Origin of the sequence: Rhodococcus sp. NPDC060084, from assembly GCF_042730335.1 — a bacterium.
GTDB lineage: Bacteria > Actinomycetota > Actinomycetes > Mycobacteriales > Mycobacteriaceae > Rhodococcus.
The window spans coordinates 113,020-170,070 of record NZ_JBHWWX010000002.1; the positions used below are offsets into that span (position 1 = coordinate 113,020).

Sequence of the window (57,051 nt, forward strand, 5' to 3'; positions counted from 1 at the left end):
GCACGGGCAGCAGGCGCAGGATCTCTTCGACCGGGTGGACGAGCAGCATGCGCGGGTCGAGCCTCGACCACGATGCGGGCTCGTCGGTCCGGTCGGGCGCGGACACCGCGGCGACCCGGTCCTGGTCGGGGTGCGGATCGGTGGTCACGTCGCGTCGACCCCGTCGCGGCCGGCGATGTCGGTCAGTCGCGCGACTGTCTCGTCCGCGACGGCCACGTCGAGTGCGGTGATCTCGACGGCACCTGCGGACGACGCGGTGGTGACGGTGACGGTGGCCAGGCCGAGCCGGCGGTCGATGGGGCCGCGCTCGGTGTCGACCGTCTGGATGCGCGAGATGGGCGCGATGCGCCGTTCCTGGGTGAACCATCCGGATCGCGTGTACACAGCTGTATCGCTGATCTCCCAGCGGTGGACGCGGTACCGCCACTGCGGCACCACCGCGATGTGCAGTCCGCCGACGACGACGGTCGCCGCGGCGGCGGCGACATGCCAGAGCGTGAGACGGGGATCGACGACCCACCACACGATCTGCGCGACGACGACCGGCACCCACAGCAGAGCGGCGTTGATCGACCACAACAAGCGTGCTTTGTCGCTCGGGCGCCACGCCGGGTCGGCCATTCGAACCTGTGACACCGGCGCCTCGGCCCGCGGCGGCGTCTGTTCCACCGGAGGTTCCGAACGCACCTCGGCATCGCTGTTCACTATGGCCCTCCCATACTCGCCGGGGCCTGTGACGGCGGCCCGACATCCGTGTCGGCATCCAGGCTAGGCTGATGCCGGAACTCGAGCCCGGCCCGTCCGGGCCGGAATCGCACAAGGAGGATCGCCATGACCGAATCGTCGGACGCTCTCGACATCGACATCCCTCAGGGTGACGATTCCGAAGCCGATCGCATCGATCAGGCTATTCCTGTGGGTGAGGAACCCGCAGACGTGCCGCCCTCCGATGTGCCCCTCGAAGCCGACCCCGTCGACACCTACGAACAGCACCGCGAAGTGCCGTCGGACGACGACTACCCGCGGGAATAGACCCCGAGGTGGCATGGGCGCCGGGTGAGGCGGATGATCGGCCAATGACCGATTCCGCAGACGACACCGCGCAGTCCGCGATGCTCCCGACGCCCGCCGTGCGTCCCGGGGCGGTACCGCCGCCGGCGCCTTCCGCGATGCGTCGGGCGTTGCGCCGGGCGCGCGACGGCGTCACGCTCAACGTCGACGAATCCGCAGTTCTGTTGCAGGCACGCGGATCCGATCTCGAGGACCTGTGTGCCTCCGCGGCCCGGGTGCGTGATGCGGGTCTGCTCGCCGCCGGACGGCCCGGTACCGTCACCTACTCCCGCAAGGTTTTCGTGCCGATCACCCGGCTGTGCCGGGATCGCTGCCACTACTGCACATTCGTGACGGTGCCGGGAAAACTCCGCGCCGAAGGCCGCGGAATGTACCTCGAACCCGACGAGATCCTCGAGATCGCGCGCCAGGGCGCCGAGTTGGGCTGTAAAGAAGCCTTGTTCACGCTCGGGGACCGGCCCGAGGAGCGCTGGCCCGAGGCTGCGCAGTGGCTCGAAGAGCGCGGCTACGACTCGACGCTGGACTATGTGCGCGCAATGTCGATCCGGGTTCTCGAGGAGACCGGCCTGCTGCCGCATCTCAACCCCGGCGTCATGAGCTGGGCCGAGATGTCGAGGCTCAAGCCGGTCGCGCCGTCGATGGGCATGATGCTCGAAACCACCTCGGAGCGACTGTTCACCGACAAGGGACAGTGCCACTACGGCAGCCCCGACAAGGATCCCGCGGTGCGCTTGCGCGTGCTCACCGACGCCGGGCGTCTGTCGGTGCCGTTCACCACGGGAATTCTCGTGGGTATCGGTGAGACCGTCGCCGAGCGTGCCGACTCGATCCACGCGATCCGGAAGACGCACAAAGCATTCGGCCATATCCAGGAAGTGATCGTCCAGAACTTCCGCGCCAAGGACGACACCGTGATGCGCGACGCGGACGACGCCGATCTCGGCGAGTTCCTCGCGGCGGTCGCGGTGTCGCGGCTGGTCCTCGGACCGGGCATGCGTATCCAGGCGCCGCCCAACCTCGTCTCGGTCGACGAGTGCCGCGCTCTTCTCGGCGCCGGAGTCGACGATTGGGGCGGAGTCTCGCCGCTGACCCCGGATCACGTCAATCCCGAACGGCCGTGGCCGAACCTCGACACGCTCGCCGCGGTGAGCGCCGACGCGGGTTACGTCCTCACCGAGCGGATCGCAGCCCAGCCCCAGTACGTCCTGGCGGGGCAGCCGTGGATCGATCCCCGGATCACCACGCACGTGCGCGCCCTGGCCGACCCGGAGACCGGACTGGCCCGCGACGTGCTGCCGACCGGCCTGCCGTGGCAGGAACCCGACATCGACTGGGAGTCGTCCGGCCGGGTGGACCTCAACTCCGAGATCGACGTGAGCGGACGCAACACCGAGTACCGCTCCGACCTGGGCAGTGCGTTCGGCGACTGGGAAACCGTGCGCGAACAGGTGCTCGCCCTCGGTGAGTCGGCTCCGGTCCGGCTCGACAGCGACGTGCTGGCCGCACTTCGCTCGGCCGAGCGCGATCCCGCGGGATGTTCGGACGACGAGTACGTCGCGCTCGCCAACGCGGACGGAGCCGGTCTCGAAGCACTGGTCGCGCTCGCCGACCAGTTGCGCCGCGACACCGTCGGCGACGACGTCACCTACGTGATCAACCGGAACATCAACTTCACCAACATCTGTTACACCGGTTGCCGCTTCTGTGCGTTCGCGCAGCGCAAGGGCGACGCGGACGCGTTCACGCTGTCGGCCCAGGAAGTCGCGGACCGCGCCTGGGAGGCGCATGTCGCCGGCGCCACCGAGGTCTGCATGCAGGGCGGTATCGACCCGGAGTTGCCGGTGACCGGGTACGCCGACCTGGTACGGGCGGTCAAAGCACGTGTTCCGTCCATGCACGTGCACGCGTTCTCGCCGATGGAGATCGTCAACGGCGTGGCACGCAGTGGTACGTCGATCCGCGACTGGCTGATCGATCTGCGCGAGGCCGGACTCGACACCATTCCGGGAACAGCCGCCGAGATCCTCGACGACGAGGTCCGGTGGGTGCTGACGAAGGGCAAACTGCCGGCCGCCGAGTGGGTGGAAGTCGTCACGACCGCGCACGAAGTGGGTCTGCGTTCGAGTTCGACGATGATGTACGGGCACGTCGACCAGCCGCACCACTGGGTCGGGCATCTGAACGTGCTTCGCGGCATCCAGGACCGCACGGGCGGGTTCACCGAGTTCGTGTTGCTGCCCTTCGTCCATCAGTCGTCGCCGCTGTATCTGGCCGGTGCGTCGCGCCCTGGTCCGACGATGCGCGACAACCGGGCCGCGCATGCTCTGGCCCGCGTGATGCTGCACGGCCGGATCGACAACATCCAGACCAGCTGGGTCAAGCTCGGTGTCGCCGGAACGCGCGCGATGCTCGAAGGCGGCGCCAACGATTTGGGCGGCACGCTGATGGAAGAGACGATCTCCCGGATGGCGGGTTCACAGCACGGCTCCGAGAAGACCGTCGCAGAACTCGTCGCGATCGCAGAGGGCATCGGACGGCCCGCACGCCAGCGCACCACCGCATATGCACCCCGCGAGGCGGACGCGACCGTTCGGTAACCTGTCGGCGTCCGACGCGACGGTTGCCGGCCCCGGGGTCAGGGCACCCTAATGCAGAGGAGTGCCCGGACAACGGGGGATACTGGACCGAGTGGTGAGTGGGCCACGAACGATGGCTCGCGCAGACCGGCGGAGCGCCGGGGCAGCGGGTCGGCGGGCAGACAGAGAGGCAGGGAAACAGCAGTGACGTACACGATTGCGGAACCGTGTGTGGATGTGTTGGACAAGGCATGTATCGAGGAATGCCCCGTCGACTGCATCTACGAGGGTGGACGCATGTTGTACATCCACCCCGACGAGTGTGTGGACTGTGGAGCCTGCGAGCCGGTCTGTCCCGTCGAGGCCATCTTCTACGAGGACGATGTTCCCGACGAGTGGTCCGACTACGTGAAGGCCAACGTCGACTTCTTCGACGACCTCGGATCGCCCGGTGGAGCCGCGAAGCTCGGCAAGGTCGCCTACGACCCGCCGTTCATCAAGAACCTCCCTCCCATGGGCGAGGAGTAGGTGTCGCTCGATGTACGAACGGGCGGTGCTCCTGTGAAAGCACGCACGCGCCGATCGGTAGCCGGAAACCTCCCCGACTTCCCGTGGGATTCGCTGTCCGAGGCGAAGGCCAAGGCCGCTGCGCACCCCGACGGGATCGTGAACCTGTCCGTGGGTACGCCCGTGGACCCGGTCGCTCCCGTCATCCGTGACGCACTCGCATCGGTCGCCGCGGAACCGGGATATCCCATCACCCACGGGACCGAGGAACTGCGTGTCGCGGCTGTGGGCGCGCTCGCCCGCCGCTACGGCATCACGGGGCTCGACCCCGCGGCGGTGCTGCCGGCCATCGGCACCAAGGAAATGATCGCGTGGCTACCCACGCTGCTCGGGCTCGGTGCCGACGACCTGGTGGTCATCCCCGAACTGGCGTACCCGACGTACGAGGTGAGCGGGTTGCTCGCCGGGGTGCGGCTCATCCGCGCCGACGGACTCAACCGTCTCGGGCCCGAGGGCGCGGCGCTGGTGTTCGTCAACTCCCCGTCGAACCCCACCGGCAAGGTGCTCGGCCTCGACCACCTGCGCAAGGTCGTCGACTGGGCGCGCAGCCGTGACGCGATCGTCGTCTCCGACGAGTGCTACCTCGGCCTCACCTGGGAGGGTGAAGCCCTGTCGATCCTGCACCCGAGCGTGTGCGACGGTGACCACACGAACCTGCTCGCGGTGCATTCGCTGTCGAAGACCTCGAATCTGGCGAGCTATCGGGCCGGGTTCGTGACCGGCGACGCGGACCTCGTCGCCGACCTGCTCGAGGTGCGCAAGCACGCGGGCATGATGCTGCCGCTGCCCATCCAGGCGGCCATGACCGTGGCATTGAACGACGACGAGCACGAGAACGTCCAGCGCGAGAAGTACCGGGCACGCCGCGAGATCCTGCTGGCCGCTGTGCGCGGCGCCGGCTTCACCGTGGACCACTCGGAGGCCGGACTGTATCTGTGGGCGACGCGCGGTGAAGAGTGCCGCGCGACCGTCGACTGGTTCGCCGAGCGGGGCATTCTGGTGGCTCCCGGCGAGTTCTACGGCCCCGGCGGCGTCCAGCACGTACGGATCGCGCTCACCGCGACGGACGATGCGATCGAAGCGGCAGCGCGGCGACTGCGCTGAGCGCTCCGGTCCGGTGGCGTCGTGGCCGTGTGGCCACGCCCGGGCCGGTAGATTGGCCGCGTGAGTGCATCCGGCGATGATCCATGGCTGTGGGCGTTCTACGCTGCCGTCGTAGCGCTCACCGCCCTCGTCGCGATGCCCGATCCTCGCTCGTCCCGCGCGGCGGCGCGCGCGTGGTGGTGGCCCCCGCCGATGGCCGCCGTCGTGCTGTGGGGCGTGGTTGCGGTGGCGTCGGTGACGAGGCTGATCGTGCCGTCCCTGGTCGAGTTGTTCCGGCGTGAACCGGTCCGCACGCGCGACGGGGGACAGTGGTGGCGCGTGCTGACCGCGGGGCTCGTCGAGGACGGCGGTGTCGTCGTGACCGCCGCGAACCTTGTCCTGCTCGCGGTGGTCGCCATCGCAGCAGTGCGGATATGGGGCTGGTACCGCGCGGCTGCGCTCTTCGTCGTCGGACAGATCCTGTGGGGGCTGTTCACGACCTTCGTTTCTCCGTCGGTGGGTGCCGGCACCTCCGGCGCCACACTGGCCCTCGCCGCGTCGATCGCGGGGCTCTGGCCGGTGGTCGGGGCGCGGCGGCGATTGCTGCTGGCCTCCTCGGCCACATTTCTTCTCGGGGTGGTGCTCGTGGCGTTCGACGATGCCCACGGTGTCGCCGTGCTGATCGGGATGCTGCTCGGCGCCGTGCTCGGAACCGTGCTGCCGCCCCGGCGTCCGGCGGTGCTCAACTCGGGGTCGCTCGGCGGCGTCGCGTCGTGACGAGAGTGCCGGTGCCGCAGGGAGGTATGGAATCCTGTCGCGTGTGTCTGCACTCCTCCGTTCGCTGAGTCCACTGGCCGTCGCTCGCGGCGACGACATTCCCGACGCCGTCCGCATCGACGGCCACACCCTCTCCCGGAGCGACGTCCTCGGTGCCGGAACCGCGCTCGCGGCGAGGGTCGCGCGGGCCGAGCGGGTCGCGGTGCTCGCGCACCCCACCGCGACGACCGTGGTCGCGATCGTCGGCTGCCTTCTCGCGGGGGTGACGGTCGTGCCGGTTCCGCCGGACTCGGGACCGGCGGAACTGTCGCACATTCTGAAGGATTCCGGCGCTCAGGCGTGGGTCGGCGCCGCTCCGGACACCCAGCACCCCGAGGTGCCGCAACTCCCGGTGCTCCCCGTGCGACTCCACGCCCGCGACTGGCACCACGTGCCCGAACCGTCGCCGCGTCGCACCGCGTTCGTGCTCTACACCTCGGGTACCACGGGTGCGCCGAAGGGCGTCCTGCTCAGCCGCGGCGCGATCGCCGCCGGAATCGATGCGCTCGCCGAGGCATGGGACTGGACGGACCGCGACACACTGGTGCACGGCCTGCCGTTGTTTCACGTCCACGGTCTCGTGCTCGGGTTGCTCGGCCCGCTGCGGATCGGTAGCCGCCTGATCCACACGGGTACTCCCACCCCGGAGGCGTACGCACGCGCACGCGGCACCCTGTACTTCGGTGTTCCGACGGTGTGGTCGCGCATCGTGCAGGACGAGGAGTCGGCCCGCGCGCTGAGCGGTGCCCGCCTGCTCGTCTCCGGAAGTGCCCCGTTGCCGGTTCCGGTGTTCGAGAAACTTCGGGAGCTGACGGGCCTGACGCCCATCGAGCGGTACGGCATGAGCGAGACGATGCTCACCCTGAGTACCCGGGTGGACGGTGAGCGCCGTCCCGGCTGGGTCGGGACGCCGGTCGCGGGCGTGCAGACGCGACTGCGGGACGAGCACGGTGCCGACGTGCCGCACGACGGCGAGAGCATCGGCGTCCTGCAGGTGCGTGGGCCGATGCTGTTCGACGGCTACCTGAACCGGCCCGACGCGACGGCCGCCTCCTGGACCCAGGACGGGTGGTTCGTCACAGGCGACGTGGCGGTCGTCGACGGCGCCGGTTTCCACCGGATCGTGGGCCGCGAGTCGACGGATCTGATCAAATCCGGCGGTTTCCGGGTGGGCGCCGGAGAAATCGAGACGGTGCTTCTCGGCCATCCGTCGGTGGGGGAGGTGGCCGTGGTGGGCCTGCCCGACGCCGACCTGGGGCAGCGCATCGTGGCGTTCGTCGTCCCCGCGCCCTCGGGCCCGGAGGTGGACGAAGACACATTGATAAGCTATGTTGCAGAACAACTTTCGGTTCACAAGCGCCCGCGCGAGGTGCGTGTCGTGGACGCGCTGCCCCGTAACGCGATGGGAAAGGTGCAGAAGAAGCAACTGGCGTCCGACGCCCCGTGACCGCCGGTCGTACAGCGTTTCGTGCGACTCCGGATCATAGAAAAGACGCCCCAGGGGTTGCGCATGCCGCGGTACGAGGCGGATTCTCTACTGCACGGTATATAGGTTTGTTACTTCGATGGGGGTTCGAGGGATGTCTGTAACGGATCAGATCCGTATAGCGGAGCACGGCCGGGGTGGCGGTCGTCAAAGCGAGGTTCCCAGATTCGTGGTCGACGGGAAGCCTGCGTCGGTACCGCTGCGAGATCTGCCCGCCGTCGCGCGCAAGCTCGTGGCGCACTTCGCGGACAATGTCGCGCCGTGTTCGCTGCGCCCTGGCGAGTCGCTGCGAGGCGACGTCACCGAGGTCACCGTCCGCTGTCTTCGTATCGCGATCCATCTGCTCGACGCCGGAGAGTTGCCGTCGGACTCGGATCTTGCCGACCTGCGCAGCAGCGCCGCGCAATGGGCACGCGCCGGGTTCCGTCTCGAATACATGCTGCGCATCTACCACGAGGGCATCCGCCTGGGCTGGGAACTCGTCACCGAGAAGGCACGCGAGGGTGACGTCGCCGCGGTCGCCGACGCGTCACGGTTGTGGATGGCGCTCCTCGAAAAGGTCACGGTAGCCGCGACCACCGGGTTCGTCGCGGAACTCGACGCCATTCGGCGTGAACGCGATGTCGCGGCCCAGGAATTGGTGACCGCGCTGCTCAGCGGACAGGACGCGGCATCGGTCGCGCAACGCTCGGGTCTCGAGCTTGCCGACGGCTACACGGTTCTTGCAGTCTCGCTTGCGCGGCACCCCGACGAACGCAATCCCCACGTCCGGCCGGAGGTGGTGGCGCGCCGCACCCTGCGCCGCGTCGAGATCGAACTCGAAACGCTGTGCGAAGGCAAGCATCTGGCGTTGCTCGGCCCGGAGGGCGGCACCGTCCTGCTGCCCGGTTCGTCGGCTACCGCACTCATCGACGAGTTCCGGGAGCGGATCGGCACCGTCGCGGGGGTGGAGGTGACCGTCGCGCTCGTCCACGCGGAGGTTCCGGAGATCCCGTCGGCCGCGAAACAGTCGCACGAACTCCTCGATCTGGTGCGCCGCCTGGGCCGGCCGGCGGGGGCCTACAGCATCGCGGACCTCGCCCTCGAGTATCAGCTCACCCGGCCCGGCCCGGCGCGTAAGCATCTCGCCCGCGTGCTCGAACCGCTCGACGACGCCGCAGAACTCGTCGAGACCCTCGAGACGCACATCGCGCACGATCTCAGCCGGCAGCTCACGGCGCGCACGCTGCATGTGCACGCCAACACCGTCGACTATCGCCTCAAGCGGGTCGCGCAGCTCACCGGCTTCGATCCCACCCGGCCGTCGGGCCTGCGGCAGTTGCAGGCCGCTCTGATCGCCCGCAGGCTCGAAGGGCTGTATCCCGAAGCGAGCTGACCTCACCGTCTCGTTACGCATCGGAAGTTCACCCGATACCATGTGGCCTAGTTCACACGGGTCGGGGTGGACGGCCGATCGTGGCGGGAGGGGAACACGTGACGGACGAACCCGGCGCGACGTCGCGGCGTCGGAGAAATTCCGATCGTGCGCGAATGGTTATGGTGGGGATCGTGGTGGCGGCACTGGCCGTCGCGGCGCTGTCGTTCGTGTCGGGGCAATGGGGGATCGGATGCTCCACGACGGACGAGTACGCGCTTGCGGTGGCGCCTGCGCTGGCTCCCGCGGTCGGTGAGGCGCTCGCTCGTGCCGACACCGGATGCGCGGCCTTCGAGATCACCGCGGAGGAACCCGGCGACGTCGCGAGCAGGCTGGGAACCGGGGCCGGCGCGCCCGACCTGTGGATCCCCGAAGGGGGATGGTGGGCGCGACGGGCCCAGGACAACGCTGCCGGTTCGGTGCGAACGATCTCGTTTCCGCTCGCGACGTCGCCGCTGGTTCTCGCGGGTGCCCCGGACGCCGTGCCGGTAGCCCCCAACTGGCGGTCGGCACTCGGTCTCGCCGGCCTCGACCTCGGCAACCCCCTGCGCACGGGTACGGCAGCAGGCGTGATCCGGGCTGCCCTCGCCGAAACCGCCGACAACCCGGTCGCCGTGGGTACCGTGCGCTCGGCGCTCGCCGTGCACGCTCAGCGTGAGGGTGCACGCCGAGAGGAACCGCCGACCGGTCAGGCGGCACTCGAGCGCATCGAGGGCGACGACGTCATCGTGACCACCGAGCAGCAGGTGCAGGTGCACCGCCGGACCCGTGAGCGGGACCTCGACGTGTGGATACCGGAGAACGGCACCGTGATGGTCGACTATCCGATCGTGGTGACCGCACCCGACCCGGACCGCAACGCACGTGCGGCGCGCACCGGCGCGGCGCTCGCCGACGCGCTGCACGCGGCGGATGCGCGCGCGATCCTGTCGCGCGAAGGCTTCCGTGACGGAGTAGGACACGCACTGCCCGATATCCGCGGACTGGGAACCGTCCCGGTGCTCGAGCTTCAGGACGACGCGATCATGAGCGAGGCGATGCGAACCTGGACTCTGCTCGCGCTGCCGGTGCGCACCCTGATCGTGGTGGACGTCTCGGAGTCGATGCGGCGGCCGGTGGACGGCACCACCCCGCTCGAACTCGTGGCGCAGGCCGCGCGGGCCGCCGACGACGTGTTCCCTGACAGCGTGTCTGCCGGACTGTGGATGTTCGCCAGCGACATCGGCGTCCCGGGACGCGACTACGTGGAGATCGCGCCCGTTCGCCGCTTCGACACGATGATCGGAAGCGAGACCCAGCGCGAGATCGTGACCTCGCTCGACAAGTGGGTTCCCGACTCCACCGGCACCGGTACGGCGCTCTACGACACCGTGCTCGAGGCCTTCCGTACGGCTCAGGCCGGATACGACCCGAGAGCCGTCAACAGCGTGATCGTGGTGACGGACGGAGGGAACGATGATCCGGGCGGGATCGGGAAGGACGAACTTCTCGCCGCTCTGGGCCGACTCCGCGACCCCGCCCGGCCCGTACCGGTGCTGACCGTCGGAGTGACCGACACCGCCGACGGAGACGTTCTCGCCGAGATCGCGACGGCAACCGGGGGCTCGAGCTACCTGGCGGGCGACCCCAGCGAACTGGCCCAGATCCTCGTCAGTGCCTTGGCAGACCGAAGTCGTCGCTGACCCGTGCGTCCTGCCTGCGATGCCACAGGAAACCGAGTGCGGTGATGAACAGGAACAGGACGAACGTCGACGCGAGCTGAACGCGAGCGTTGCTGTCGGACAGCATCAGGGCGATGAAGCCGATCAGCATCGCCAGGGTGAACCAGCTCAGGTAGGGGAAGGCCCACATGCGCAGCCGCAGCGTTCCCTCTTCCTCGAACCGTCGCCGCAAACGCAGGTGCGCGACCACGATGAAGATCCAGATGGCCAGCAGCGCCGACCCGACAGCGTTGAGCAGGATCTCCAGCAGGGTGTCGGGCAGCAACCAGTTGAGCAGCACGCTCACGAAGCCGAAGAACACCGAGAGCAGAACAGCGTTGCGCGGAACACCACGGTGGGTGAGCTTGCCGAGGAATGCCGGTCCGTCGCCGCCACGGGCCAGCGAGTACGCCATCCGCGAGGTGCCGTACACGTTGGCGTTGAACGCCGAGAGCAGTGCGACCACCACGACGAGTTCCATGAGCCCGGATGCGTAGGGCAGGCCCGCGACGTCCAGCACCGCGATGAACGGAGACGTTTCGCCGCTCGCCGTGGTCCAGGGCAGGACCAGCACCATGATGGAGATCGCGCCGAGGTAGAACAGCGTGATCCGCCAGACCACCGTGCGCACGGCCACCGCGATGGACCGCTCGGGATCCTTGGACTCGGCCGCGGCGATGGTCACGATCTCGATGCCACCGAACGCGAAGGCGACCGCGAGCAGGCCGGCCGCGATTCCCGCCATGCCGTTGGGTGCGAATCCGTCGCCGTCGCCCAGCAGATGCTCGGTCCCCACCGGTTCGGTCCCCGGGAGCAGCCCGAACACCAGCAGGACGCCGATGATCAGGAAGCCGATGATGACAGCGACCTTGAGCGCGGCGAACCAGAATTCGAATTCACCGAAATTCGCGACCTGGGCGAGGTTGATGACCGCGAAGAAGCTCACGAACACCAGCGCGACCGTCCATTGCGGCACCCCCGGCAACCAGGACTGCACGATCGCCGACGCACCGGTGATCTCCACGCCGAGCACCATGATCAGCATGAACCAGTAGAGCCAGCCCATCGAGAAGCCGGCCCAGCGGCCGATACCGATGCGGGCGTAGTGGGAGAACGATCCGCTGACGGGCAGAGCAGCGCCCATCTCGCCGAGCATCCGCATCACGAAGATGACCATGATGCCGGCGAGAATGTAGGAGACGAGCACGGCCGGGCCGGCCGCTTGGATACCGACGCCGGACCCGAGGAACAGTCCGGCACCGATCGCTGAGCCGAGTCCCATCATCGTCAGATGCCGGACTTTCAGTCCGCTCCCGAGGTCCTCGGGATCGTCCGTTTGTGGAACTTGGCTCACTATCTTCCTCAGTCGTTGGCGTGCAGTGCGGCGTTCAGTTCGACGCCGGTGCCCTTGTTGGGCACGACCTCGACGGCACCGCTCACAGAGTTGCGGCGGAGCAGCAGGTTCGACGCTCCGCTCAGGTCCTTGGCCTTGACGACCGTGCCGTCCGGGCCCGTCACCTTGGTGCCGGCGGTGACGTACAGGCCGGCCTCGACGATGCAGTCGTCGCCGAGCGAGATGCCCACACCGGCATTCGCGCCGAGCAGGCAACGCTTGCCGACGGAGATGACTTCCTTGCCGCCACCGGACAGCGTGCCCATGATCGACGCGCCGCCACCGACATCGGAACCGTCGTCGACGACGACTCCCGCGGAGATCCGGCCCTCGACCATCGAGTTTCCGAGAGTGCCGGCGTTGAAGTTCACGAAGCCCTCGTGCATCACGGTGGTGCCGGAGGCGAGATGGGCGCCCAGTCGCACGCGGTCGGCGTCGGCGATGCGGACTCCCGTCGGCACGACGTAGTCGACCATGCGCGGGAACTTGTCGACACCGAAGACGGTGACGGGTCCGCGGATGCGCAGACGCGATCGGACGGTCTCGAAGTTCTCGACCGCGCACGGGCCGTAGTTGGTCCACACGACGTTGGCGAGCAACCCGAAGATGCCGTCCAGGCTCTGTCCGTGCGGCTTGACCAGGCGGTGGGAGAGCAGGTGCAGACGCAGGTACACGTCGTGCGTGTCGACCGGCGGCGCGGACAGATCTGCGATCGTGGTGCGCACCACGACCTGGTTCACGTCCCGCGCCTCGTCGGCGCCGGCAACGAGCGCCAAGTCGGACGGGATGTCGGTGCCCTCGAGCCGCACCGTTCCCGTTTCGGCGTATTCGCCCAGCGTGGGCGCCGGATACCAGGTGTCGAGAACGGTCCCGTCGGCCGCAATGTTCGCGATGCCTACTGCTGCTGCTCCGTGTGCACTCACGGTCGAGAATCGTACTTGAGCCCAGGATCGGGCCGATCAGGCCCTGGGAAAACCCGACGCGGCCCGCGCGGGAGACACCGTGCTCCGTATCGTTCACATATGGCCGTACCGCACCTGGACCTGCATGCCGATCCGATCGAACTGACCGCCGCCCTCGTCGATATTCCGAGCGTGTCGCAGGACGAGACGCTCATCGCCGATGCGGTCGAGAAGGCGCTGCGCGAGCAGACCGACGGGTTCGAGGTCGTGCGCAGCGGCAACTGCGTGCTCGCCCGTACCCACCGCGGGCTCGGGAGCCGGGTGATGCTGGCCGGGCACCTCGACACCGTGCCCATCGCCGACAACGTGCCCTCCCGGCTCGACGGTGGCGTGTTGTGGGGCTGCGGCACCTCGGACATGAAGGCCGGCGACGCGGTGTTCTTGCATCTGGCGGCCACGATCGCCGACCCGGCGCACGACCTGACCCTGGTCATGTACGACTGCGAGGAGATCGCGGCGACCTACAACGGCCTCGGACGGATCGAGCGTGACCTGCGCGACTGGCTGGACGCGGACGTCGCGATTCTCGGCGAACCGACGGGCGGCGAGATCGAAGCCGGGTGCCAGGGCACGTTGCGGGTGCGGATCACGGCCGACGGTGTCCGCGCGCATTCCGCGAGGTCGTGGCTGGGGGAGAACGCGATCCACAAGCTCGCTCCGGTGCTCGAGCGGCTTGCACGCTACGAGGCGCGCTCGGTCGATATCGACGGGTGCGTGTACCGCGAGGGACTGTCGGCCGTGCGTATCGGCGGTGGCGTTGCGGGCAACGTGGTTCCCGACGCGGCCGAACTCGATGTGAACTTCCGATTCGCGCCCGACCGCAGTCCCGGCGATGCGCTCGCCCACGTCGAGGAGGTCTTCGCCGGCCTCCCGATCACGATGGAAACGACCGACATGTCGCCCGGCGCGCTTCCGGGCCTGTCCCACCCGGCTGCGGCGGCCCTCGTCGACGCTGCCGGTGGCAAGTTCCGGGCGAAGTACGGCTGGACGGATGTGGCGCGCTTCGCGGCGCTGGGGATACCGGCGGTGAACTACGGTCCGGGCGACCCGAATCTCGCTCACAAGCGCGACGAGCACGTCGAGGTTCAGCGCATCACCGACGTCACCACCGTTCTGCGCGACTACCTGACGCGATAGCGTTGCCGTCATGCCCGGAGATACGAATTCCTCCTCCGATCGGTCCGGCTCGCGCGACGATGTCGTGCAGCGTGGCCCCGTTCAGTTGCGCGGTGAGCGTGCCCGCGACACCACGACCCGCGATCAGCGGTTGCTGGACCGGCGGGGCCCGTCCGATTGGGTGCATACCGACCCGTGGCGGGTGCTGCGCATCCAGAGCGAGTTCATCGAAGGTTTCGGAGCACTGGCCGAGGTGCCGCGCGCGGTGGCGGTGTTCGGTTCGGCCCGCACTCCCGTCGACCATCCCGACTACGAGGCCGGGCGGCGGCTCGGTGAAGCGCTCGTCGAGGCGGGGTACGCCGTGGTCACCGGCGGTGGCCCCGGGGTCATGGAGGCCGCGAACCGCGGCGCATGCGAAGCCGGGGGCTTTTCGATCGGGCTCGGCATCGAGCTCCCCTTCGAGCAGCGTCTCAACGACTGGGTCGATCTCGGCCTGAACTTCCGGTACTTCTTCGCGCGGAAGACGATGTTCGTCAAGTACGCGCAGGCGTTCGTGTGCCTGCCCGGTGGCTTCGGCACGATGGACGAGTTGTTCGAAGCCGTCACACTCGTCCAGACCGGCAAGATCACCCGCTTCCCGATCGTGTTGTTCGGCTCCGAGTACTGGTCGGGGCTGGTCGAGTGGATGCGTACGACGATGGCCCGGGAGGGGAAGATCTCCGACTCGGACATCGACCTGCTCTCGGTGACCGACAGCGTCGAGGAGGCCGTGCGGATCATTTGCGAGGCGCACCGCGGCAACGAGGAGGAAGTCTTGTACGGAGAGGAGACCTCGTGGTGAGCGGCGCGCAACCGATCTCGGTATGTGTGTACTGCGCGTCGGGGCCGGTCGACCGCAAGTACCTGGAGTTGGCGTCGGCTTTGGGGACGGAGATCGGGCGACGAGGGTGGCAACTGGTTTCCGGCGGCGGCAACGTCTCGATGATGGGGGCGGTGGCAGAGGCCGCGCGCGACGCGCACGCCCACACGGTCGGGGTCATTCCCAAGGCGCTGGTTCATCGCGAGGTGGCAGACGTCGACGCGGACGAACTGATCGTCACCGAGACGATGCGGGAACGTAAACGCATCATGGAGGATCGCGCGGATGCGTTCGTGACGCTGCCCGGTGGCATCGGCACGCTCGAGGAACTCTTCGAGACATGGACCGCCGGATATCTGGGTATGCACGAGAAACCGGTCGTCATGCTCGACCCGTTCGGGCATTTCGACGGGTTGCTCACGTGGCTCGAGTCGATGGTGGACACGGGCTTCGTGGCGCGACGTGCGCTCGACGGGCTGTATGTCACCGCCGATCTCGAGGACGCTCTGGATCGGTGCGCGGGGCGAGCCGGGAGAGCTGAGGACCGATTCTCCCATCCGGTCCCTACTCTCCGGTAAGTTCGGAAGGCGTTGTCGCCGTTCGTCCGACCGACCCGACGTCGCAGTGAGGATCACCCAGTGAATACCGCCGCCCCCGCCGAGAGCGAATCGGCCATCTCCCTCCCCGGTCTCGTTGCCAAGTTGCCCGGGATGCTGCCCGACCTGCCGAGCATGTTGCGCGGCGCGGCCGGAATGACCCGGAAGCCCACAGCGCGGCAGACGATCGGATCGGTTTTCCAGAAACTGGCCGCGCGCCGGCCCGAGCATCCGTTCCTCCGGTTCGAAGGCGAGACCCTCAGTTACGGCGAGGCCAACGCCCGGGTGAACCGTTACGCATCCGTGCTGACGGCACAGGGGGTCCGCACCGGAGACGTCGTGGCCATCCTCATGGAGAACAAGCCCGAGGCACTCCTCCTGGCGCTGGCCACCGTCAAACTCGGTGCCGCCGCCGGCATGCTCAACAACAACCAGCGCGGCGAAGTCCTCGAGCACAGCCTGTCGCTGCTCGACAGCCGGGTCCTGGTGGTCGACGAGGAATGCGAGGAGGCCCTCGAGACGCTCGACTCCGAACCACAGGCCGGTTCGGTGATGCGTCTCGCGGAACTCGACGCGCTCGCCGCGGATGCCGACTCGGCGAACCCGGCAGTGACGGAGACGCTCTCGGCGTCCGAGATCGCGTACTACATCTTCACTTCCGGAACCACCGGCTTGCCCAAGGCGAGCCGGATGTCCCACTTCCGCTGGCTCAAGTCCATGTCCGGGCTGGGCAGCCTCGGTGTGCGGTTGCGCCGCAACGACACTCTCTACTGCTGCCTGCCGCTCTACCACAACAACGCCCTGACGGTCGCGCTGTCGTCGGTGCTCGGCTCGGGTGCGACCTTCGCCCTGGGCAAGAAGTTCTCGGCGTCGAAGTTCTGGGAGGACGCCGAGCGCAACAAGGCGACGGCCTTCATCTACATCGGTGAGTTCTGCCGGTATCTGCTCGGTCAGCCCGAGCGCCCCGGCGATCGTGACCACAACATCCGGCTCATGGTCGGCAACGGTCTCCGCGCCGAGATCTGGGACGAATTCACCGAGCGCTTCGGAATCGACCGGGTCGCGGAGTTCTACGGTGCGAGCGAATGCAACATCGCCTTCATCAACGCACTCAACCAGCCGCGTACCGCCGGTGTGTGCCCCCTGCCGTACGCGGTCGTCGAGTACGACCCGGAAACCGGTACGGCCCGGCGAGATGCGAACGGACGACTCGTTCGCGTCGGGCGCGGCGAGGTCGGGCTCCTGCTCGCGAAGATCACCGACCGTTCCCCGTTCGACGGGTACACCGACCCCGACGCCACCGAATCCAAGCTCGTCCGTGACGGGTTCGACGACGGTGACGTGTGGTTCGACACCGGCGACCTCGTCCGGAGCCAGGGATACATGCACGTCGCGTTCGTCGACCGGCTCGGCGACACCTTCCGGTGGAAGGGGGAGAACGTCGCGACCACCCAGGTCGAGGGCGCGATCTCCGCGCACGAATCGATCTCCGGCGTGGTCGTGTACGGCGTCGAGGTGCCCGGCACGGACGGACGCGCCGGAATGGCGGCCGTGACGCTGAAGGACGGCGTCGAGTTCGACGGCGGCTCTCTGTCAGAGTCCCTGCACAGCAGCCTGCCGGGCTACGCGGTGCCGTTGTTCGTCCGTGTCGTCGAGGAACTCGAGTACACGACCACGTTCAAGAGCCGCAAGGTGGATCTGCGCGAGCAGGGATACAGCGAAATCGGGTCGGACGACCTGTACGTCCTCGCGAGCAAGAGCGAGGGCTTCGCGCCGATCTTCGAGGGATACGTCGACGGCGTGGCGCGGGGAGACCTGCCGAAGCCCTGAGCCGGAGCGGACGCCGACCGGCCGGAATCTGCGCCCGTGTCAGGATGAAGGCATGAGCGGCTCCGCTATCGACACCTCCGAGCATCCGCCCGTCACGCCCGGCCACGACCTCCCGGCCCCTCCCGGGCCGGTACCGCCGACCCTGTGCGGGCGCCCGGTCGCCACCGACCGGGCGCTCGTCATGGCGATCGTCAACCGCACCCCGGACTCCTTCTACGACCGCGGAGCCACCTTCAGCGACGACGCGGCGCTCGCCGCCGTGGACCGGGCCGTCGCCGAGGGTGCCGATCTCGTCGATATCGGCGGTGTGAAGGCCGGGCCGGGGGAGGTCGTCGACACGGCGGAGGAAGTCCGCCGCGTCGTTCCCTTCGTCGCGGCGATCCGGGAGCGGTACCCGGACGTGCTCATCAGCGTCGACACGTGGCGTAGCGAGGTGGCGCGGCGCGCGGTCGCCGAAGGAGCCGACCTCGTCAACGACACGTGGGCCGGAGCCGACCCGCAACTCGTCGAGGTCGCCGCCGAACTCGGCGTGGGCATCGTGTGTTCGCACACGGGAGGCGCGATCCCGCGGACCCGGCCGCACCGGGTCCGCTACCGGGACGTCGTCGGGCAGGTGGCGGAGGAAGTGGTCACCGCGGCCGAGAACGCGGCCCGCGCGGGCGTGGCAACCGATTCGATCCTCATCGATCCCACCCACGATTTCGGGAAAAACACCTATCACGGGCTCGCTCTGTTGCGGGGCGTGGAAGTTCTTGTAAACAGCGGGTGGCCTGTGCTTATGGCACTGAGCAATAAGGACTTCGTAGGCGAGACTCTGGGTGTCGAACTCGAAGACCGGTTGGAGGGCACCTTGGCAGCGACAGCATTGGCCGCAGCAGCAGGAGCGAGAATGTTCCGGGTACACGAGGTCGCGGCCACCCGCCGGGTGGTCGATATGGTGGCGGCCATCGCGGGCACACGTCCGCCGGCCCGCACAGTGAGGGGGCTGGCATGAGCGCACCGACTCGCATCTGGACAGAGGCGAACAGCTGGGACCAGCCGACATGGACCGTCGCCGAACTCGAACAGGCGAAGGCAGGCCGCACCGTGACCGTGGTGCTGCCCGCGCTCGACGAGCAGGAAACCGTCGCGGGCGTGATCGACACCATCTACCCGCTGCTCGGCGGGCTCGTGGACGAACTCGTGGTGCTCGATTCCGGATCGACCGACGAGACCGCCGCCCGTGCGCGCGCCGCGGGAGCCCGCGTGGTCTCACGCGAGGAAGCGGTACCCGGACTGGCCCCGGCACCGGGCAAGGGCGAAGTGCTGTGGCGATCGCTCGCCGGCACGTCCGGTGACATCATCGCCTTCGTCGATTCGGACCTCATCAATCCGGATCCGGCGTTCGTACCGAAACTGCTCGGTCCGCTCCTGCTCGGCGACGGCATCCACCTCGTGAAGGGCTACTACCGCCGTCCCCTCCGGGTTCGCGGGGGAGAAGACTCGAACGGCGGAGGACGCGTCACCGAACTGGTGGCCCGGCCGCTCCTCGCGGCCCTGCGACCCGAGCTGACCTGTGTGCTCCAGCCACTCGGGGGTGAATACGCCGGCACTCGGGAACTGCTCGAGGCGGTGCCGTTCGCGCCCGGGTACGGCGTCGAGATCGGGCTGCTGCTCGACACCTACGACCGCCTCGGACTGAACGCGATCGCGCAGGTCAACCTCGGCGTGCGGAAACACCGCAACCGGCCGCTGTCCGAACTGGGGGCGATGAGCCGCCAGATCGTCGGCACGATGCTCGGCCGGTGCGGAATCCCCGACTCGGGGGCACCGCTGACCCAGTTCCTGGTGGAGGGCGAGTCGTTCGTGTCGTTCGACACCGAGGTGAACCTCGAGGACCGCCCGCCGATGAGCACTCTCACCCGCTGATCTTCCGTCCCGGCCCGTCGACGTCGATGACGTCGGCGGGCCGTGCCAAGATCGGTGCATGGTGACGGTTCTGGTGTACGTGGTCGTCATGGTGGTTGTCGGCGCCGTGCTGTTCTTCATCGCTTCCGCAGTGTTCGGCCGAAGCGAGGTTCTCGCGCCGATCCCGCCCGGCACGACGACGACGGTGCTCCCGGCAGCCGACGTCACCGGCACGGACGTGCGCGACCTGCGTTTCCAGCAGACGTGGCGGGGCTACAAGATGAGCGAGGTCGACTGGGCCCTCGACCGGCTCGCCCGCGAAATCGACGATCTGCGTGCCGAACTCGCACGGACCGCCGGAGAGCCGCTGCCCGGGGAAGACTCCGCGCCCGAGCTGCACGCGGCGCCCGAGAACGCCGCCGACATCGAGGACACCGCCGACACCGAGGACCACGGCGCCGGGGACGCGTCCGGCGACGAAGCGGTCACGGAGGAAGTCCGCGTCGTCGACCACCCGGAGAAGCCGTGAACGACGACGGACTCGTGCGGTGCCCGTGGGCTGTCGACCGCCCGGGGAGCACGATCTACCGCGACTATCACGACGAGGAGTGGGGGCGCGAACTCCACGGCCGCGACGCGCTGTTCGAGCGACTCGCCCTCGAGGCATTCCAGTCGGGCCTGTCGTGGCTGACGATCCTGCGGAAACGAGCGGCGTTCCGCGAAGCTTTTGCCGGCTTCGACGTCGATGTCGTCGCCCGCTTCACCGAAACGGATGTCGACCGGTTGCTCGCGAACGCGGACATCATCCGCAATCGCCGCAAGATCGAAGCGACGATCGCGAACGCACGAGCGATCCTCGAACTGCCCACCGATCTCGACACTCTGCTGTGGTCGTTCGCGCCCGCACCCGCGCGGCGCGCGCGACGTCCGAAAAGTGTCGAATCGATTCCGGCGGTCACGGAGGAGTCCACCGCAATGGCCCGTGAACTGAAGCGACTCGGACTACGTTTTGTGGGCCCCACCACTGCATATGCGTTGATGCAGGCCACGGGAATGGTCGATGATCATCTCGCCGGGTGCTGGGTGTCGCAGGCCCGAGAAGGGGCACGACCGGCCCTTACGGCGGAGTCAGCTACCCGACGCACACCGCAATAGGGAAGAATGGGATAGCGCGCATCATCGAGGTCGGTGGTGCAACCACACGGTAACCCACGCGCCCGGCGGTCGGGTGCAGATTTGGAGGGAGCAGAGGATGGCGGCCATGAAGCCCCGGACCGGGGACGGTCCCCTCGAAGCAACCAAAGAGGGACGAGGAATCGTCATGAGGGTTCCACTCGAGGGCGGCGGACGTCTGGTCGTCGAGCTCACGCCGGAAGAGGCTGCGGCCCTCGGCGACGAACTCAAGAGTGTCACCAGCTGATCGGCCCCTCTTCGGGCAACCCGGGCCCCGCGCTCCTCGGCGCGCGGGGCCCGGAGCTGTCCCTACCGGGAACGGGTGAGGAGTCCGCGTGCTCGATGCCGTCATAGACCTTCTCGCGTGCCCGCACTGCGACGGTGCGATGGATCTCGACGATGCCGCGGTGCTGTGCGAACGCGGCCACAGCTTCGACGTGGCGCGCCAGGGTTACGTCTCTCTGCTCACCGGATCCGCCACGCCGTTCACCGGCGACACCGCCGACATGATCGCGGCGCGCGGCGACTTTCTCGACACGGGGTATTACGACCCCGTCCGCGCTGCCGTGGCGTCCGCGTGCACGAGTGCCGCCGGCGACGACTCCCGCATTCTCGAGGTCGGCGCCGGAACGGGTCAGTACCTCGCAACCGTCCTCGACGCCCTGCCCGCCGCGCGGGGCATCGGACTGGACGTATCCAAACCCGCCGTCCGGCGTATCGCGCGCGCTCACCCGCGCGCGGGTTCGGTGCTCGCCGACGTGTGGCGGCAGCTACCCGTGCGGTCGGGGTCGCTCACCCACGTGCTGTCGATTTTCGCGCCCCGGAACGCTGCCGAGAGTCATCGGGTACTCGCGCCCGGCGGGGTTCTCGTCGTGGCGACGCCCACCACGGAACACCTGCGCGAACTCGTGTCGCTGCCGGGGATGGTCAGCGTCGACGAGCACAAGACCGAACGGTTGTCGGCGGCGCTGTCGGGGTTGTTCGAGCGCACGGCGCGGATTCCCGTGCAGTTCTCCGCGGCGTTGCCGCGTCGAGCACTCGCGGACCTGGCGGGAATGGGCCCGTCGGCCCATCACCTGTCCGCCCCGGAGCGCACGGACCTGCTGGCAGCGCTCCCGGACCCGTTCGAGGTCACCGTGTCCGTCACGGTGTCGACATGGACCCGGCGGGACGACGTGACTGTGCCCGGCGGGCACGGCGGCACCGCTGTCAGGGGCGGTTGATCACACCCTGGTAGACCGTGAGGGTCTGCCGGGCGATCTGCGCCCACGAGAACTCGGAGATGGCGCGGTCGCGACCTGCCCGGCCGTACTCGGCGGCACGGGCCGCGTCGCCGGCAACCTCGTTGAGGGCTGCGGCGAGCGCCCGCTCGTACGCCTGCGGCTCGTACGAGTCGTAGTGCACCAGGACGCCCGTGACGCCGTCCTGCACGACCTCCGGGATACCGCCCACGTCCGACGCCACCACGGCGGTCTCACATGCCATCGCCTCGAGGTTGACGATGCCGAGCGGTTCGTAGACGGACGGACACACGAACACGCGCGCGGCGGAGAGGATTTCCCGCACCGACTCGACGGGAAGCATTTCCTGTACCCAGAAGACGTTCCCGCGTGCCGCCTGGAGTTCGGCGACGGCACGTGCGGTCTCGGCGGCGATCTCGGGAGTGTCGGGGGCGCCCGCACACAGCACCAACTGGATGTCGGGGTCGAGGTGATGCGCCGCGGCGATCAGGTGCCCGACGCCCTTCTGCCGCGTGATACGCCCGACGAAGGCGACGATCGGACGATCGGGATCGACCCCGATGCGCTCCAGCGCCGACTCGGTGCCCGGTTCGGCCGGGCCGGGATGCCACGTCGTCGTGTCGATCCCGTTGCGCACGACGTGCACGCGAGCGGGGTCGACGAACGGATAGGCGTCGAGGACGTCGAGCCTCATGCCTTCGCTCACCGCGATGATCGCGTCGGCGTACTGCACGGCGTTGCGTTCCGACCACGAGGAGATCCGGTAACCGCCGCCGAGTTGCTCGGCCTTCCACGGCCGGCGCGGTTCGAGCGAGTGCGCGGTCAGTACGTGCGGCACGTCGTAGAGTTCGGCTGCCAGATGCCCGGCGAGACCGGTGTACCAGGTGTGCGAGTGAACGACGTCGACGCCCGCGGCCGCGTGAACCATTCGCAGCTCTGCCGACAGCGTCGTCAGAGCGGGATTCGCCCCTGCCAACGCGGGGTCGGGCGCGTGCACGGTCGCGGTGTCGCGGGGTGCGCCCATGCAATGCACGTCCACAGTGCACAGTCTCCGGAGCTGCGCGACGAGCTCGGTGACGTGAACACCCGCACCGCCGTACACTTCCGGCGGATATTCCCGCGTCATCATCGCCACCTGCATCGCCTCAAACTATCGGGCCGTTCGAGTTACAGCCAATCGATCCCCGCCGCAGGCGCGAATGCGGTTCAGGACTTCACGAGGCGCGCAATCGCGGCCGATGCTTCCGCCAGTTTCGCCTCGCCTTCCTCGCCTCCGAGTTTCGCGGCGTCCACGACGCAATGCCGCAGGTGATCGTCGATCAGGTTGAGTGCGAGGCCTTCCAGGGCGCTGGTCAACGCAGCGATCTGGGTGAGGATGTCGATGCAGTACTGCTCCTCGTCCACCATGCGGTGGATGCCCCGGGCCTGCCCTTCGATCCGCTTGACGCGCGCGAGATATTTCTTCTTGTCGCCGATGTAGCCGTGGGTGTGGCAGGAGCCGCCGTCCTCGGTGGTCTCGGTCACCGGGCTAAGTGAGTCGTTCATAACACCCATTCTATACCCCAGAGGGGTATATACCCTGGCTGGACGTTGTGCGCTCGTGTCCGGAACCTCTCGCCGGGCGGGACGGAGATCACGCTTCGCTGGCGGCAGTGTTGGGCGACCGATAGGTTGGGCGTGTGAGGAGCCAGCCACATGTGCTTGGAATCGTGCTTGCCGGCGGCGAGGGTAAGCGTCTTTACCCTCTGACCGCAGACCGTGCGAAGCCGGCAGTGCCCTTCGGGGGCGCATATCGCCTGATCGACTTCGTGCTCAGCAACTTGGTGAACGCCGGTTACCTGCGCATCTGCGTACTCACGCAGTACAAGTCGCATTCCCTCGACCGCCACATCTCTCAGACGTGGCGTCTGTCGGGCTTCACCGGGGAGTACATCACCCCGGTGCCGGCCCAGCAGCGACTCGGACCGCGCTGGTACACCGGTAGCGCCGACGCGATCCTGCAGTCGCTCAATCTGGTCTACGACGAGGACCCCGAGTACATCGTGGTGTTCGGCGCCGACCACGTGTACCGGATGGACCCCGAACAGATGGTGCGTCAGCACATCGAGTCCGGAGCCGGTGTCACGGTGGCGGGTATCCGGGTGCCGCGCAACGAAGCCTTCGCGTTCGGATGCATCGACAGCGACGAGCAGGGCCGAATCACCCAGTTCCTCGAGAAGCCTGCGCACCCACCGGGGACGCCCGACGACCCCAATGTCACCTTCGCCTCCATGGGCAACTACGTGTTCTCGACGAAGGTTCTGGTCGAAGCGCTGCGTGCCGACTCCGAGAACCCCGATTCCGATCACGACATGGGCGGCGACATCATCCCCGCACTCGTCGCCGACGGCGTCGCACACGTCTACGACTTCAATGACAACGTCGTTCCCGGCGCGACCGAACGCGACCGGGCCTACTGGCGCGATGTCGGGACGCTCGATGCCTTCTACGACGCGCACATGGACCTGGTGTCGGTCCACCCGATCTTCAACCTCTACAACCGGCGCTGGCCAATCCGCGGCGCCGCGGAGAACCTGCCGCCCGCGAAGTTCGTCCAGGGCGGTCTCGCCCAGGAATCCATCGTGGGTGCGGGGAGCATCCTGTCCGCCGCCACCGTCCGCAATTCGGTGCTCAGCTCCAACGTCATGGTCGAGGACGGTGCCACCGTCGAGGGCAGCGTGCTGATGCCGGGTGTCCGGATCGGCAAGGGCGCGGTGGTGCGACGCGCGATCCTCGACAAGAACGTGGTGGTGGGCGACGGCGAGATCATCGGCGTCGACCTCGAGCGCGACCGTAAACGATTCGCTGTCAGCGGCGGCGGCGTGGTCGCCGTCGGCAAGGGCGTGTGGATCTGACCGGAGCTGTGCGACTCCGCGGGCCGGTGCGACTCCGCGGGCCGGTGCGACCCGACGGGCCGGGAGTCGTGCGGCCCGTCGGGCTCAGCTGAGACGTACCGCGCACAGGAGCCCGTCTCCGAGCGGCAGGACCACCGGAGCGAGCCGTTCGTCGTCCGAGACGGCCCGTGCTGCCTCTCGGACGGCCAGCACGGTCGAATCGCGTGCGGACGGATCGGCGACCCGGCCGCCGAGCAGCGCGTTGTGCAGCACGATGACGCCGCCCGGCCGCAGCAGACGCACGCCCTCGCGAACGTAGTGCGGGTGGTCCGACGGGGTGGCGTCGACGAACACCAGGTCGTAGCCGGAGTCGGCCAGTCGCGGCAGTACGTCGAGCGCACGGCCGTTGATGAGCCGCGTGCGGGAAGCGACGACACCGGCATCGCGGAATGCGAGCTTGGCAGCCCGCTGATGTTCGGGTTCACTGTCGATCGTGGTGAGGACGCCGTCCTCGCGCAGGCCGTGCAGCAACCACAGCCCGCTCACTCCCGCACCTGTACCGATTTCCACCACGGTCTTCGCGTCCAGCATGCGGGCGAACATCGCGAGAGCAGCCCCCACCGACGGGGACACCGGATCCGCGCCGAGGTCCTCGGCGCGTTCCCGCGCGACGGCGAGCTGTTCGTCCTCGACGACGATGTTCTCCGCGTGGGTCAAAATGCGGTCTGCATTGGTCTGCACGAGACCGAGGCTATCCGCGCCGGGATGTTTGTGCGGGCAGGCTCGCAGATGTGGGCAAGGATGTGGCGATGTTTTCTCAGCTTCGTTTCAGGTAACTCACACGACCAGCACATCCCCATAGGAAAGACTCGGGTCACGAAGTCGAAGGCCGGCAGGACACGGAGCTTCGGTGGAGTAGGCCTCATGGGACCCTGGTGGTGAGGAACAAACCTCAGGGCCCGGATGTTGAACCTTCCACCACTGTTCCGCGTAGCGGTCCCGAAGAGGAGGATCCAGCGATCCACATGCCCGAATCCCGCACCGTTCTCCCGCCCGATGCCGTCCCGTTCGACGAAGCCTCCCTGGAAGACCTGAGCGGAACCGCGGTGTTCGACGCGACGGGAGATCGTGCGTCCATGCCCTCGTGGGACGAACTCGTCCGCGAGCACGGCGACCGCGTCTATCGGCTGGCTTACCGGCTCTCGGGTAACGCACAGGACGCCGAAGACCTCACCCAGGACACGTTCATCCGTGTCTTCCGTTCACTGCAGGACTACCAGCCCGGCACGTTCGAGGGCTGGCTCCACCGCATCACGACCAACCTTTTCCTCGACATGGTGCGTCGCCGGAACCGCATCCGGATGGAAGCGCTGCCGGAGGACTACGATCGGGTCCCGGCCCAAGGGCCGAACCCCGAGGAGATCTACCACGACGCGCGACTCGGCGCCGACCTGCAATCCGCCCTGGATTCGCTCGGTCCGGAGTACCGCGCCGCGGTGGTGCTGTGTGACATCGAAGGTCTGTCCTACGAAGAAATCGGTGCCACACTGGGGGTGAAACTCGGGACGGTGCGCAGTCGCATCCACCGAGGTCGCCAGGCACTCCGCGAGTACCTGCGCGAGAATGGGAAGGCCGAAGTCGTTCGCGTCGATGCGGGGTAGCCGCCGGGAGGTTTTCATGACGATGGTGCAGCCACCTCGCAGGTTCGGTTCCACGGAGCACTTGGCTAGTGAGGCGGTTGCCGCGTACGTCGACGGCGAGCTCCGGATGGCGCCGTACCTTCGGGCTGCACAGCATCTGGCGGAATGCCCCGAGTGCGCGGCCGAGGTCGAGGCGCAGCAGCAGGCCCGTCGCGCCCTGCGTGCCGCCGCCGAGGACGCACCCGAGATGTCGAGTTCCCTCCGGGGCGCACTCTGCAGCATCCCCAGCCACCTCTTCGACGTCCCCGGAGCGGATCGGACCCGGAACGGCGCGAAGGCCCCCGAGGTCGACGCAGCGCAGTCCGAGGCGTGGTTCGCAGCGCGGCGATGGGCGATCCGTCGCAGGCGGTGATCGGCAGGAAGGTCACCACAGCCCGGCCGGTCGGAGACCGGTCGATCACAGGGCACCCGAGGCCATCGGTGATACTGGGCTCTGTGACGGACCTACACGGGGGAGACGGGTACGCGTGACCGCGGATTCTGTGGAGCACAACGGCCGACGCGCGAGCGACGACACCGACCTGCCGGACGCCTCGTCCGGCAGGCAGGAACAGGCGAACGGCGCCATCGAGCGCCCCGCCGACGCGCCGCGCCTCGACCCGCGACCGGTGTACCGACCCAGGGTGGACCCCGCCGCCGAGCGCGTCTTCGGGCGACCGGCCGGTACCGAGGGCCCCTTCGGGACGACACCCGGCGCGCGGGCGTCCGAACCCGAAATCCGGCACGCCCCGCCGACCGACGCCATCCTCGCCGAGGCATACGGAAAGCCGGACGCGGCGGACGAGACGCTGCAGCGGCCGCCCTCCACACCCGACGACGGCGTCGGGGACGACCCGGTCCCGTCCGACCCGTGGCGCGACCCCGACTCCGCCGTCCGGCTCGGTGCGCCGCTCGAAGCGGAGGACGAAGAGGATCTGCCGCCGGCCCCCAAGCTGACTCTGCGTGAGGTCCTGTTCGACCGTCGCGTCGAGCCCCGCGCCCTGGTCTCCCTCGCAGCGCTCGCACTCGCGATCGCGGTCGTCGGCGGGCTGGCCGTGGCGGTGGTGACGTCCGACAACGGCTCACTCACCAGCCGAGGCGTGTCGCTGTCGCAGGTCGCGTCGGACGGGAAAGTGCCCGCCGGGACCGTCGCACAGGTTGCCGACGCCGTTCTGCCGTCGGTCGTGTCCATTCAGGTCACCATGGGTGAAGAGGCAGGAACAGGCTCCGGCGTCGTCATCGACGGGGCCGGATACATCGTCACCAACAACCACGTCATCTCCATGGCGGCGACCAATCCCGACGCGAAGGTTCAGGTCACTTTCGACGACGGCACCAAGGTCCCCGCGACGGTCGTGGGACGGGACATCAAGACGGATCTGGCGGTACTTGCGGTCAAGGACGTCGACAACCTGGTCGTGGCCGAACTCGGGCGATCCGAGGACGTGCAGGTCGGTGAGGACGTCGTCGCCGTGGGTTCCCCGCTCGGCCTGAGCAAGACCGTCACCCGCGGCATCGTCAGCGCGCTGCATCGGCCCATGCGGCTGAGCGGCCAGGGCACCGACACCGACGCCGTGATCGACGCGGTCCAGACCGATGCCTCCATCAATCCGGGTAACTCCGGTGGGCCGCTCGTCGACATCGAAGGTCGCGTCATCGGCATCAACTCCGCGATCAAGTCCGAAACCGGCGGGTCCGTCGGTCTCGGCTTCGCAATCCCCATCGACGACGTGACCGAAGTGGCGGGGGAACTCATCCGCAACGGTGAGATGCGCCATCCGGAGATCGGTGTCAATGCCCGCTCGGTGGTCAACGAGGTCGCCAGCGGGGCAGAGGTCGCGAACGTCCAGAGCAACAGCCCGGCACAGCGTGCGGGAATCGTCGAGGGCGACGTGATCGTGCGGGTCGGCGACCGCGAGGTCACCACCGCCGACGAGCTCGTGGTCGCGGTGCACGCGCAGGAGATCGACCAGCCCGTGACCGTCCAGATCGTCCGGAGCGGACGCCTCGTGGACATCGAGGTCACCCCGGAATCGGACTGACGTACCGGTTCCGGAGGTGCTTCCGGTGTGAGTTGAGCCCGCTCGCGCTGAATTCCGGCGGGAAACACGTAGTCTTGACCCGTGTTCGGCAACATCGGTTGGGGTGAATTCGTAGTCCTCCTCGTGGCGGCCCTCGTGGTGCTCGGTCCCGAGAGGCTGCCAGGTGCTGTCTCCTGGGTGACCAAGTCACTGCGACAGGTGCGCGATTACGCCTCGGGCGCACGGGATCAGCTGAAGGAAGAGCTGGGTCCGGAGTTCGACGATTTCCGTCAGCCGCTCGCCGAACTCAACCAACTCCGCGGCATGACCCCCAAGGCCGTCATCACCAAGCACCTGCTCGACGGTGACGGTTCTCTGTTCAACGACATGGGCAAGACACCGGGTGCGCCGGCAAACGGATCGTCGCCCTCGACGCCCAACCTGACGAAGCCCCTCGCACGCGACGAGAGGCCCCCGATCGATCCGGACGCGACGTGAGTCGTCACTCCGCCTGAGTTCCCCGGCCCGGACTTTCCACGGTCGCCGCAACATCGTTGCGGCGACCGTGTGCGTTTACAGGTGCCGGGTGGTGTCGATTCCCAGCGACATGCCGGCCAGTCCACGCTTGCGCACCGCGAGCTTGTCGGCGATCTCCGACATCGCGATCGCAGGCGCCGACTCCGGAGCCGACAGCACGATCGGCGTTCCGGCGTCACCGGACTCACGGACGGCGGGGTCGAGCGGGATCTGGCCCAGCAGGGGCACTGTGGCCCCGACGGCGCGGGTGAGGCGCTCCGCGACGGCCTGGCCGCCACCGGTGCCGAACACGTCCATGCGCGTCCCGTCCGGCAGTTCGAGCCACGACATGTTCTCCACGACGCCCGCGATGCGCTGGCGCGTCTGCAAGGCGATCGAGCCTGCACGCTCGGCCACCTCGGCCGCGGCCTGCTGCGGGGTCGTCACGACCAGGATCTCGGCACCCGGGATCAGCTGGGCCACCGAGATCGCCACGTCACCGGTGCCCGGGGGCAGGTCGAGAAGGAGCACGTCGAGGTCGCCCCAGAACACGTCCGCGAGGAACTGCTGGAGCGCGCGGTGCAGCATCGGGCCGCGCCACACGACCGGGGTGTTGCCCTCGGTGAACTGCGCGATCGAGATCATCTTCACGTCGTGCGCGACCGGCGGCATGATCATCCGCTCAACCTGTGTCGGCTTCGCGGAGGTGCCCAGCATGCGGGGGATCGAGTGGCCGTAGATGTCGGCGTCGAGGACACCGACCGACAGGCCGCGTGCGGCCAGTGCCGCCGCGAGGTTCACGGTGACCGACGACTTGCCGACGCCTCCCTTACCGGACGCGACCGCATACACGCGGGTCAGCGATCCGGGCTGGGCGAACGGGATGACGGGCTCGGCGGAGTCACCGCGGAGGGACTTGCGTAGTTCGGTGCGCTGCTCGTCGTTCATCACGTCGAGGGTGACGCGGACCGGGCCGACTCCCGCCACGTCGGCGACCGCCTTGGTGACGCGATCGGTGATCTCGGTGCGCATCGGGCATCCCGAGGTGGTCAGGTACACCTCGATATCGACGCTGCTGTCGTCGCGGATCTCGATGCTCTTGACCATGCCGAGATCGGTGATGGGTTTCCGGATCTCGGGATCCTGTACCCGGGCGAGTGCACTGCGGACGTCGGACTCACTGACTGCCATGACGCCCATGGTAGGTGGGTGCCTGTCAGTGGATGCGCGGCAGGTCGGCCGGACTCGGCGTCACACCGGTCGAGTAGGCCGCCGACCACGCCAGCACGTTGGCGACATAGGCCATCGAGTTGTTGTACCGGTGGATCGCCTTCGTCGCATGGCCGAGGTTGTGCATGTCGAGGCCACCGTCGCACAGGTACCGCGCGGTCGTGAGCGTCGAGTCGTAGAGGTTCTGCGGGTCGGCAACGCCGTCGCCGTCGCCGTCGCCGGCGTACTGATTCCAGGTCGTGGGGATGAACTGCATGGGCCCCACGGCGCGGTCGTACACGGCGTCGCCGTCCAGAACGCCGCCGTCGGTGTCCGTGATGGTGGCCTGGCCCGGGAGGCTGCCGTCGAGGGGCAGGCCGATCACCGGTTCGAAGAGGTTGCCCTTCTCGTCTGCCTTGCCGCCGTTGGCATGACCGGATTCGACCTTGCCGATACCGGCGAGCAGTGTCCAGTACATCCCGCAGCCCGGGTTCTCCTCGGACAGGATGCGCTCGGCATTGCGGTATGCGTCGAAGTTGATGCCGGGGATACCGAGAGGCCCCTCGGTAAGCACCTTCGTCTCGGGTGCGGGCGCCGGCTGGGATGCGGACTTCGGTGCCAGCGCCGGTGCCGGGGCGGGCTCGAGCATGATGGACTGCGCCACGGATACGGCTTCGGGGACCTGGGGGAGCGTCTCGGGGACTGCGTTCCCCATCGTGGTCGCCTGGGCGTCCTGGTGGACTCCGAGCAGCGCACGCGGTGACGCACCCGCAGTTGTCGCGGCGGCGGCGACGAGGCCTACCGGTACCAAACCTGTCATCGCGATCACTGAATTGCGGCGGATCTTGGAATCCGTCGGTCTGGCGTGCCGGCCCACTCGTACCTCCCTCGGGCGAATCTCGAACCCGAGATGCCTCCGTTATTTACGGGGCTGACAGTACACGGTTCGTAGCCGTTCCGTTATTTAAACGTGATGTAACGCCTGGTTTAGGGGTGTGCCAGAGGGGTTTGTGCCGTTGAGGCGGCTCCGCGGTTATCCAAGTGTGACCCGCGTCATAATATGGGCGGCGTGTCGCCTCGGGCCGCGCTGGGTACCTGCACGCCCCCGGCAGAAGGTCCCCCGGGCAGTGTCTTGCTACGGGCAGTGTCTCGGTACAGGCAGTGCCCCGTTACGGGGTCATTCGCAGAAGGCGGGTACGAGGCAGGGAACCGGCGGAAGTTCGGGCAACTGCGGCAAGGGCGGAAGGGCCGGCGCCGGAGCGTCGCCTCCGGGCTCGCCGGTCTCGTCTGCTGCGGCCGGGTCGCCGGGAGCGCTCTGCGGGGCCGGAACGGGTGCCGGAGCGGCGATGTCGGAGGCGGCCGGAAGGGGCCGCGCCGGAGCCGGCGCCAAGGCGGACTCGGCGACCGCGGCACCCTTGGCATACGTAGCCGACCACTCGCGCACGTTCGCGAGAAACTCTGGCGACCCGTTGAACAGTGCGACCGCGCGCGCCTCCCCGTCCGGCTCGCGAAGCCGGGCGCCGTCCGCGCACATCCAGGCGCTCGCGGCCAGCGTGGCGTCGAACACGTTCTGGGCGTCGGCGTTTCCGTCTGCGTTCCCGTCCGCGCGATGCTGCTCCCAGGCAGCGGCGGGGAGAAGCATCGGGCCGAGGGCTCCGGTGGGTGCGACGACGGGCGTGGTCAGCGTGCCGAGGATGTCCGTGCGTCCACCGTCGGCGTGCTGGGACGCGAGGCGCCCGAGCGCGGCGAGCAGGTGCCACGGCATTCCGCATTCCGGACTGTCCACGGCCATCTGCATTTCCGCGGCCCGGTACGCGTAGTAGACGAGTTCGGGAATTGCGGCCGGACCCTCACCGAATACGGAGGGGACGGCCCCGGCGGGTGCCGCTGGTGGGCGCTGGAGCACCGGATCGGACGGTTCGCCCGGGGTGCGGAACGTGATCGGCGACGCGGGTTCGGCAGGTACGAGGCCGATGGCGGTAGCAGGAGCCGTCAGCGCGGCCGCAGCAGGCTCCGGCACGTTCTCGGCGACGCTCGGTGCTGCCGACGACGCCGTCGCAGCCAGTCCGGCCACCACGATCACCGGAATCGCCAATGTCGCCGTCCAACGCACCCGACCGCCCCCTTCTGTATCCGTCTGCCACATCGGTTGGTGTTGTGACGAACGTTACATAACCGGGTCGGCTTATGTGTAATTCCGGGTGTCAGCGCCTGGGCGTGCGTCCCTTCCCGGAACCGGATGCCGCGTCGTCCTCGTCCTCGTCGACGAGCAGCGACCGGAGATCGTCGAGTTCTCGCCGCAGGTAGTCGCGGGTCGCCACCTCGCCCACCGCGAGGCGCAGAGCAGCGAGTTCCCGTGCGAGGAACTCCGTGTCGGCCTTCGTCTGCTCGGCCCGGGCACGGTCCTCCTCGAGCGACACCCGGTCGCGGTTCTCCTGCCGGTTCTGAGCCAGAAGGATCAGCGGTGCGGCATACGCAGCCTGGGTCGAGAACGCGAGATTGAGCAGGATGAACGGGTAGGGGTCCCATCGCCCGACGACCGCGGTCATGTTGAGGGCGATCCACACCACCACGAAAATGGTCTGGATCGCCAGATACCGCCCGGTGCCGAGGAAACGCGCGACGCGTTCGCTGACCCGTCCTACTGCCTCCACATCGAAGTTCCAGCGGAACCGGGACGACTGCGGTGTCTCGAGACGCGATCGGCCCTGCGAGAGTCGGTCACTCATCCTTCGGTCTCCTCGTCACGCCAGTCCTCGGGCAGCAGATGGTCGAGCACGTCGTCCACGCTCACCGCCCCGAGCAGGTGCTGCTCGTCGTCGACCACCGGACCGCACACGAGGTTGTAGGTCGCGAAGTAGCGGGTGACGGTCGTCAGCGCGTCCCCGGGATCCAGGCGCGGCAGATCGTTGTCGATGATGCCGCCGATCAGAGTCGCCGGGGGCTCGCGCAGTAATCGTTGCAGATGGACGCAGCCCAGATACTTGCCGGTGGGTGTCGCGGTCGGTGGCCGCACCACGAAGATCATCGAGGCGAGCGCCGGAGTGAGGTCCGGGTGCCGTGCCCGCGCGAGTGCTTCCGCGACGGTCGTCGCGGGACTGAGTGTGACCGGCTCGGGGGTCATCAGACCACCGGCGGTGTCGGGGGAGTGTTCGAGCAGGCGCCGCACCGGCTCGGAGTCCTCCGGGTCCATCCGCTGCAGGAACGACTCCGCATCCGTTTCGGGCAACTCGCCGAGAAGGTCGGCGGCGTCGTCGGGATCCATCGCTTCGAGCACCGACACCGCACGGTCGACACCCAGTTCGGTGAGCAACTCCGTCTGGTCGTCGGACGGGAGTTCCTGCACGATGTCGGCGAGCCTCTCGTCGTCGAGGGCCACTGCGACTTCCGTGCGCCGTTTGGCGGGCAGATCGCGCAACGAATTGGCGACATCGGCGGGCCGCATGTCCTCGAACTGCATGAGCAGTTGCGCGACACCCTGGCCGGGCAGGGACAGCGCCTGCTGCGTCAGGCCGTGGACGTGCGGCCATTCCACGACATGGATGGGAGCCCGCCGCGCGAGCCGGCCGCGATGCCGGCGCACCGCAACCCGCGCGACCACCCAGTCCCGGGTGCGCGTGAGCTCGATGCCGAGGTCCACGACCACGGTGTCCACACCGATCAGATCGGGCAGTTCCGGGTCGTCGACGCGCACTTTCGAGTCGAGCACCTGTGCCAGTGCCAGCACCTCGGAGGGGCGCTGCGTGAACCGGCGCAGACTGACGTTGCCGGTCACGAGCGTGACCGATCCCGGTTCGATGGCCGTGACTCGCAGCATCGGGACGAAGATGCGTTTTCGCGTGGGCAACTCCACGACGAGTCCCAGGACGCGTGGTGCTTGACGACCGACGCGGATCGTGAGGACCACGTCGCGCACGCGGCCCACGGATTCCCCGTCGGGCCCGAGAACTACCAGACCCGTGAGCCTTGCGACGAAGACCTTGCTCACTGCTGCCAAGAGGTCACTCCCAACCGTATCGGTGCCGCGCGGAGCTCAGCATAAAAGCGGCCCCGGGCGGTGCGGACACACCGTCCAGGGCCTCTCGGCCACTGCGGACGGACGTTCGCGGTGGGCCGCATGAACCGTAGTCATCGTACGCATCGTCGCCCCGGCTTCCCGTGCGTCGGCATCGATCGGCAAAACCGATGCGCGTCGCCGGTTTCATGCAGCGGACGAGGGGTAGCCCGTGGACGTCTCATTCCTTCGTGATGGAGAAAGGACGGCCATGGCCGAACGGGTAATGCGAGCGAATCGAACGCCGATCCAGCTTGCCGCAATGGTTTTCGGGGTGGTGTTTCTGCTGGTGGGGATCCTGGGGTTCATCCCGGGAGTCACCACCGACTACGACACCATGACCTTCGCTGGCCACCATTCCGGAGCAATGCTGCTCGGAATCTTCGAAGTGTCGATTCTCCACAACATCGTGCATCTGCTCTTCGGTGTCGCGGGACTGGCCATGGGCCGGACGATCTCCGGCGCCAAGGCGTATCTCATCGGTGGCGGTGTCATCTACGCAGTCCTGTGGATCTACGGCCTCCTGATCGACAAGGACAGCGCAGCGAACTTCGTGCCGCTCAACACTGCGGACGATTGGCTGCACTTCGTGCTGGCGGTCGCGATGATCGCACTCGGGGTGCTGCTGCCGCCGCGCCGCCGCGCCGCCGTCTAGACGCGGGAAGGTGTGTCAGCGGGCCGACGTACGGTGTCGGCCCGCTGACGGACGCTTCACGGAGTTCGGGATCGATCCGGAGAACGTCATGAGCAGCACTCTGAGTGAAACACACTCTGTCCCAGGCGGAATCCCGCTCCTCTCGAGCTTGAGGGAGGTCGCCGACTTCGTCGCGGGAAACCCGGATATCCATGTCCGGTACTCCAAAGGTCCCGCCGCCGACGAGGCCGCGGGCCCGAGCCGGGACTACGAAGCCGGTGTCACGTTGCCCGGCTTGTCCGTGACCACCCTCGCCCCGGAACCGTGGTGGCCGGGACCGCTGGAGGATTGGCTGGCGCGCCGAATCTGCAAGTACGGCGAACTCGGTGAAGAGGACGGCAGATTCGCGTGGTTGCTGGAAGGAACGGTCGTGGGCCGGGGACCCGATCACGAGCCGCTGCTGACCGACATCCGTCCACTCGCACGACTGGGTCGTGCCGTCCTGGAAGAGGCGTCGCGCCGGTACCACGAGCGATTCGCAGTAGGGAACGATTCCCGCAGCGACACGTGAGGGCGCATTCGCGGTCCCCGAACGCCGGTCTCTGTGGTCCCGAACGCCGGTCTCCGCAGCGGTAGCATGAGCACCGCCGTCGGGCCGTGGGCTCGTGGCTCGTGTCGTTTCCGAACGTGGAGGTCTGTGCGGTCATGTCGTTTTCTTTCAGGCCCCGGCGGTCGGTACTCGCGGTTCCGGGCAGCAGCCGCAAGATGATCGACAAAGCCAAGGGTCTGCCCGCCGACGAGATCTTCCTCGATCTGGAAGACGCGGTGTCGCCCCTCGCCAAGGCCGAGGCCCGCACGACGATCGTCGAAGCGCTCAACGAGGACGGGTGGGGAGACCAGCTCAAGGTTGTCCGGGTCAACGACTGGACCACCGATTCGACGTACCTCGACGTCGCCGAAGTGGTCGGGGGCGCCGGTGCGCATCTGGACGCGATTCTGCTGCCGAAAGTGCCTGACGCGAGCCATGTCCACGCGCTCGATCTCCTGCTCACGCAGGTGGAGAAGGCGCACGGACTCGAGGTCGGGCGCATCGGCATCGAACCCCAGATCGAGAACGCTCTCGGCTTGACCAACATCGACGCGATCGCCACTGCGAGTCCGCGCGTACAGACACTCGTGTTCGGGCCCGCGGATTTCATGGCGAGCATCAACATGCGCACGCTTGTGGTGGGGGAGCAGCCCGACGGGTACGACCGTGGCGACGCGTACCACCACATCCTCATGACGATCCTGATGGCGGCGCGCGCTCACGGGCTGCAGGCCATCGACGGCCCGTACCTCCAGATCCGTGACGTCGACGCGTTCCGTCGTTCCGCACAACGGACCGCCGCGCTCGGTTTCGACGGAAAATGGGTACTGCACCCGAGTCAGATCGATGCCGCGAACGAGGTTTTCAGCCCGCGGCAGCAGGACTACGACAAGGCCGAGATGATCCTCGACGCGTACGAATGGCACACCTCGGCGGAAGGCGGAGCGCGCGGTGCCGCGATGCTCGGCGACGAGATGATCGACGAAGCCAGCCGCAAGATGGCACTCGTCATCTCGGCCAAGGGGCGAGCGGCAGGGATGTCTCGCACCGAAACGTTCGAGCCTCCCCGCGGCGAGTAATCGTGTTCTCGCCGCCGGTCCGGGCAGAATGGACAGCGGGCGTGCCGGTGAAGACGGCACGCGGCCATCGAGAAGGAGCCGAATACTCATGACCAACCCCATCGGACCTGGCGGCCGTCAGGTGCCGGGCCTTCCGGAACCCCCGACCGGCTGGCCGGTCGGGTCGTACACGACCTACGCCGAGGCGCAGCGCGCCGTCGACCACCTGTCCGATCAGAACTTCTCCGTCGAGGACGTCACGATCGTCGGGGTGGATCTCATGCAGGTCGAACGGGTCACCGGACGGCTGACGTGGCCGAAGGTCATCGGGGGCGGAATCGTCTCCGGCGCCTGGCTCGGTGTGTTCTTCGGTTTGCTGCTGGGTATCTTCTCCACCGACTTCCTCGGCCCGCTGCTGGTCGGTCTCGTGGGCGGCATCATCTTCGGCCTGATCTCGGCCTCGATCCCGTACGCCGCGACCCGTGGGCAGCGCGATTTCTCGTCGACGATGCAACTCGTCGCGGGGCGGTACGACGTGCTGTGCAAGCCGAGGACGGCCGAGCAGGCCCGCGACCTGCTCGCCAAGCTCGCGCTGTAACCCTCGGTGCGGGCCGGGCGGCGACGAGGGCTGCACCGGCCCGGCCCGCGCCACTAGTGTCGGTCGTATGCCCGATCTCGATTCGGTGGCCGACAGGCTCTACGGTCTCGATCCCGGTGACTTCGTCTCCGCCCGCGACGAATGTGCGGCGGAAGCCCGCCGGGCGGGCGACCGTGAACTCACCGCCGCTATCGGCAGGCTCCGGAAGCCGACGGTGGCGGCATGGATGGTCAATCTGCTCGCACGCGAACGCGGGGACGAACTCGCAGCGCTTTTCGATCTCGGTGACGCACTGCGCACCGCGCAACGGCGGCTGTCCGGCAGCGACATGCGTGCGCTGTCGGCGCAGCGGCGCAAGGTGGTGGCAGCGCTCGAGAAGGCGGCGGCCGACCTCGCGGACGACCACGGGCGCCGCGCCACCGAGGGCGCCCTCAGGGAAGTGAGCCAGACGCTCAACGCCGCGCTCGCCGATCCCGAGGTGGCCGACGAGGTCCGCGCGGGAAGACTCTCGTCGATAGTCGAGCACAGCGGGTTCGGTGACCTGTCCGCTGTGCCGTTGACGCTCGTGCCCGAGACCTCCGACGACGACACGCCGGAGGCGCCCGCGCCCGAGCGGCCCAGGACCTCCGGGAAACGGACCGCCGCATCGAAACGCGGCCGGAGCGCCGGCGCGCGCGCGACGGCCGGGAAAGCCGCACGCGACAAGGCGGAACGTGAGGCACGACGGGCGGAAGTCGACGCGGTCGCAGCAGAGGTGGAGTCGGCGCGTGCGTCGGCCGAGCAGGCGCGATCTGCGGCCGGGGACGCCGATGCCGAGCTCGAACGATCCGAACGAGAGGTCGCCGACCTGCGCCGGAAACTCGACCATGCCGAGCAGCAACGGCAGTTCGCACGACGAGCCGTGGCCCGCGCAAAGAAGGAAGTGACGTCTGCGGAGCGGGTGGCGTCCGCCGCCGAGACGAAACTCGTTCGCTTGCAGAACGCGACACGGTGATGAGACACCGCTGCGGTGCCGAAGCGTCCGTGCCGCAGGCCGAATACCCGGTCGCGGGGAGGAGCCGGCGCGGGCTAGGGTCCCGGGATGGGTGAAAACGCAGAGCCGCAGGTGCGGGTCCTCGAGTCGGAGGCCGAACTGGTCCAGGCGATGGCATTGTTCCGGACAGCGATGGTGGGACTGCCGGCACCGACCTATCCCGACGGGACGATCCACGACTATCTCGAACCCGGCCGTACCTTCGGGGCGTTCGTGGACGGTGTCCTCGCCGGCACGGTCGATGCGTTCTCGGGGGAGATCGTCCTTCCCGGCGGCGCGCGGGTCGCCCACGCCGCCGTCACCCACATCGGCGTGCTGCCCACCCACACACGCCGGGGAGTCGTCACTGCGCTCGTCCGGCAGCAACTGCGCGACGCGCGTACCCGCGGCGACGTGGTGGCGACACTTCGGGCCTCCGAGGCGACGATCTACGGCAGGTTCGGGTACGGAATCGCCTCGTGGTCGGTTGAGTCCGAGGTGGACCTGCGCCGGGCGGCCTTCCGGCCCGGGGCGCCGGAAGGCGGCCCCGTTCGGCTGCTGACCGGATCGGAGGCATGGGATCTGTTGCCGCACATCCACTCCCGCCACCTTCCCCTTCGTCCGGGCACTCTCGAACGGTGGTCGCAGTGGTGGAACTCCCAGAGAATGCGTGCGCAGTCGACCTCGGGGGCCCGTTACGTTGCTGTCCACGGGCAACCCGGACACGAGGACGGGTTCGTGCGCTACCGCCCCAGCACCGCCGACCCCCACGACTGGTTCACCAGCGAGACCCCCACGATCGTCGTCGACGATTTCTTCGCACCGTCCGTGGAAGCGCACGCCGGCCTCGTGCGCTTCTTGCTCGGCCTCGACCTCGTCGCCCGCGTGAGATTCGCCGAACTGCCCACGGACGATCCGATGCCCTGGCTTCTGCGCGACCACCGTGCGGTACGCACCCGGTCGATCGAGGACGAGACGTGGCTGCGGGTGCTCGACGTGGAGCGGGCACTGGCGTCCCGCGTCTATACGGGAGACGGGACGGTGACGCTCGGCGTCGTCGACCCGATGTTCCCGGAGAACGAGGGTACGTACACGATCTCCGCCGACGGCGCGGCGCGCAGCGACGGGCAGGCCGATCTGCGGATCGGTGTGGCCGAGCTGGGGTCGCTCCTGCTGGGCGGCGTCGCCTGTCGCACGTTGGCCGCGGCGGGCCGGATCGAGGTTCGGCACGCGGACGCGGTGCCGGTCGCGGACCGGCTCTTCGGATGGGTCCCGGCACCGTTCGCCGGTACTTCTTTCTGAGCCTCCCGCACCTCCCTCCCGGCGGCATGCGCCCAAAGCCCGTTTTGCTCCGCTTGTGCGACCCCAAGCGATATTGTCGATTTCGGTGACACAAGTCACTGTCTCGGCAGTGCGGGCGGAGGCGGTATGCGACGGAAGTGGGCAAGGCACGTCACGGCCGGCGCCGTTGCTGTGCTTGTCGGAGCCGGTCTGACGGCCTGCGGAAACAGCAGCAGCGGTACCGTCCTGAGTTTCTACACGGCAGCGGACGGTGCCGAGCAGTACGCGCAGGCAGCGGCCGTGTGTACCGAGCAGGCTCAGGGGCGCTACACGGTCGAGCAGCGGACGCTGCCGAAGAACGCAGACGACCAGCGCCTGCAGCTGGCGAGACGGCTCACCGGCGGCGATGCGAGTCTGGACCTGATGACGCTCGACGTGGTCTGGACCGCCGAGTTCGCCGAAGCGGGATGGGCTCTACCACTTCCTCCCGACATTGCGGCCGACGTGACCGAAGGCACCCTCCGAGGGCCTCTGGAATCGGCCACCTGGCAGGACGTCCTCTACGCCGCACCGCTCAACACCAACACCCAACTGCTCTGGTACCGCCAGGATCTGATGCCGGACGGGCAGCCGCCGCAGACATGGGACGAAATGATCGAGATCGCGAGCGGCCTCGCCGAGGAGGGGCTACCGAGCTGGATCGGGGTCACGGGACGCCAGTACGAAGGTCTCATGGTGTGGTTCAACACCCTTCTTGCCAGCGCCGGTGGGTCCGTCGTCGCCGACGACGGCACCACCGTCACACTCGAGGACGGCGATGCGGCGGAGACGGCCCTCGACATCATGAAAAGGGTGGCGACCGCGCCGGGAGTCGACCCCTCCCTGAACCAGGCCGACGAAGCGGCAGTGCGACTGGGGATGGAGAGCGGCCGCACGGCGTTCGAAGTGAACTGGCCGTTCGTGCTTCCCGGGATCCTCGAGAATGCCGCCGACCTGCCGTTCATCGACGAGAACGGCAATGTCACCACCGAGAACACCGGCAACACGGTCCTCACCGTCGACGGGGAGCAGAACTTCCTTCCGGCGCCGTACCCGTCCGTGATTCCGGGTGAGCCGGCGAAGGTCACGATCGGTGGATTCAACATCGCCGTGGCGCGGACGAGCACTCATCCCGACCTCGCCTTCGAGGCGATGACGTGCCTGCGCAACGAAGAGAATCAGCGCAACAACGCCATCGGCGGTGGCGTACCGCCGACTCTGGAAGTGCTGTACGACGACCCGGTTTTCCAGGAGGCGTATCCGGCGTGGCGGGAGGTGCGGGCCAGTCTCGAGAACGCGGCCGTACGCCCCGCTTCGCCTGCATACCAGAGTATTTCGACGCTGGTGACCTCCATCCTCAACCCGGTGGACCGGATCGACCCGCCGAAGACCGTCGGCGAACTCGCCGAACAGGTCCGCAAGGCGGTCAACTCGGAAGGGCTGGTTCCGTGACGGCAGTCGAATCGCAGAAACAGAGCGACGAGCAGGACGACAGCGCTCGCCCGGCGAAAGTTGCTCTGTCCGAAGGGAAGAAGGCAGAGCGGCGCCTCGGTCTCTGGCTCGTCGCGCCGGCCGCTCTGGTGATGGTCGCGGTGACGGCCTACCCGGTCGCCTACGCCGTGTGGCTGAGCTTGCAGCGTTACGACCTTCGCTTCCCCGACGACCGGACGTTCGTCGGCCTGTCGAACTATGTCGACGTGCTCACCGACGGGTTCTGGTGGCAGGCGTTCTTCGTCACGCTGGGGATCACCGTGGTCTCGGTGGCGATCGAGTTCGTCCTCGGCCTGGCAATCGCTCTCGTCATGCAGCGCACGATCCTCGGCAAGGGACTGGTACGCACCGTCGTGCTCATCCCGTACGGCATCGTCACCGTCGCGGCCGCCTACAGCTGGTACTACGCGTGGACGCCGGGAACCGGGTACCTTGCGAACCTGTTGCCGGACGGCAGTGCGCCGCTCACCGACCAACTCCCGTCGCTGGCGATCATCGTGCTCGCGGAGGTCTGGAAGACCACACCGTTCATGGCGTTGCTCTTGCTTGCAGGGCTCGCCCTGGTTCCCGACGACCTGCTCAAGGCCGCGCAGGTGGACGGCGCGGGAGCATGGACCAGGCTGATCCGCATCATCGTGCCGCTGATGAAACCGGCGATTCTCGTCGCGTTGCTGTTCCGCACACTCGACGCGTTCCGGATCTTCGACAACATCTACGTGCTCACGCGCGGCTCCAACGGCACCGGCTCCTTGTCGATCCTCGGCTACGACAACCTGTTCAGGGCGTTCAACCTGGGTATCGGATCTGCGATCAGCGTGCTCATCTTCGTGTGTGTGGCCATCATCGCGTTCGTGTTCATCAAGTTGTTCGGTGCGTCGGCGCCCGGGTCGGACGAAGGGAAGCGGTGACGATGGCGGATACCCGCAACAAGACCGTGTCGTGGTCCGCGGTCAACGTGCTCGTGCTCCTCTACGCGCTCGTGCCGGTGCTGTGGATCGCCAGCCTGTCGTTCAAGCCGCCCGGCACCATCCAGGACGGCAACTTCATCCCGCAGCAGTGGACCCTCGACAACTATCGGGGCATCTTCAAGACCAACGCGTTCACGAGCGCGTTGATCAACTCCATCGGGATCGGGCTGATCGCGACGTTCATCGCCGTGATCCTCGGGACGATGGCGGCGTACGCCGTCGCCCGCCTGGACTTCCCGGGCAAGAAGGTGCTGGTCGGGGTCGCCCTGCTCATCGCGATGTTCCCGCAGATCTCCCTGGTCAGCCCGCTGTTCGAGATCATGCGCAGCATCGGGTTGTTCGACACCTGGGCCGCGCTGATCATCCCGTACATCACCTTCTCGCTCCCACTCGCGATCTATACGCTCTCGGCCTTCTTCCGGGAGATCCCCTGGGAACTCGAGAAGGCCGCGAAGATGGACGGCGCCACCCCGGCGCAGGCGTTCCGGAAGGTGATCGCGCCACTGGCTGCACCGGGAATCATCACCGCCGCGATTCTGGTGTTCATCTTCTGCTGGAACGACCTGCTGTTCGCGATTTCGCTGACATCGACGGAGCGATCGATCACGGCACCTGCGGCGATCGCGAACTTCACCGGGGCTTCGCAGTTCGAGGAACCGACCGGTTCCATCGCCGCTGCCGCGATGGTCATCACCATCCCGATCATCGTGTTCGTACTGATCTTCCAACGTCGTATCGTCGCCGGACTGACGTCCGGCGCGGTGAAGGGGTGAGCGTCATGGCCGAGATCGTGCTCGACAAGGTGACGAAGGAATACCCTGACGGCGCCAAAGCCGTCCGCGACGTGGATCTGACGATCGCGGACGGCGAATTCATCATCCTCGTGGGCCCGTCCGGTTGCGGAAAGTCGACGACGCTGAACATGATCGCCGGCCTCGAGGACATTTCGAGCGGTGAACTGCGGATCGCGGGTGAACGCGTCAACGAGAAGGCTCCGAAGGACCGCGACATCGCGATGGTGTTCCAGTCGTACGCCCTGTATCCGCACATGACGGTGCGCGAGAACATCGAGTTCCCACTGACGTTGGCGAAGCTTCCGAAGAGCGAGATCGCGGAGAAGGTCGACGAGGCCGCGCGCATCCTCGATCTCACCCAGCATCTCGACCGCAAGCCCGCCAATCTCTCCGGTGGTCAACGGCAGCGAGTCGCCATGGGACGAGCCATCGTTCGCAACCCCAAGGCGTTCCTCATGGACGAACCGCTGTCCAACCTGGATGCGAAACTCCGGGTCCAGATGCGGACGGAGATCGCCCGGTTGCAGAAGAGGCTGGGCACGACCACCGTGTACGTCACGCACGACCAGACCGAGGCGATGACACTCGGTGACCGAGTGGTGGTCATGCGCAGCGGACTCGTGCAACAGGTGGGTGCACCGCAGGACCTGTACGACCATCCCCGGAACCTGTTCGTGGCCGGGTTCATCGGCTCACCCGCGATGAACTTCACCTCGGGGCAACTGGAGTCGGGCAAGATACGTTCCGCCTTCGGGGATTTCGCGCTCCCGGACGACCGGTGGGAGATGGTCCGGCAGCACAATCCTTCCCGCGACGTGGTGCTCGGTATCCGCCCCGAGCATTTCGAGGACGCGGCGCTCCTCGAATCCGCGCAACGGGAACAGGGCGTGACCTTCACGGCCGATGTGGACGTCCTCGAATCGATGGGGTCGGACAAGTTCGCGTACTTCACCGTGGAAGGCCCCGAGGTGCGGTCGAAGGAACTCGACGAACTCGCCGCCGCGACGGCCTCGGTCGATCTCGCCGGCGGCACGCTGGTGGCACGACTCCCCGTCGAATCCGGGGTGGCCAAGGACAAGCCGGTGGATTTGTGGTTCGACCCGGCCAAAGTCGCGCTTTTCGACCAGGAAACGGGAACCAACGTCACGCTGCAGAAGTGACGCAACCGCGGTGACGGCCGGACGGACCGTCACCGCGGATTGCGTCGCCGCAACGTCTCCACGATGTCGTCGTTCCACACGTGGCGGCGGACGAGGCGATAGCGTTCGCGCGCGATCCAGAGGTATGCCTCGGCGTCCGTCCGGTTCGGCAACATGCCGGCGGCGCGGACCAGCGCGACCACGGGCACGAACTCGTCCTCGTACCAGCGCCGCGCGACATCTTCGCGGGTCAGAAACTCACCGAGGTCCTGCATGAGACGGAACCCCCACGCCTCCACCGCTTCGGACAGTTCGGCGTAGTCCCACGGGTCCGTGACCCGCACGGCGTCAACGGCGTCGGCGGGCAGGGGCACACGCGTGCAGAACATCCGGTAATGGTCCTTGCGCACGAGGTCCGACTGCCCGGTGATCCCGTCGGCGGAGATCCGGGTGATGATCTCGGTGACGTACGCGTCGATGGTGCGGTCGTGCTGGGCGTAGGCGATCGACACGCGGTGGTGCCCGTCCTGCACGAAATGCAACGAGCCGACCCGGTACACGGAAATGGGCGGCATCGCCTCGCCTCGCCGCCGTGCGACAGCGATCCTCTCCCAGCGTTCGCGCAGACGCGCCGACGTGGGACGGAAACGCCGGTCGAAGTCGTCGGTGCGGTCCACGCTGCCGACGATCGACGACACCTCGATGATCTGCAGGCCGAGTCGGCGCTCGTCGACCCTGCCGAGCGCACGAACGACTTCGTCGAACGGCAACACGGTGTTGACATCGTCGGGTTCGCGCCGCAGCCATGCGATCAGCCGGGCGTACTCGGCGCGGCGACGTTGCCGCGCGAAATCGTCACCGGCATCGGAAACCGGAAAACCGGTGTCGCGCGCCATTCCTCGACGGTACCGGGTGCTGGGCCGCAGCGGGGGCGTCCTGCGTGTCGGAGACCTGTGCGACAGTCGACCCGTGACGAACCGGACCCTCACCGTTCGCGAACTCGGTCGCGCCACCCTTGCCCGCCAGCACCTGCTCAGGCGGAGCGACCTTTCCACCGCGGAGATGCTCGAGCACCTGATCGGGTTGCAGGCGCAGGCGCCCGAGCCACCGTATTTCGCGTTGTGGACACGGATACGCGGATTCACACCCGACCGATTGTCGGATCTGATCGCCTCCCGCGAGGTGGTGCGCATCGCGCTGATGCGCGGAACCGTCTTCGCGGTGACAGCGCCCGACGCCCTCGCGCTGCGGTCCTGGATGCAGCCTCTGCTGACGCGCGCGCTGCGCACCGATACGCAACACGCCGCGGGCCTCGCGGGCATCGACCACAGGGCACTGTCCGATTTCGCCGCAGAGCTGGTCCGCCACGAACCGCGCACCGGCCAGGAACTGGGCCGTCTGCTCGCAGAACGTTTCCCCGGTTACGAGCCCGGTGCCCTCGCCTACGCGGTACGCGGATTGCTACCGCTGGTGCAGGTGCCTCCGCGCGGACTGTGGGGGCGATCGGGTCTACCGCGACTCGCGCTTCTCGACCATTGGGTCGGGCGCGGCGGCGAATCCCTTCCTCCGCTCGCACCGGAACCTGTCGCGCTCGTACGCCGGTACCTCGCGGCGTTCGGCCCCGCGAGCGCACGCGACGCGCAGGCATGGTCGGGGCTCACGGGTCTCGGCGAGATCTTCGACGCGCTTCGGCCCGATCTCACCGTCTTCCGCGACGAGAACGGGGTCGAACTGTTCGACCTGCCGGACGCTCCCCGTCCCGATCCCGCGACGCCGGCACCGGTTCGCATCCTCGCGCAGTACGACAACGTGCTGCTCTCCCACGCCGACCGCACCCGGCTGGTGTCCGACGCCGACCGCCGCCGGCTCGTCACGAAGAACGGGATCGTCCACGCGGCCGTCCTCGTCGGCGGGACGGTCGCCGGGTCGGTCCGCCGCACCACGACACGTCGTTCGGCGGTCCTCGAGGTCACGCCGTGGCGCCGTCTCACCAACGCGAACCGGTCGGCGATCGAGGCCGAAGGGATGCGCCTGCTGAAGTTCTCGGCGCCGGGCGCAGACGACCGCGAGGTCCGGATCCTGCCCGAGGCGCACTAGTGGCACGGACCGACACCCGGTCGCGGGCGCAGACTAGATTGCAGGGGTGACCGACGCAGTGCTCGACGCAGTCCGCGCCCATCTCACCGCCCACCTCTCCGGCCCCGGCGGTGGGGAACCGGAGTCCGCGTCGGTGACGTTCCTGGGACTCGAACCCATCGATGTGCTGCGGTTCCGCAGTCCCGAGACCGGACTTCTGCGGTTCGCCACGTTGGGATGCTCCCGGCATCCCATGGGCGACCCGACGGAGATGGTCGCGGACCCCAATCGTGGGCCGCGTGCCGAACTGGTTCTGAGTCTGCGTAATGCGGAGGGCCTGACGACCGGGGTGCACCGCACGCTCGCGTTGCTCGCCGCGCTTCCGGCGGTGGAGGGAGTCGTGCTGACCGACGACGCCCTGCTCGATCTGGGTGAGCCGCTCTGGGAGGGTGCACCGTTCACGGCGGTGCTGCTCGGCAGCGGCGACGTGCCGGATCTGGTGTTGCCCGAGCCGGCCGATCCGGTGCGGTTCTTCGACGCGATTCCGCTGACCGGCACCGAAGCGGCGTGGAAGCGGTTACGCGGCGCGGACGCACTGCGCGAGGCGTGGACGGAGGCGGGCATCGACCTCCGCGACCCCAAGCGAGCGCAAGCCCGCTTCTGAATGCGGGTGCGTCAACGCGGTACGACCACTCCCACCGGCCCCGCACCGACGCACATGCTCATACCGGGGGTAGCGGTGCGAACCTGTAGACCGTCGCCGCCGCCGGGCACCCGCACGTACACCGTGCCCGGACCCTCGGTGACCTCGACGCGAGCCGGTTCCCGCGACGGGAAACCCACCTCGATCTCGCCGTCGGCCGACGCCAGATAGTTCAGCTGGACGGTCCACGTCGCTTCCAGCATCGGCCCGGTCGGCAGCATCGTGGTGGTGCCGGGCACCACGTGACGACCGCATCCCGGTTCGGGGCCCGGATCGACCCAGCGCACCGCCATCAGATCGGCGGGCACGAGTGCCCCCGCCTCGTCGAGGACGCGTAGTTCCGTCGTGCTGTCGCCGATGTCGGACCGGTCGGGGAGCGCGGCGAACACCGATCCCATCAGGTTGTGCGGGAACGTCACGGGAAGCAGGACCCACACCGAGACCGGATGGTCGAGTACGGCCACGTCCGGGCGGGAGACCAGACCGGAGCGGGCATTGTCCAGGTACTCGCCGGTCGGATTGTCGGTCCAGCTTCGGGTGAAGGTCACTGTGGACCACAGGGAACCGACGGCGAACGTTGCTGCGGCCACGGCCGCGACCGCCCGCACCACCGTCGTGGGGATCGCCGGCGCATCCGGCCGGGGTGGCGCCCGCAGGATCAGTGCGGCCGCGACAGCGACGACGACAGCGGAGTCGGCGAAGTACCGCAGCGTCTGGGCGAGTTCGTATGTGGTGCCGGGGCCGAACCGGGTACTGATCATCGCGACCATCGATGCCGCGACGTATGCGCCGGTCGCGGCCCAGACTAATCCGGTGCGCTGCCGTGTCCGCAGGCTCCATGCGAGCGCGCCGGCGAGCGCGGCCCAGGCCACGACGACGAGCACTACCGGTGGGTCCGCCCACGGTGGTCCGGGGTTCCACCGGTCCCACTGCCAAGGGCCACCGACCAGGGAGGGGAGCAATCCGTACGACAGGCCGTGGTGGCTCAATCCGAGCGCCATGTCGGCGGTCGGTACGCCGAACCGTGATCCGACCGTGGAGACGTAGAGACCAGTCCACACCGCGAGCACGACGGCCGAGGCGAGCCACAGCGGTGCCGCCTGCCGCAACGCGGTCCGCACCGGCCGGCGCTGCCCGTCGACGCGGTAGGTGAGGGCGAGCACGGTGAACGCGACGAACGGAACGAGGATCGCCTTCTCGAAGAACATCAACGCGAGGGCCGTGACGAGTACGCCGCTCACGAGATACCGGCGCCGGCCGGAGCGGGCGTACCGAAGGGCGTCGCCCGCGACCCAGGCGAGAGCCGCCTGCATCGGTAGCGAATTGAGTGCCGCCGCCCACCATGCGAACGCAGGCAGCGTCAGCGGGGTGAACAGGTAGAACAGGAGAGGCGCCCAGAGTGCGCGCCGTGCACCGAGCAACAGCCACAGCACGCGGAGCACCGCGAGCGAGGCGAGTGCCTGCGCCAGCACGAGAGTCACCGCGGCAGGCCACCACTGCAGCGGGGCGATCATGGTGGCGAGCCCTGCGACGAGAAACGCGCCGGGCATGAGATGGCCGTCGTGGTCGTACCGCAGGAAGGACTCCGACAGCAGCGACTCGGTGCCGGCCCGCCCGATGAGGATCAGGTCGTCCCAGTAGAACTCGCTCGTGACCGCGATCGCGGTCCGGAGCGCCACCTGCGCAGCGATCAGCGCGAGGGCGACGACCAGGACGATCCGGCCCCGGTCGTGCTGCGCCGCAGGACTTCCCGGCCCGCGTTCGAAAAGTGCGGTCGTCACAGCCACTTGTTGCGTCGGAACGTGACGAACAGTCCCACGGTGATGACGACGATGACACCCCACACGAGGAAATAGCCGTAATCCCAGTGCAACTCGGGCATCTTGTCGAAGTTCATTCCGTAGATACCGGCGATCATCGTAGGCACCGCGGCGATCGCGACCCACGCCGAGATGCGTCGCATATCTGTGTTCTGTTGCACGGTGACCTTCGCGATGGCCGCGTCGAGCAGCGTGCCGAGAGTCTCGTCGAACGCGGCGATGCGGTCGGAGACGGTGGTGTGGTGGTCGGCGACGTCACGGAAGTAGCGGCGCACGTCCTTCGGCACAGGGTTGCCCGGCGACCGGATGAGTAGCTGCAACGGTTCGGCGAGCGGGACGACCGCGCGTCGCAACTGCACGATTTCGCGCTTGAGGAGGTAGATCTGTTCGACCGCGATATGTGTGTCGGGGGTGAAGACGAGTTCTTCGAGATCGTCGACGTCGGGTTGCACGGCGGTGGTGACCGCGAGATAGGAATCGACGACGTGGTCGGCGATCGCGTGCAGCACCGCGGCGGGACCGAGCATCAACCGCGCCGGATTCTTCTCGAGCCGGCTGCGCACCCGGGAGAGTTCGGAATGGTCGCCGTGTCGCACGCTGATGATGAAGTCCGGCCCGGTGAACAGCATGATCTCGCCGGTTTCGACGATGTCCTTGGTCGTGGTCACGCTCTCGTGCTCGATATAGCTCACGGTCCGCAGAACCAGGAACAACAGGTCGTCGTAACGCTCGAGTTTGGGGCGCTGGTGCGCGTGGACCGCGTCCTCCGCCATCAGTTCGTGCAGGCCGAACGTCCGGGCCACGCTCGTCATCTGCTGTTCGTCCGGTTCGTGCAGGCCGAGCCACACGAACCCGTTTCCGCGGCGACGCACTTCGGCGAGCGCCTCGGAGTGTGTGTACTTGCCCGGTTCGCGCCGGCCGTCGATATAGACCGCGCAGTCCACCACGGCCTGTTCGGTGGGCACCGGTGGGGGCGGCCCGGCCGCCTCGGGTGGTGCCACCGAGATGTGCCGATCCGATCGGGAGGGCAGGTTGGCCATGGTCTCCCTCCCTCCGTTGTGGTCGAGCGGCACGAGATGTCGCGCCGTCATGTTAGTCGCCACACCTGACAGACTGGTGACGTGCGCATAGATCTGCATTCCCACTCCACCGCGTCCGACGGCACGGACAGTCCGTCCGCGCTGGTTCGCGCGGCTGCCGAGGCAGGACTGGACGTGGTGGCACTGACCGACCACGACACCACCACCGGATGGGACGAGGCGGCCGCGGCGACGCCGTCCGGACTGCGACTCGTGCGCGGGATGGAGATGTCATGCACGGGGCGCGGTGAGGATGGCGCGCCTGTCGCGGTGCACCTGCTGGCGTATCTGTTCGACCCGGACGACCCGGACTTCGTGGTCGAACTCGGGCGGTTGCGCGGGGAGCGCGTGTCGCGGATCAGGACGATGGCCGAGCGCATGGCCGACGACGGGCTCCCGATCGATGTCGACGCGGTCCTCGCACAGGCGGGGCCGGCGGCGGGCCGGCCGCATCTCGCCCGTGCGCTCGTCGACGCCGGGGTGGTGGCGACGGTGGGAGACGCATTCACCGAACTGTTGTCGCCGCGAGGCCGCTATTACGTGTCGAAAGCGGACACGCCGCTCGCGGACGCGGTGCGGATGGTGACGGCCGCGGGCGGTGTCACCGTGATCGCGCACGCTCGTGCGCGCGCACGCGGGCGCCTGCTGGCCCTCGACCACATCGAGGAACTCGCGGAGATCGGCCTGGGCGGACTCGAAGCGGATCACCCGGACCACAGCGACGCGGATGCCCGGTTGATGCGCGACATGGCTGAACGCCTGGGGTTGTTCGTCACCGGATCGTCGGACTATCACGGACGGAACAAGGACATCGCGCTCGGACGGTTCACGACCGACCCCGGCGCGTACGAAGCTCTGCTCGACAGGGCGAAGGGAGTCGAGGTGGTCGTGGGATGAGGACGTCGGGGACGGGGCATCAGGGCGCCGGACGGGACGACGAATTCGCCGCGGCGCCGGAGCATCACGACAGCCGGGCGTACGACAGGCGGCAGTACGACAGGCGGCAGTACGACAGGCGGCAGTACGACAGCAGGCAGTACGACAGCAGGCAGTACGACAGGCAGCAGTACGACAACCGGAAGTACGGCAGGGCCGGGCACTCCGGGCACTCCGGGCAGCCGCGTAGGGCATCGTTGCCGGTTCGTGCGGGGCGGGTCGTGTCCGGCGTGGTCGCCGGGGCAGTGCTCGTGCTGGCCGCGGTGGTGGTCGGCGCGCAGTATCTCGGCGGCCAGCGAGGCTTTCCCGGACCGGGCTCGGCTTCGGTGGCGGCCCACGTCGTCGCGGCACTCGTGGCCGTCGGCGCCCAAATCGTCGCCGACCGCGCACGGGGCTTCGCCGCGTTCGCCGCACCCGTTGTGGTCATCGTCACTGCATCGATTCTGTTGATCACGCAGTGGTGGGGCTGAATCGGCGGCGCTCCGGTGCTACCGACCGGTAGCACCGGAGAATCCCCAGGAACCGGGTTGCGCCGTCCCCGGGGTTACCGCAAACTCACAGGTGAGACCACAAAAAGGTGAAACCTTTGCAATCGATGCCGATTTGATTGTTGGTCTGTAAAGGTGGCAAACTCGCCACCACGACCGAGGCCGGAGTCACCCTTCCGGTATCGGAAGAAAGATGGCAGAGCCGCTCGAGGGCTTGTCGCCGAGGCCACCCGCCCCGGCGCCATCGCGCTCCGGAAGACGTACAGCGTTCCACAGCCGTAACCATGATCGCGCGCCGGATGCTTCATCGAATATGTCCTTGGCGGAGCACCGTATCTCCATGTGAAATGCATGAGAGTGCAGTTTCTTCGCAGTAACCGAGGCCAGGACTGGTCTCGGAACACGCAGGAGTGTCATCGTGTCAATTGTGTCTGCTGCACATACCCCCGAGAAGCTCGAGCTGACCGACGAAGAGATCTTCGCAAGCCATGTGGGCGGGAAGCTTTCGGTCGAGCTCGCCGCGCCCCTCGAGACCCAGCGCGACCTCTCCATCGCCTACACCCCGGGCGTCGCCCAGGTCAGCCGTGCGATCGCGGCCGACGAGACGCTCGCCGCGCGCTACACCTGGACGAGCCGGCTCGTCGTGGTCGTGTCCGACGGCACGGCCGTGCTCGGACTCGGCGACATCGGCCCCCGCGCGTCGCTGCCCGTGATGGAGGGTAAGTCCGCGCTGTTCAAGAAGTTCGCCGGGCTCGACTCGATTCCCTTGGTGCTCGACACGAAGGATCCCGACGCGATCGTCGAGACGCTGATCCGGTTGCGTCCCAGCTTCGGTGCCGTGAACCTCGAGGACATTTCGGCGCCGCGCTGCTTCGAGATCGAGAAGCGCGTCATCGAGGCACTCGATTGCCCCGTCATGCACGACGACCAGCACGGCACCGCGATTGTCGCGCTGGCTGCGCTCAAGGGCGCCGTGAAGGTGCAGGACCGTGACATCAAGACGCTGCGCGTGGTCATCTCCGGCGCCGGTGCCGCGGGTGTCGCGTGCGCGAACATCCTTCTCGCCGCGGGCATCGAGGACGTCGTGGTGCTCGATTCGAAGGGCATCGTCTCGTCGGATCGCTCCGACCTGCACCCGATCAAGGCCGACCTGGCTTCTCGTACCAACCCGGCGGATCGTCGCGGCGGTCTCATCGAGGCTCTCGACGGGGCCGATGTGTTCCTGGGCGTGTCCGCGGGCACCGTCCCCGAAGAGATCATCGCGACGATGGCCGACAACGCCATCATCTTCGCGATGTCCAACCCCGACCCGGAGATCCACCCCGACATCGCGCGCAAGTACGCCGCCATCGTCGCCACCGGTCGCAGCGACTTCCCGAACCAGATCAACAACGTGCTCGCGTTCCCGGGTGTGTTCCGGGGCGCGCTGGACGCCGGTGCCCGGCGCATCACCGAGGGCATGAAGCTCGCGGCCGCCGACGCGATCCTCTCGGTCGTCGCCGACGAACTGTCCGTCGACAAGATCGTGCCGAGCCCGCTGGATCCGCGGGTCGAGCCGGCCGTCGCGGAAGCTGTTGCGGCAGCGGCCAAGGCCGAGGGCGTCGCCTGATCCGAGCTGTTCTGTTCGCCGAACGCCCGTCCGGGACTCCGGGCGGGCGTTCGGCGTCGGTGAGAGGAAACGGTGCTGCGGTGCCTCCCGCCGATGCTGCCGCAACCGGATGGGACGATAGGAGGCGGCCTAGCAACGGGCGAGTTCGAGGAGTGTGACGATCGGTGAAGACACGGATGCTCGGCGTCGCGGCGATGATGGCGACGGCCGCGACACTCGTCGGATGCTCGACCGGCCAGGTCCTGTCGGCGGATTCGGATCCCGGTGTGCTCACCGTCGGCTCGGGGCAGTCGCCCGACAGCCGGGTCCTCGCCGAGATCTACGCAGCGGTGCTGCGCGGAACCGGGTCGCCCGTGGATACCCGGCTCGGGCTCTCCGAAGGCGAGGATCTGGCGGCGCTGGATTCCGGCGCGGTCGACGTGCTGCCGGAATACATGGGAGGGCTGCTGCTGCGGTTGCAGCCCGGCGCCACTGCGGTCGAGCCGGACGACGTGTTCGAGGAATTGAACAGATCGCTGCCGCAGGGGCTCTCGGTCTCCGATTATGCGGTCGCCGAGCAGCCCGGGTCGGGAGATGCAGGGGACGCCGGAAGCTCCGCGGCGGCCGCGAATGTCGTCCCGCTGATACGCAGCGGTGCACTGACACCGGAGCAGGTGAAGGCGCTGAACGTGGTGGCAGGGGAGCTCACCACGGACGAACTCGCCGAGATGGGGGACGCGGTGCGACGCGGGGAGCTCGAACCCGGCCGCGCAGCGGACGATTGGCTCGCCGCGCGCTGAGACTCAGGCCGAGGGCGGGCCTCACTTCTCTCGTTTGCTGTCGCCGCTCTCGAGCTGCCGGATCCGTTCCGCCGCTTCCCGCAGGCGCGCTTTGCGCTCATCGGCGCTCGATTCCTTGAGCTCCTCGTAGAGCTCTTCGTCCTCGTCGCTGAAACCCAGGATCATGCGGGGCACACTCAGCGTGACGATCAGCGACGGCCATACCACCCAGGCGTACTCCCAATCGACGATCATCTGCAGCACGAGAAACGTCATCAGGGTGATGCCGATGATGATCCAGTCGAGAGACTCGACGACGCTTCCCCGTTGGCGCAGCGAGACGAGTTCGGTTTCCGGATCGGTGGGTGCGGGCGCATCGTTCGGGCGCACCGCCGGAACGGATGCGGACCCGTCGACCACCCGGACATGCCCGTCGGCGATTTCCAGCGGTACACCACCCGGAAGGCCGTCGAAGGCCGGCCGGGCGGCGGACAGGCTGCGTGCCTGCGCGACCCAGCCGGATCGGTCGTAGAACTCCGACGAGTCGAGCCGGCCTGCGGCGTAGTGCTCACTCAGGACGTTGAGCGCGTGCAGACGCTCGCTATCGCTGAGCAGGATGTCCGGGGTGTTCGGGTCGTCCGTCATGAGATCCGCCGTCCGGTCGAATTGTCGGATCTCAACTATAGAATTAATCGGCTCTTCCGGTCGACTGTCAGTCGTGTGTGCCTGCCGGTGCCGCACCGGACATGTGCCGTCGCAGGAACGTTCCGACATCGTCCACCGCCTCGGCCGCCTCGCGTACGAGTCCGGCCTGCAGGTGCGCGACGTGCCACAACTCGGGCTGTTCGGTGTACTCCAGATCGACGCCCGCCGCACGCAGCTTCTCCGCGAACTCGGAGATCTGCGGGTACAGCACTTCCCTCACGCCCACCTGGATCAGCGTCGGGGGGAGTCCCGTGAGGTCTCCGTGCAGCGGCGCGTAACCGGGATCGGCCGGGTCGCCTGTGCCGAGGTAGGCCTCGGCGGACGAGAACGCCCAAGCGGTGTTGACGACGACGTCCCGGTCGAACGGCACGGTGCGGGAGCCCGGATCGACCCACGGCGACAGCAGGCCCAGCGCTGCCGGTGTGACGCCGTGCCGGTCGATGAGCCGGCGCGCGGTGGCGACCGACAGGCCGCCGCCCGCGGAATCACCGGCGAGCGGGGTGGTCGCCGCATCTGCGCCGTGCTCGGTGATCAGATCGATGTACGCGGCCACCGCGTCGTCGAGAGCGGCCGGGTACGGGTGTTCCGGAGCGAGGCGGTAGTCGAGTGCGTACACCACCGATCCGGTCGCGGCCGCGAGATGCGCGACCAGCGATCGGTGGGTGGCGGGGGAGGCGCAGGTGTATGCGCCGCCGTGCAGATACAGCACCGCTGTGGGTCGCTCCGTCGCCCCTACCGTGACCCGTTCGGCGGGTCGTCCGCCGAGCGTGACCTTCCGGACGACGGTGCCCTCCGGCAACGGCTGGATCGGTGCGGCGGCTTCGAGCAATCGCCGCTGCACCGAGTACGGCAGCCGCGCGTTGAGAGTGAGCCGGTAGAGGGGACGCAGGGTCGTCCGCACGAGGCGCAGTGGAAGCTGTGGCATCGGCGCAGCCTAGTTCTTGGGCATGATGCGACCCGCAACCGTCGCTACGACACGCTGGTAGGACGGACCGACGATCCGGACCCAGCCGTCGAGCAACTTGGCGTCGGCGCCGATGAGCACGCGGGGGCGGTTCTTCCGGACGCCCCGGAGGATCGTCTTCGCGGCGGCCTCCGGGGTGGTACGGGCGAGTTTGCTGTCGAAGAACTGCGCGAAGCTCTGCTGGTCGTCGCCGTCGGGCACTGCCGCGTTCCGTGCGATGGCGGTCTTGATGCCGCCCGGGTGCACGCAGGTCACGCGGACGGGATGCTTGGCGATCAGCATTTCCTGACGCAAGGATTCGGTGAATCCGCGGACCGCGAACTTGGCGGCGTTGTATGCCGTCTGGCCGGGGATGCCCAGCAGGCCGAACAGGCTCGACACGTTGATCAGGTGCCCGTCGCCGGATGCGATCAGATGCGGCAGAAAGGCTTTGGTGCCGTTGACGACGCCCCAGAAATCCACATCGACGATCCGTTCGATGTCCTTGAACTCGGACCGTTCGAACTCACCGTGATAGGCGATCCCCGCGTTGTTGTACAACTGGTTGACCTTGCCGAAGCGGGCGACGACGGCCTCGGCATACGCGTACACAGCTTCCCGCTGCGTGACGTCGAGGTGATCGGACTTCACCTCGGCACCGAGACTGCTTGCCAGGCGCGCGGTTTCCGCGAGGCCCACCGTATCCACGTCGGACAGTGCGAGTGCGGCGCCCCGGCCGGCGAGGTCGACGGCGAGCGCCCGTCCGATTCCGGATGCGGCTCCCGTGATGACGACGACCCTGCCCTCGAATTCGCTCACTGGAGTGCAGCCTTCCTGGATGCGGGCGCGGTGCGCTCGGTGGTGGTGCCGGCGGATTCGACGGCTTCGGCAGGTGCCGGGAGATCGGACTCGGCCACGCTACGGTACGCGTCGAGGTCGAAATGCTTGGTGATGCGGCGGAATTCGAAAGTGAAACCGGGCCAGAGCGTCGTGTTGTTGCCGTGCTTGTCGAGGTACCAGCTAGCGCAGCCGCCGTTGTTCCACACGCTGTTCTTCAGTGCGTCCTGGATTCCCCGGTTGTACTCGTCCTGGGCGTCCTGGCGCACTTCGACGGTGCCGAGACGATGCCGATCGATCGTGTCGATCGCGTCGACGAGATAGTTGAGCTGCGACTCGATCATGTACACCATGGACGTGTGTCCGAGGCCGGTGTTGGGGCCGACGAGGAAGAACAGGTTCGGGAACCCCGCGACCGTGGACCCCTTGTATCCCTGCATGCCGGTTTCGTCGAATACGTCTGCGAGAGAGCGACCGTCCTTGCCGAAGATCCCCGCGAACATCGGGGAGTCGGTGACGTGGAATCCGGTGGCGACGACGATCGCGTCGACCTCGCGGGTGGTGCCGTCCTTCGTCACGATGCCGTCGGTGGTGACCTCGGCGATGCCGTCGGTGACCAGGTCGACGTTCGGGCGGTCGAGTGCCGGGTAGTAGTTGTTGGAGATCAGCATGCGCTTGCAGCCGATTCCGAAATTCGGGGTGACCTTGCGCCGCAGTGCGCGATCGGAGATGCCCCGGCGGATCTGCGCCCTCGCGGCGAGTTCGAGCGGCTTCATGAAGACGGGTGCCTTGGCGAGCCCGACCACCTGTGTTTCCCGCATGAGGTACTGCAGGGTGCGTGAGAGTCGCTGGAAGCCGGGAATGTACCGGAAGGCAAACTTTTCGGCCTTCGTGTATTCGCGGTCGGCGCGGGGGAGGACCCACGGCGCGGTGCGCTGGTACACGTCGAGGTGCGCGACCGTGCCGGCGATGGCGGGCACGATCTGGATGGCAGACGCGCCGGTCCCGATGACGGCAACCCGCTTACCGGTGAGGTCGGCGTCGTGGTTCCACCGGGCGGAGTGGAAGATCTCGCCACCGAAGCGGTCGATTCCCGCGATGTCGGGAAGCGAGGGTTCGCACAGGGCGCCGACCGCGGAGACGAGGTTCTTGGCGCTGAAATCGCCACGGGTGGTGCGCACGTCCCAGCGGTGCGTGTCGCCGTTCCAGTGTGCGTCCTGGACGTCGCAGCCGAACACGGTGCGCCGGCGGACCTCGTACTTGTCGGCCACGGAGGTGATGTACGCCTGGATCTCGGGCTGGGGCGAGAACGAGCGTGTCCATCCGGGATTGAGTGCGAACGAGTAGGAGTAGAGGTTCGACGGCACGTCGC

Annotated in this window: 58 protein-coding genes (2 of these 58 cut by a window edge); 39 read left to right on the plus strand and 19 right to left on the minus strand. The window is 67.9% G+C overall.

Translation table 11 applies throughout. The features are described 5' to 3' along the window. Together ACFWBU_RS02010 and ACFWBU_RS02015 are read right to left on the minus strand one after the other, a co-directional pair. Positions 1-49 carry the 5' portion of a PH domain-containing protein gene (locus ACFWBU_RS02010; RefSeq protein WP_378527367.1) on the minus strand. The gene continues 1,418 nt to the left of window position 1, outside the view, so the window shows 49 of its 1,467 coding nt (coding positions 1-49); it begins with the start codon at positions 47-49; its stop codon lies beyond the left edge, outside the window. Between the two features lie 95 nt (positions 50-144). Further along, complete coding sequence (locus ACFWBU_RS02015; protein ID WP_169621626.1) at positions 145-621, minus strand: PH domain-containing protein; 477 nt, start codon at positions 619-621, stop codon at positions 145-147. A 210-nt stretch (positions 622-831) separates the two neighbouring features. Here ACFWBU_RS02015 and ACFWBU_RS02020 point away from each other — a divergent pair, with 210 nt between their 5' ends. The 8 genes from ACFWBU_RS02020 (at position 832) to ACFWBU_RS02055 (ending at position 10,695) form a co-directional block, all read left to right on the plus strand. Further along, positions 832-1,032: a hypothetical protein gene (locus tag ACFWBU_RS02020; RefSeq protein ID WP_169621627.1), complete on the plus strand. Its 201-nt coding sequence runs from the start codon at positions 832-834 to the stop codon at positions 1,030-1,032. Between the two features lie 80 nt (positions 1,033-1,112). After that, positions 1,113-3,668, plus strand: coding sequence for a bifunctional FO biosynthesis protein CofGH (locus ACFWBU_RS02025; RefSeq protein WP_378527368.1), 2,556 nt, complete (start codon positions 1,113-1,115; stop codon positions 3,666-3,668). 183 nt (positions 3,669-3,851) lie between these two features. Then, positions 3,852-4,175, plus strand: a complete 324-nt coding sequence (gene fdxA / locus ACFWBU_RS02030; protein ID WP_072699889.1) for a ferredoxin — start codon at positions 3,852-3,854, stop codon at positions 4,173-4,175. 33 nt (positions 4,176-4,208) lie between these two features. Then, positions 4,209-5,318, plus strand: coding sequence for a succinyldiaminopimelate transaminase (gene dapC, locus ACFWBU_RS02035; protein WP_378527313.1), 1,110 nt, complete (start codon positions 4,209-4,211; stop codon positions 5,316-5,318). A gap of 60 nt (positions 5,319-5,378) precedes the next feature. After that, positions 5,379-6,074, plus strand: a complete 696-nt coding sequence (locus tag ACFWBU_RS02040; RefSeq protein WP_378527314.1) for a rhomboid family intramembrane serine protease — start codon at positions 5,379-5,381, stop codon at positions 6,072-6,074. 43 nt (positions 6,075-6,117) lie between these two features. Continuing rightward, positions 6,118-7,560, plus strand: coding sequence for an acyl-CoA synthetase (locus ACFWBU_RS02045; protein ID WP_378527315.1), 1,443 nt, complete (start codon positions 6,118-6,120; stop codon positions 7,558-7,560). 208 nt (positions 7,561-7,768) lie between these two features. Next, the gene (locus ACFWBU_RS02050; RefSeq protein ID WP_296551727.1) at positions 7,769-8,974 is read left to right on the plus strand and encodes a CdaR family transcriptional regulator; all 1,206 of its coding nucleotides are present in this window, start codon (positions 7,769-7,771) and stop codon (positions 8,972-8,974) included. Positions 8,975-9,129: 155 nt separating this feature from the next. Further along, positions 9,130-10,695 (plus strand): substrate-binding domain-containing protein, encoded by a 1,566-nt coding sequence (locus ACFWBU_RS02055; protein ID WP_378527316.1) that lies wholly within the window; start codon positions 9,130-9,132, stop codon positions 10,693-10,695. On the opposite strand, the gene ACFWBU_RS02060 is transcribed toward ACFWBU_RS02055, so the two are convergent. Then, on the minus strand, positions 10,664-11,998 hold the full coding sequence (locus ACFWBU_RS02060) for an amino acid permease (RefSeq protein WP_169652689.1): 1,335 nt from the start codon (positions 11,996-11,998) through the stop codon (positions 10,664-10,666). The two genes, ACFWBU_RS02055 and ACFWBU_RS02060, sit on opposite strands and share 32 nt — an antisense overlap. A gap of 77 nt (positions 11,999-12,075) precedes the next feature. Continuing rightward, positions 12,076-13,029, minus strand: coding sequence for a 2,3,4,5-tetrahydropyridine-2,6-dicarboxylate N-succinyltransferase (dapD, locus tag ACFWBU_RS02065; protein ID WP_169621631.1), 954 nt, complete (start codon positions 13,027-13,029; stop codon positions 12,076-12,078). Positions 13,030-13,128: 99 nt separating this feature from the next. Here dapD and dapE point away from each other — a divergent pair, with 99 nt between their 5' ends. From dapE to ACFWBU_RS02115, 10 genes are all read left to right on the plus strand, one after another. Then, positions 13,129-14,205, plus strand: coding sequence for a succinyl-diaminopimelate desuccinylase (dapE, locus tag ACFWBU_RS02070; RefSeq protein WP_378527317.1), 1,077 nt, complete (start codon positions 13,129-13,131; stop codon positions 14,203-14,205). Between the two features lie 10 nt (positions 14,206-14,215). Then, positions 14,216-15,025: a TIGR00730 family Rossman fold protein gene (locus tag ACFWBU_RS02075; RefSeq protein WP_378527318.1), complete on the plus strand. Its 810-nt coding sequence runs from the start codon at positions 14,216-14,218 to the stop codon at positions 15,023-15,025. Further along, complete coding sequence (locus ACFWBU_RS02080; RefSeq protein ID WP_378527319.1) at positions 15,022-15,621, plus strand: TIGR00730 family Rossman fold protein; 600 nt, start codon at positions 15,022-15,024, stop codon at positions 15,619-15,621. Before ACFWBU_RS02075 ends, ACFWBU_RS02080 begins: the two co-directional genes overlap by 4 nt. Before the next feature lie 132 nt (positions 15,622-15,753). Next, positions 15,754-17,469 (plus strand): long-chain-acyl-CoA synthetase, encoded by a 1,716-nt coding sequence (locus ACFWBU_RS02085; protein WP_378527370.1) that lies wholly within the window; start codon positions 15,754-15,756, stop codon positions 17,467-17,469. 52 nt (positions 17,470-17,521) lie between these two features. Next, entirely contained in the window at positions 17,522-18,463 is a 942-nt protein-coding gene (gene folP / locus ACFWBU_RS02090; RefSeq protein WP_378527320.1) for a dihydropteroate synthase, read from the plus strand. Further along, positions 18,460-19,377 carry a glucosyl-3-phosphoglycerate synthase gene (locus ACFWBU_RS02095; protein WP_378527321.1) on the plus strand — a complete coding sequence of 306 codons (918 nt, stop codon included), beginning with the start codon at positions 18,460-18,462 and terminating at the stop codon, positions 19,375-19,377. The genes folP and ACFWBU_RS02095 overlap by 4 nt, the downstream gene beginning before the upstream one ends. 58 nt (positions 19,378-19,435) lie before the next feature. Next, positions 19,436-19,885: a DivIVA domain-containing protein gene (locus ACFWBU_RS02100; RefSeq protein ID WP_378527322.1), complete on the plus strand. Its 450-nt coding sequence runs from the start codon at positions 19,436-19,438 to the stop codon at positions 19,883-19,885. Next, positions 19,882-20,511, plus strand: a complete 630-nt coding sequence (locus ACFWBU_RS02105; RefSeq protein WP_169621638.1) for a DNA-3-methyladenine glycosylase I — start codon at positions 19,882-19,884, stop codon at positions 20,509-20,511. Before ACFWBU_RS02100 ends, ACFWBU_RS02105 begins: the two co-directional genes overlap by 4 nt. Before the next feature lie 97 nt (positions 20,512-20,608). Beyond that, entirely contained in the window at positions 20,609-20,776 is a 168-nt protein-coding gene (locus ACFWBU_RS02110; protein WP_006554284.1) for a DUF3117 domain-containing protein, read from the plus strand. 88 nt (positions 20,777-20,864) lie between these two features. Further along, positions 20,865-21,752, plus strand: a complete 888-nt coding sequence (locus ACFWBU_RS02115) for a putative RNA methyltransferase (RefSeq protein WP_378527323.1) — start codon at positions 20,865-20,867, stop codon at positions 21,750-21,752. Here the strand turns inward: ACFWBU_RS02115 and glgA are convergent. Beyond that, the gene (glgA, locus tag ACFWBU_RS02120; protein ID WP_169652605.1) at positions 21,739-22,911 is read right to left on the minus strand and encodes a glycogen synthase; all 1,173 of its coding nucleotides are present in this window, start codon (positions 22,909-22,911) and stop codon (positions 21,739-21,741) included. The genes ACFWBU_RS02115 and glgA overlap by 14 nt on opposite strands. Positions 22,912-22,976: 65 nt before the next feature. Next, positions 22,977-23,315, minus strand: coding sequence for a metal-sensitive transcriptional regulator (locus ACFWBU_RS02125; protein WP_169621641.1), 339 nt, complete (start codon positions 23,313-23,315; stop codon positions 22,977-22,979). Between the two features lie 134 nt (positions 23,316-23,449). Here ACFWBU_RS02125 and glgC point away from each other — a divergent pair, with 134 nt between their 5' ends. Continuing rightward, the gene (gene glgC, locus ACFWBU_RS02130; protein ID WP_169621642.1) at positions 23,450-24,664 is read left to right on the plus strand and encodes a glucose-1-phosphate adenylyltransferase; all 1,215 of its coding nucleotides are present in this window, start codon (positions 23,450-23,452) and stop codon (positions 24,662-24,664) included. A gap of 84 nt (positions 24,665-24,748) precedes the next feature. On the opposite strand, the gene ACFWBU_RS02135 is transcribed toward glgC, so the two are convergent. Further along, complete coding sequence (locus tag ACFWBU_RS02135) at positions 24,749-25,384, minus strand: O-methyltransferase (protein WP_169652606.1); 636 nt, start codon at positions 25,382-25,384, stop codon at positions 24,749-24,751. A gap of 284 nt (positions 25,385-25,668) precedes the next feature. On the opposite strand from ACFWBU_RS02135, the gene sigE reads away from it, so the two are divergent. From sigE to tatB, 4 genes are all read left to right on the plus strand, one after another. Continuing rightward, the gene (sigE, locus tag ACFWBU_RS02140; protein WP_240952358.1) at positions 25,669-26,304 is read left to right on the plus strand and encodes an RNA polymerase sigma factor SigE; all 636 of its coding nucleotides are present in this window, start codon (positions 25,669-25,671) and stop codon (positions 26,302-26,304) included. A gap of 16 nt (positions 26,305-26,320) precedes the next feature. Then, entirely contained in the window at positions 26,321-26,695 is a 375-nt protein-coding gene (locus ACFWBU_RS02145; RefSeq protein ID WP_169621644.1) for a zf-HC2 domain-containing protein, read from the plus strand. Positions 26,696-26,810: 115 nt separating this feature from the next. Beyond that, a complete protein-coding gene (locus tag ACFWBU_RS02150) occupies positions 26,811-28,364 on the plus strand; it encodes a trypsin-like peptidase domain-containing protein (protein WP_378527325.1) in 1,554 nt (517 codons plus the stop codon). An 81-nt stretch (positions 28,365-28,445) separates the two neighbouring features. Continuing rightward, positions 28,446-28,841, plus strand: coding sequence for a Sec-independent protein translocase protein TatB (tatB, locus tag ACFWBU_RS02155; RefSeq protein WP_169621646.1), 396 nt, complete (start codon positions 28,446-28,448; stop codon positions 28,839-28,841). 75 nt (positions 28,842-28,916) lie between these two features. Here tatB and ACFWBU_RS02160 read toward each other — a convergent pair whose 3' ends face one another. The 5 genes from ACFWBU_RS02160 to ACFWBU_RS02180 form a co-directional block, all read right to left on the minus strand. Next, complete coding sequence (locus ACFWBU_RS02160; RefSeq protein ID WP_206037053.1) at positions 28,917-30,050, minus strand: Mrp/NBP35 family ATP-binding protein; 1,134 nt, start codon at positions 30,048-30,050, stop codon at positions 28,917-28,919. Between the two features lie 25 nt (positions 30,051-30,075). Then, on the minus strand, positions 30,076-30,945 hold the full coding sequence (locus ACFWBU_RS02165; protein ID WP_378527328.1) for a lytic murein transglycosylase: 870 nt from the start codon (positions 30,943-30,945) through the stop codon (positions 30,076-30,078). Between the two features lie 300 nt (positions 30,946-31,245). Next, positions 31,246-32,181, minus strand: a complete 936-nt coding sequence (locus ACFWBU_RS02170) for a hypothetical protein (protein ID WP_378527330.1) — start codon at positions 32,179-32,181, stop codon at positions 31,246-31,248. Between the two features lie 91 nt (positions 32,182-32,272). Further along, entirely contained in the window at positions 32,273-32,797 is a 525-nt protein-coding gene (locus ACFWBU_RS02175; protein ID WP_169621650.1) for a DUF1003 domain-containing protein, read from the minus strand. After that, on the minus strand, positions 32,794-34,065 hold the full coding sequence (locus ACFWBU_RS02180) for a magnesium transporter MgtE N-terminal domain-containing protein (RefSeq protein WP_378527332.1): 1,272 nt from the start codon (positions 34,063-34,065) through the stop codon (positions 32,794-32,796). The genes ACFWBU_RS02175 and ACFWBU_RS02180 overlap by 4 nt, the downstream gene beginning before the upstream one ends. Positions 34,066-34,333: 268 nt before the next feature. Between ACFWBU_RS02180 and ACFWBU_RS02185 the strand changes: the two genes are divergently transcribed. The 10 genes from ACFWBU_RS02185 to ACFWBU_RS02230 all read left to right on the plus strand — a co-directional run bounded on the left by ACFWBU_RS02185 (position 34,334) and on the right by ACFWBU_RS02230 (position 43,746). After that, positions 34,334-34,777 carry a DUF4383 domain-containing protein gene (locus ACFWBU_RS02185; RefSeq protein ID WP_169652610.1) on the plus strand — a complete coding sequence of 148 codons (444 nt, stop codon included), beginning with the start codon at positions 34,334-34,336 and terminating at the stop codon, positions 34,775-34,777. 88 nt (positions 34,778-34,865) lie between these two features. Beyond that, positions 34,866-35,327: a DUF6098 family protein gene (locus ACFWBU_RS02190; protein ID WP_169621653.1), complete on the plus strand. Its 462-nt coding sequence runs from the start codon at positions 34,866-34,868 to the stop codon at positions 35,325-35,327. Positions 35,328-35,461: 134 nt separating this feature from the next. Further along, complete coding sequence (locus tag ACFWBU_RS02195; protein WP_169621654.1) at positions 35,462-36,424, plus strand: CoA ester lyase; 963 nt, start codon at positions 35,462-35,464, stop codon at positions 36,422-36,424. Between the two features lie 88 nt (positions 36,425-36,512). Beyond that, the gene (locus tag ACFWBU_RS02200) at positions 36,513-37,001 is read left to right on the plus strand and encodes a general stress protein (RefSeq protein ID WP_169621655.1); all 489 of its coding nucleotides are present in this window, start codon (positions 36,513-36,515) and stop codon (positions 36,999-37,001) included. Positions 37,002-37,068: 67 nt separating this feature from the next. Continuing rightward, entirely contained in the window at positions 37,069-37,995 is a 927-nt protein-coding gene (locus tag ACFWBU_RS02205) for a hypothetical protein (RefSeq protein WP_378527335.1), read from the plus strand. A gap of 87 nt (positions 37,996-38,082) precedes the next feature. Further along, on the plus strand, positions 38,083-39,315 hold the full coding sequence (locus ACFWBU_RS02210) for a GNAT family N-acetyltransferase (RefSeq protein ID WP_169621657.1): 1,233 nt from the start codon (positions 38,083-38,085) through the stop codon (positions 39,313-39,315). 126 nt (positions 39,316-39,441) lie between these two features. Then, positions 39,442-40,785, plus strand: a complete 1,344-nt coding sequence (locus ACFWBU_RS02215) for an ABC transporter substrate-binding protein (RefSeq protein WP_169652612.1) — start codon at positions 39,442-39,444, stop codon at positions 40,783-40,785. Between the two features lie 65 nt (positions 40,786-40,850). Next, positions 40,851-41,732, plus strand: a complete 882-nt coding sequence (locus ACFWBU_RS02220; RefSeq protein WP_169621727.1) for a carbohydrate ABC transporter permease — start codon at positions 40,851-40,853, stop codon at positions 41,730-41,732. 2 nt (positions 41,733-41,734) lie between these two features. Beyond that, a complete protein-coding gene (locus tag ACFWBU_RS02225) occupies positions 41,735-42,565 on the plus strand; it encodes a carbohydrate ABC transporter permease (RefSeq protein WP_169621659.1) in 831 nt (276 codons plus the stop codon). 5 nt (positions 42,566-42,570) lie between these two features. Next, on the plus strand, positions 42,571-43,746 hold the full coding sequence (locus tag ACFWBU_RS02230) for an ABC transporter ATP-binding protein (RefSeq protein ID WP_378527337.1): 1,176 nt from the start codon (positions 42,571-42,573) through the stop codon (positions 43,744-43,746). Positions 43,747-43,775: 29 nt separating this feature from the next. On the opposite strand, the gene ACFWBU_RS02235 is transcribed toward ACFWBU_RS02230, so the two are convergent. After that, positions 43,776-44,621: a chromosome partitioning protein ParB gene (locus tag ACFWBU_RS02235; protein WP_169621661.1), complete on the minus strand. Its 846-nt coding sequence runs from the start codon at positions 44,619-44,621 to the stop codon at positions 43,776-43,778. 73 nt (positions 44,622-44,694) lie between these two features. Here ACFWBU_RS02235 and ACFWBU_RS02240 point away from each other — a divergent pair, with 73 nt between their 5' ends. Both ACFWBU_RS02240 and ACFWBU_RS02245 read left to right on the plus strand, forming a co-directional pair. Then, the gene (locus ACFWBU_RS02240; RefSeq protein ID WP_169652613.1) at positions 44,695-45,822 is read left to right on the plus strand and encodes a winged helix DNA-binding domain-containing protein; all 1,128 of its coding nucleotides are present in this window, start codon (positions 44,695-44,697) and stop codon (positions 45,820-45,822) included. A gap of 46 nt (positions 45,823-45,868) precedes the next feature. After that, positions 45,869-46,465, plus strand: a complete 597-nt coding sequence (locus tag ACFWBU_RS02245) for a suppressor of fused domain protein (RefSeq protein WP_169621663.1) — start codon at positions 45,869-45,871, stop codon at positions 46,463-46,465. A gap of 11 nt (positions 46,466-46,476) precedes the next feature. Here ACFWBU_RS02245 and ACFWBU_RS02250 read toward each other — a convergent pair whose 3' ends face one another. Together ACFWBU_RS02250 and ACFWBU_RS02255 are read right to left on the minus strand one after the other, a co-directional pair. Further along, positions 46,477-48,285, minus strand: a complete 1,809-nt coding sequence (locus ACFWBU_RS02250) for a hypothetical protein (protein ID WP_378527340.1) — start codon at positions 48,283-48,285, stop codon at positions 46,477-46,479. Further along, entirely contained in the window at positions 48,282-49,364 is a 1,083-nt protein-coding gene (locus ACFWBU_RS02255; RefSeq protein ID WP_169621728.1) for a magnesium and cobalt transport protein CorA, read from the minus strand. Before ACFWBU_RS02255 ends, ACFWBU_RS02250 begins: the two co-directional genes overlap by 4 nt. Positions 49,365-49,445: 81 nt before the next feature. On the opposite strand from ACFWBU_RS02255, the gene ACFWBU_RS02260 reads away from it, so the two are divergent. The 4 genes from ACFWBU_RS02260 to ACFWBU_RS02275 all read left to right on the plus strand — a co-directional run bounded on the left by ACFWBU_RS02260 (position 49,446) and on the right by ACFWBU_RS02275 (position 53,215). Then, positions 49,446-50,300 (plus strand): PHP domain-containing protein, encoded by an 855-nt coding sequence (locus tag ACFWBU_RS02260; protein WP_169652615.1) that lies wholly within the window; start codon positions 49,446-49,448, stop codon positions 50,298-50,300. After that, a complete protein-coding gene (locus ACFWBU_RS02265) occupies positions 50,297-50,809 on the plus strand; it encodes a hypothetical protein (RefSeq protein WP_240955134.1) in 513 nt (170 codons plus the stop codon). Before ACFWBU_RS02260 ends, ACFWBU_RS02265 begins: the two co-directional genes overlap by 4 nt. Positions 50,810-51,245: 436 nt before the next feature. Further along, positions 51,246-52,436 carry an NADP-dependent malic enzyme gene (locus ACFWBU_RS02270; RefSeq protein WP_169621668.1) on the plus strand — a complete coding sequence of 397 codons (1,191 nt, stop codon included), beginning with the start codon at positions 51,246-51,248 and terminating at the stop codon, positions 52,434-52,436. A 164-nt stretch (positions 52,437-52,600) separates the two neighbouring features. Then, the gene (locus ACFWBU_RS02275; protein ID WP_169621669.1) at positions 52,601-53,215 is read left to right on the plus strand and encodes a glycine betaine ABC transporter substrate-binding protein; all 615 of its coding nucleotides are present in this window, start codon (positions 52,601-52,603) and stop codon (positions 53,213-53,215) included. A 21-nt stretch (positions 53,216-53,236) separates the two neighbouring features. On the opposite strand, the gene ACFWBU_RS02280 is transcribed toward ACFWBU_RS02275, so the two are convergent. From ACFWBU_RS02280 to ACFWBU_RS02295, 4 genes are all read right to left on the minus strand, one after another. Further along, positions 53,237-53,839 carry a DUF1707 domain-containing protein gene (locus ACFWBU_RS02280; RefSeq protein WP_169621670.1) on the minus strand — a complete coding sequence of 201 codons (603 nt, stop codon included), beginning with the start codon at positions 53,837-53,839 and terminating at the stop codon, positions 53,237-53,239. Positions 53,840-53,906: 67 nt separating this feature from the next. Then, positions 53,907-54,824 (minus strand): alpha/beta hydrolase, encoded by a 918-nt coding sequence (locus tag ACFWBU_RS02285; RefSeq protein ID WP_169652619.1) that lies wholly within the window; start codon positions 54,822-54,824, stop codon positions 53,907-53,909. 9 nt (positions 54,825-54,833) lie between these two features. Further along, positions 54,834-55,661 carry an SDR family NAD(P)-dependent oxidoreductase gene (locus tag ACFWBU_RS02290; RefSeq protein WP_378527341.1) on the minus strand — a complete coding sequence of 276 codons (828 nt, stop codon included), beginning with the start codon at positions 55,659-55,661 and terminating at the stop codon, positions 54,834-54,836. Further along, on the minus strand, positions 55,658-57,051 hold the 3' portion of the coding sequence (locus ACFWBU_RS02295) for an NAD(P)/FAD-dependent oxidoreductase (protein WP_169652621.1). 193 nt of this gene lie beyond the right edge of the window; the window shows 1,394 of its 1,587 coding nt (coding positions 194-1,587); its start codon lies beyond the right edge, outside the window; the stop codon is at positions 55,658-55,660. Before ACFWBU_RS02295 ends, ACFWBU_RS02290 begins: the two co-directional genes overlap by 4 nt.

Bases quoted from the DNA above. Each gene is read 5' to 3' on its own strand.
- ACFWBU_RS02015 (WP_169621626.1), bottom strand. From the start codon at position 621: ATGGCCGACCCGGCGTGGCGCCCGAGCGACAAAGCACGCTTGTTGTGG.
- ACFWBU_RS02020 (WP_169621627.1), top strand. From the start codon at position 832: ATGACCGAATCGTCGGACGCTCTCGACATCGACATCCCTCAGGGTGAC.
- ACFWBU_RS02025 (WP_378527368.1), top strand. From the start codon at position 1,113: ATGCTCCCGACGCCCGCCGTGCGTCCCGGGGCGGTACCGCCGCCGGCG.
- ACFWBU_RS02055 (WP_378527316.1), top strand. From the start codon at position 9,130: ATGGTTATGGTGGGGATCGTGGTGGCGGCACTGGCCGTCGCGGCGCTG.
- ACFWBU_RS02060 (WP_169652689.1), bottom strand. From the start codon at position 11,998: ATGATGGGACTCGGCTCAGCGATCGGTGCCGGACTGTTCCTCGGGTCC.
- dapE (WP_378527317.1), top strand. From the start codon at position 13,129: ATGGCCGTACCGCACCTGGACCTGCATGCCGATCCGATCGAACTGACC.
- ACFWBU_RS02075 (WP_378527318.1), top strand. From the start codon at position 14,216: ATGCCCGGAGATACGAATTCCTCCTCCGATCGGTCCGGCTCGCGCGAC.
- ACFWBU_RS02085 (WP_378527370.1), top strand. From the start codon at position 15,754: ATGCTGCCCGACCTGCCGAGCATGTTGCGCGGCGCGGCCGGAATGACC.
- folP (WP_378527320.1), top strand. From the start codon at position 17,522: ATGAGCGGCTCCGCTATCGACACCTCCGAGCATCCGCCCGTCACGCCC.
- ACFWBU_RS02095 (WP_378527321.1), top strand. From the start codon at position 18,460: ATGAGCGCACCGACTCGCATCTGGACAGAGGCGAACAGCTGGGACCAG.
- ACFWBU_RS02100 (WP_378527322.1), top strand. From the start codon at position 19,436: ATGGTGACGGTTCTGGTGTACGTGGTCGTCATGGTGGTTGTCGGCGCC.
- ACFWBU_RS02110 (WP_006554284.1), top strand. From the start codon at position 20,609: ATGGCGGCCATGAAGCCCCGGACCGGGGACGGTCCCCTCGAAGCAACC.
- glgA (WP_169652605.1), bottom strand. From the start codon at position 22,911: ATGCAGGTGGCGATGATGACGCGGGAATATCCGCCGGAAGTGTACGGC.
- ACFWBU_RS02125 (WP_169621641.1), bottom strand. From the start codon at position 23,315: ATGAACGACTCACTTAGCCCGGTGACCGAGACCACCGAGGACGGCGGC.
- sigE (WP_240952358.1), top strand. From the start codon at position 25,669: ATGCCCGAATCCCGCACCGTTCTCCCGCCCGATGCCGTCCCGTTCGAC.
- ACFWBU_RS02145 (WP_169621644.1), top strand. From the start codon at position 26,321: ATGACGATGGTGCAGCCACCTCGCAGGTTCGGTTCCACGGAGCACTTG.
- ACFWBU_RS02160 (WP_206037053.1), bottom strand. From the start codon at position 30,050: ATGGCAGTCAGTGAGTCCGACGTCCGCAGTGCACTCGCCCGGGTACAG.
- ACFWBU_RS02175 (WP_169621650.1), bottom strand. From the start codon at position 32,797: ATGAGTGACCGACTCTCGCAGGGCCGATCGCGTCTCGAGACACCGCAG.
- ACFWBU_RS02185 (WP_169652610.1), top strand. From the start codon at position 34,334: ATGGCCGAACGGGTAATGCGAGCGAATCGAACGCCGATCCAGCTTGCC.
- ACFWBU_RS02190 (WP_169621653.1), top strand. From the start codon at position 34,866: ATGAGCAGCACTCTGAGTGAAACACACTCTGTCCCAGGCGGAATCCCG.
- ACFWBU_RS02195 (WP_169621654.1), top strand. From the start codon at position 35,462: ATGTCGTTTTCTTTCAGGCCCCGGCGGTCGGTACTCGCGGTTCCGGGC.
- ACFWBU_RS02200 (WP_169621655.1), top strand. From the start codon at position 36,513: ATGACCAACCCCATCGGACCTGGCGGCCGTCAGGTGCCGGGCCTTCCG.
- ACFWBU_RS02205 (WP_378527335.1), top strand. From the start codon at position 37,069: ATGCCCGATCTCGATTCGGTGGCCGACAGGCTCTACGGTCTCGATCCC.
- ACFWBU_RS02210 (WP_169621657.1), top strand. From the start codon at position 38,083: ATGGGTGAAAACGCAGAGCCGCAGGTGCGGGTCCTCGAGTCGGAGGCC.
- ACFWBU_RS02215 (WP_169652612.1), top strand. From the start codon at position 39,442: ATGCGACGGAAGTGGGCAAGGCACGTCACGGCCGGCGCCGTTGCTGTG.
- ACFWBU_RS02225 (WP_169621659.1), top strand. From the start codon at position 41,735: ATGGCGGATACCCGCAACAAGACCGTGTCGTGGTCCGCGGTCAACGTG.
- ACFWBU_RS02230 (WP_378527337.1), top strand. From the start codon at position 42,571: ATGGCCGAGATCGTGCTCGACAAGGTGACGAAGGAATACCCTGACGGC.
- ACFWBU_RS02235 (WP_169621661.1), bottom strand. From the start codon at position 44,621: ATGGCGCGCGACACCGGTTTTCCGGTTTCCGATGCCGGTGACGATTTC.
- ACFWBU_RS02255 (WP_169621728.1), bottom strand. From the start codon at position 49,364: ATGGCCAACCTGCCCTCCCGATCGGATCGGCACATCTCGGTGGCACCA.
- ACFWBU_RS02265 (WP_240955134.1), top strand. From the start codon at position 50,297: ATGAGGACGTCGGGGACGGGGCATCAGGGCGCCGGACGGGACGACGAA.
- ACFWBU_RS02280 (WP_169621670.1), bottom strand. From the start codon at position 53,839: ATGACGGACGACCCGAACACCCCGGACATCCTGCTCAGCGATAGCGAG.
- ACFWBU_RS02285 (WP_169652619.1), bottom strand. From the start codon at position 54,824: ATGCCACAGCTTCCACTGCGCCTCGTGCGGACGACCCTGCGTCCCCTC.